The 57,671-nt window shown below is 60.6% G+C and carries 52 protein-coding genes (1 of these 52 running past the window's edge); 16 read left to right on the top strand and 36 right to left on the bottom strand.

Annotated features, from left to right (window positions below; all coding sequences use genetic code 11):
• The 5 genes in view from AC07S6_RS20510 to AC07S6_RS20490 are tightly spaced (at most 35 nt apart) and all read left to right on the top strand, a layout consistent with a single transcriptional unit that may run on beyond the window.
• A protein-coding gene (locus tag AC07S6_RS20510) for an extracellular solute-binding protein (protein ID WP_054920846.1) crosses the window boundary here: on the top strand, positions 1-1,247 show its 3' portion. 586 nt of this gene lie to the left of the window's left edge; the window shows 1,247 of its 1,833 coding nt (coding positions 587-1,833); its start codon lies off the left edge, out of view; its stop codon occupies positions 1,245-1,247.
• The gene (locus AC07S6_RS20505) at positions 1,248-2,321 is read left to right on the top strand and encodes a microcin C ABC transporter permease YejB (RefSeq protein ID WP_034126078.1); all 1,074 of its coding nucleotides are present in this window, start codon (positions 1,248-1,250) and stop codon (positions 2,319-2,321) included. It begins immediately after the preceding gene.
• A gap of 1 nt (position 2,322) precedes the next feature.
• Complete coding sequence (locus AC07S6_RS20500) at positions 2,323-3,342, top strand: ABC transporter permease (protein ID WP_003190688.1); 1,020 nt, start codon at positions 2,323-2,325, stop codon at positions 3,340-3,342.
• 1 nt (position 3,343) lies between these two features.
• Positions 3,344-4,945 (top strand): ABC transporter ATP-binding protein, encoded by a 1,602-nt coding sequence (locus AC07S6_RS20495; RefSeq protein WP_495112915.1) that lies wholly within the window; start codon positions 3,344-3,346, stop codon positions 4,943-4,945.
• 35 nt (positions 4,946-4,980) lie between these two features.
• Entirely contained in the window at positions 4,981-5,874 is an 894-nt protein-coding gene (locus tag AC07S6_RS20490) for a helix-turn-helix domain-containing protein (RefSeq protein WP_495112914.1), read from the top strand.
• Here the strand turns inward: AC07S6_RS20490 and AC07S6_RS20485 are convergent.
• The 3 genes from AC07S6_RS20485 to AC07S6_RS20475 form a co-directional block, all read right to left on the bottom strand.
• The gene (locus tag AC07S6_RS20485; RefSeq protein WP_495112913.1) at positions 5,816-6,403 is read right to left on the bottom strand and encodes a LysE family translocator; all 588 of its coding nucleotides are present in this window, start codon (positions 6,401-6,403) and stop codon (positions 5,816-5,818) included. The genes AC07S6_RS20490 and AC07S6_RS20485 overlap by 59 nt on opposite strands.
• 590 nt (positions 6,404-6,993) lie before the next feature.
• Entirely contained in the window at positions 6,994-7,623 is a 630-nt protein-coding gene (locus AC07S6_RS20480; protein ID WP_495112912.1) for a ribonuclease T2 family protein, read from the bottom strand.
• A gap of 45 nt (positions 7,624-7,668) precedes the next feature.
• Positions 7,669-8,646 carry a Gfo/Idh/MocA family protein gene (locus tag AC07S6_RS20475; protein WP_495112911.1) on the bottom strand — a complete coding sequence of 326 codons (978 nt, stop codon included), beginning with the start codon at positions 8,644-8,646 and terminating at the stop codon, positions 7,669-7,671.
• 126 nt (positions 8,647-8,772) lie between these two features.
• Between AC07S6_RS20475 and AC07S6_RS20470 the strand changes: the two genes are divergently transcribed.
• Positions 8,773-9,135 carry an NUDIX hydrolase gene (locus AC07S6_RS20470; protein WP_034126084.1) on the top strand — a complete coding sequence of 121 codons (363 nt, stop codon included), beginning with the start codon at positions 8,773-8,775 and terminating at the stop codon, positions 9,133-9,135.
• Positions 9,136-9,150: 15 nt separating this feature from the next.
• Here the strand turns inward: AC07S6_RS20470 and AC07S6_RS20465 are convergent, their stop codons facing one another.
• The 10 genes from AC07S6_RS20465 to AC07S6_RS20420 all read right to left on the bottom strand — a co-directional run bounded on the left by AC07S6_RS20465 (position 9,151) and on the right by AC07S6_RS20420 (position 19,571).
• Positions 9,151-9,399: a DUF1652 domain-containing protein gene (locus tag AC07S6_RS20465; protein WP_495112910.1), complete on the bottom strand. Its 249-nt coding sequence runs from the start codon at positions 9,397-9,399 to the stop codon at positions 9,151-9,153.
• A gap of 401 nt (positions 9,400-9,800) precedes the next feature.
• Positions 9,801-10,061: a hypothetical protein gene (locus tag AC07S6_RS20460; RefSeq protein WP_034126086.1), complete on the bottom strand. Its 261-nt coding sequence runs from the start codon at positions 10,059-10,061 to the stop codon at positions 9,801-9,803.
• A gap of 4 nt (positions 10,062-10,065) precedes the next feature.
• The gene (locus AC07S6_RS20455; protein WP_197882373.1) at positions 10,066-10,512 is read right to left on the bottom strand and encodes a GNAT family N-acetyltransferase; all 447 of its coding nucleotides are present in this window, start codon (positions 10,510-10,512) and stop codon (positions 10,066-10,068) included.
• A 97-nt stretch (positions 10,513-10,609) separates the two neighbouring features.
• Entirely contained in the window at positions 10,610-10,939 is a 330-nt protein-coding gene (locus AC07S6_RS20450; RefSeq protein WP_003191756.1) for a hypothetical protein, read from the bottom strand.
• A 110-nt stretch (positions 10,940-11,049) separates the two neighbouring features.
• Positions 11,050-12,123, bottom strand: a complete 1,074-nt coding sequence (locus AC07S6_RS20445; RefSeq protein ID WP_495112909.1) for a class I SAM-dependent methyltransferase — start codon at positions 12,121-12,123, stop codon at positions 11,050-11,052.
• 45 nt (positions 12,124-12,168) lie between these two features.
• On the bottom strand, positions 12,169-13,617 hold the full coding sequence (locus AC07S6_RS20440) for a class-II fumarase/aspartase family protein (protein WP_495112908.1): 1,449 nt from the start codon (positions 13,615-13,617) through the stop codon (positions 12,169-12,171).
• Positions 13,617-15,050 carry an adenylosuccinate lyase gene (purB, locus tag AC07S6_RS20435; protein ID WP_197882377.1) on the bottom strand — a complete coding sequence of 478 codons (1,434 nt, stop codon included), beginning with the start codon at positions 15,048-15,050 and terminating at the stop codon, positions 13,617-13,619. The genes AC07S6_RS20440 and purB overlap by 1 nt, the downstream gene beginning before the upstream one ends.
• Before the next feature lie 29 nt (positions 15,051-15,079).
• Positions 15,080-16,066, bottom strand: a complete 987-nt coding sequence (locus AC07S6_RS20430; protein ID WP_060764836.1) for an HOASN domain-containing protein — start codon at positions 16,064-16,066, stop codon at positions 15,080-15,082.
• Between the two features lie 39 nt (positions 16,067-16,105).
• Positions 16,106-17,101 carry an HOASN domain-containing protein gene (locus AC07S6_RS20425; protein ID WP_495112907.1) on the bottom strand — a complete coding sequence of 332 codons (996 nt, stop codon included), beginning with the start codon at positions 17,099-17,101 and terminating at the stop codon, positions 16,106-16,108.
• Positions 17,102-17,501: 400 nt separating this feature from the next.
• The gene (locus AC07S6_RS20420) at positions 17,502-19,571 is read right to left on the bottom strand and encodes an EAL domain-containing protein (RefSeq protein ID WP_495112906.1); all 2,070 of its coding nucleotides are present in this window, start codon (positions 19,569-19,571) and stop codon (positions 17,502-17,504) included.
• 344 nt (positions 19,572-19,915) lie between these two features.
• On the opposite strand from AC07S6_RS20420, the gene AC07S6_RS20415 reads away from it, so the two are divergent.
• Together AC07S6_RS20415 and AC07S6_RS20410 are read left to right on the top strand one after the other, a co-directional pair.
• Positions 19,916-20,170, top strand: a complete 255-nt coding sequence (locus AC07S6_RS20415; protein ID WP_230032401.1) for a hypothetical protein — start codon at positions 19,916-19,918, stop codon at positions 20,168-20,170.
• An 11-nt stretch (positions 20,171-20,181) separates the two neighbouring features.
• Positions 20,182-20,511, top strand: a complete 330-nt coding sequence (locus tag AC07S6_RS20410; RefSeq protein WP_200583055.1) for a DUF6388 family protein — start codon at positions 20,182-20,184, stop codon at positions 20,509-20,511.
• A gap of 8 nt (positions 20,512-20,519) precedes the next feature.
• Here AC07S6_RS20410 and AC07S6_RS20405 read toward each other — a convergent pair whose 3' ends face one another.
• The 15 genes from AC07S6_RS20405 to tssA all read right to left on the bottom strand — a co-directional run bounded on the left by AC07S6_RS20405 (position 20,520) and on the right by tssA (position 37,852).
• A complete protein-coding gene (locus AC07S6_RS20405; RefSeq protein WP_495112905.1) occupies positions 20,520-21,362 on the bottom strand; it encodes a serine/threonine-protein kinase in 843 nt (280 codons plus the stop codon).
• The gene (locus AC07S6_RS20400) at positions 21,359-22,081 is read right to left on the bottom strand and encodes a PP2C family protein-serine/threonine phosphatase (protein WP_490615169.1); all 723 of its coding nucleotides are present in this window, start codon (positions 22,079-22,081) and stop codon (positions 21,359-21,361) included. The genes AC07S6_RS20405 and AC07S6_RS20400 overlap by 4 nt, the downstream gene beginning before the upstream one ends.
• Positions 22,082-22,083: 2 nt before the next feature.
• The gene (gene tssM, locus AC07S6_RS20395) at positions 22,084-25,419 is read right to left on the bottom strand and encodes a type VI secretion system membrane subunit TssM (RefSeq protein WP_495112904.1); all 3,336 of its coding nucleotides are present in this window, start codon (positions 25,417-25,419) and stop codon (positions 22,084-22,086) included.
• A gap of 15 nt (positions 25,420-25,434) precedes the next feature.
• Complete coding sequence (icmH, locus tag AC07S6_RS20390) at positions 25,435-26,295, bottom strand: type IVB secretion system protein IcmH/DotU (RefSeq protein WP_054898533.1); 861 nt, start codon at positions 26,293-26,295, stop codon at positions 25,435-25,437.
• 5 nt (positions 26,296-26,300) lie between these two features.
• Entirely contained in the window at positions 26,301-27,629 is a 1,329-nt protein-coding gene (gene tssK / locus AC07S6_RS20385) for a type VI secretion system baseplate subunit TssK (protein ID WP_495112903.1), read from the bottom strand.
• A gap of 1 nt (position 27,630) precedes the next feature.
• Positions 27,631-28,116: a type VI secretion system lipoprotein TssJ gene (gene tssJ / locus AC07S6_RS20380; RefSeq protein WP_198862091.1), complete on the bottom strand. Its 486-nt coding sequence runs from the start codon at positions 28,114-28,116 to the stop codon at positions 27,631-27,633.
• Between the two features lie 5 nt (positions 28,117-28,121).
• Positions 28,122-29,315 (bottom strand): type VI secretion system-associated FHA domain protein TagH, encoded by a 1,194-nt coding sequence (tagH, locus tag AC07S6_RS20375; protein WP_495112902.1) that lies wholly within the window; start codon positions 29,313-29,315, stop codon positions 28,122-28,124.
• A gap of 10 nt (positions 29,316-29,325) precedes the next feature.
• A complete protein-coding gene (locus AC07S6_RS20370; protein WP_034126102.1) occupies positions 29,326-29,457 on the bottom strand; it encodes a hypothetical protein in 132 nt (43 codons plus the stop codon).
• Between the two features lie 35 nt (positions 29,458-29,492).
• Positions 29,493-31,022 (bottom strand): sigma-54-dependent Fis family transcriptional regulator, encoded by a 1,530-nt coding sequence (locus tag AC07S6_RS20365; protein WP_495112901.1) that lies wholly within the window; start codon positions 31,020-31,022, stop codon positions 29,493-29,495.
• Positions 31,023-31,105: 83 nt separating this feature from the next.
• Positions 31,106-32,131: a type VI secretion system baseplate subunit TssG gene (tssG, locus tag AC07S6_RS20360; RefSeq protein ID WP_495112900.1), complete on the bottom strand. Its 1,026-nt coding sequence runs from the start codon at positions 32,129-32,131 to the stop codon at positions 31,106-31,108.
• Positions 32,095-33,882, bottom strand: a complete 1,788-nt coding sequence (gene tssF, locus AC07S6_RS20355; RefSeq protein ID WP_495112899.1) for a type VI secretion system baseplate subunit TssF — start codon at positions 33,880-33,882, stop codon at positions 32,095-32,097. Before tssF ends, tssG begins: the two co-directional genes overlap by 37 nt.
• Positions 33,872-34,273, bottom strand: a complete 402-nt coding sequence (gene tssE, locus AC07S6_RS20350) for a type VI secretion system baseplate subunit TssE (RefSeq protein ID WP_034126372.1) — start codon at positions 34,271-34,273, stop codon at positions 33,872-33,874. The genes tssF and tssE overlap by 11 nt, the downstream gene beginning before the upstream one ends.
• A 14-nt stretch (positions 34,274-34,287) precedes the next feature.
• Entirely contained in the window at positions 34,288-35,766 is a 1,479-nt protein-coding gene (gene tssC, locus AC07S6_RS20345) for a type VI secretion system contractile sheath large subunit (protein WP_495112898.1), read from the bottom strand.
• Between the two features lie 15 nt (positions 35,767-35,781).
• Entirely contained in the window at positions 35,782-36,291 is a 510-nt protein-coding gene (gene tssB, locus AC07S6_RS20340) for a type VI secretion system contractile sheath small subunit (RefSeq protein ID WP_034126107.1), read from the bottom strand.
• A gap of 25 nt (positions 36,292-36,316) precedes the next feature.
• Complete coding sequence (tssA, locus tag AC07S6_RS20335; RefSeq protein ID WP_495112897.1) at positions 36,317-37,852, bottom strand: type VI secretion system protein TssA; 1,536 nt, start codon at positions 37,850-37,852, stop codon at positions 36,317-36,319.
• A gap of 469 nt (positions 37,853-38,321) precedes the next feature.
• Between tssA and AC07S6_RS20330 the strand changes: the two genes are divergently transcribed.
• Positions 38,322-38,840 carry an Hcp family type VI secretion system effector gene (locus tag AC07S6_RS20330; protein ID WP_495112896.1) on the top strand — a complete coding sequence of 173 codons (519 nt, stop codon included), beginning with the start codon at positions 38,322-38,324 and terminating at the stop codon, positions 38,838-38,840.
• Positions 38,841-39,074: 234 nt separating this feature from the next.
• Positions 39,075-39,563 (top strand): HIT family protein, encoded by a 489-nt coding sequence (locus tag AC07S6_RS20325; RefSeq protein ID WP_259284401.1) that lies wholly within the window; start codon positions 39,075-39,077, stop codon positions 39,561-39,563.
• Here the strand turns inward: AC07S6_RS20325 and AC07S6_RS20320 are convergent.
• Entirely contained in the window at positions 39,547-40,029 is a 483-nt protein-coding gene (locus AC07S6_RS20320) for a GNAT family N-acetyltransferase (protein ID WP_495112895.1), read from the bottom strand. The two genes, AC07S6_RS20325 and AC07S6_RS20320, sit on opposite strands and share 17 nt — an antisense overlap.
• A gap of 176 nt (positions 40,030-40,205) precedes the next feature.
• Between AC07S6_RS20320 and AC07S6_RS20315 the strand changes: the two genes are divergently transcribed.
• The gene (locus AC07S6_RS20315; protein ID WP_044273082.1) at positions 40,206-40,541 is read left to right on the top strand and encodes a hypothetical protein; all 336 of its coding nucleotides are present in this window, start codon (positions 40,206-40,208) and stop codon (positions 40,539-40,541) included.
• Here the strand turns inward: AC07S6_RS20315 and AC07S6_RS20310 are convergent.
• Positions 40,531-42,144 carry an ATP-binding response regulator gene (locus AC07S6_RS20310; protein ID WP_495112894.1) on the bottom strand — a complete coding sequence of 538 codons (1,614 nt, stop codon included), beginning with the start codon at positions 42,142-42,144 and terminating at the stop codon, positions 40,531-40,533. The genes AC07S6_RS20315 and AC07S6_RS20310 overlap by 11 nt on opposite strands.
• 182 nt (positions 42,145-42,326) lie before the next feature.
• Here AC07S6_RS20310 and AC07S6_RS20305 point away from each other — a divergent pair, with 182 nt between their 5' ends.
• The 5 genes from AC07S6_RS20305 to argE all read left to right on the top strand — a co-directional run bounded on the left by AC07S6_RS20305 (position 42,327) and on the right by argE (position 46,712).
• Complete coding sequence (locus AC07S6_RS20305; protein WP_034126113.1) at positions 42,327-42,929, top strand: LuxR C-terminal-related transcriptional regulator; 603 nt, start codon at positions 42,327-42,329, stop codon at positions 42,927-42,929.
• Between the two features lie 189 nt (positions 42,930-43,118).
• A complete protein-coding gene (locus AC07S6_RS20300; RefSeq protein ID WP_495112893.1) occupies positions 43,119-44,450 on the top strand; it encodes a flavin-containing monooxygenase in 1,332 nt (443 codons plus the stop codon).
• 23 nt (positions 44,451-44,473) lie between these two features.
• On the top strand, positions 44,474-44,884 hold the full coding sequence (locus tag AC07S6_RS20295; protein WP_014718154.1) for a RidA family protein: 411 nt from the start codon (positions 44,474-44,476) through the stop codon (positions 44,882-44,884).
• Positions 44,885-44,895: 11 nt separating this feature from the next.
• Positions 44,896-45,573 (top strand): DUF1028 domain-containing protein, encoded by a 678-nt coding sequence (locus AC07S6_RS20290; protein ID WP_034126115.1) that lies wholly within the window; start codon positions 44,896-44,898, stop codon positions 45,571-45,573.
• Positions 45,570-46,712: an acetylornithine deacetylase gene (gene argE, locus AC07S6_RS20285; RefSeq protein ID WP_495112892.1), complete on the top strand. Its 1,143-nt coding sequence runs from the start codon at positions 45,570-45,572 to the stop codon at positions 46,710-46,712. Before AC07S6_RS20290 ends, argE begins: the two co-directional genes overlap by 4 nt.
• 607 nt (positions 46,713-47,319) lie before the next feature.
• Here the strand turns inward: argE and uvrA are convergent.
• From uvrA to lexA, 6 genes are all read right to left on the bottom strand, one after another.
• Complete coding sequence (gene uvrA, locus AC07S6_RS20280; protein WP_495112891.1) at positions 47,320-49,839, bottom strand: excinuclease ABC subunit UvrA; 2,520 nt, start codon at positions 49,837-49,839, stop codon at positions 47,320-47,322.
• Positions 49,836-51,548: an ATP-binding protein gene (locus tag AC07S6_RS20275; RefSeq protein WP_495112890.1), complete on the bottom strand. Its 1,713-nt coding sequence runs from the start codon at positions 51,546-51,548 to the stop codon at positions 49,836-49,838. The genes uvrA and AC07S6_RS20275 overlap by 4 nt, the downstream gene beginning before the upstream one ends.
• A 101-nt stretch (positions 51,549-51,649) precedes the next feature.
• Complete coding sequence (locus tag AC07S6_RS20270; protein ID WP_495112889.1) at positions 51,650-54,721, bottom strand: error-prone DNA polymerase; 3,072 nt, start codon at positions 54,719-54,721, stop codon at positions 51,650-51,652.
• 157 nt (positions 54,722-54,878) lie between these two features.
• On the bottom strand, positions 54,879-56,294 hold the full coding sequence (locus AC07S6_RS20265) for a Y-family DNA polymerase (RefSeq protein ID WP_495112888.1): 1,416 nt from the start codon (positions 56,292-56,294) through the stop codon (positions 54,879-54,881).
• 7 nt (positions 56,295-56,301) lie between these two features.
• Positions 56,302-56,916 carry a translesion DNA synthesis-associated protein ImuA gene (imuA, locus tag AC07S6_RS20260; RefSeq protein WP_003191873.1) on the bottom strand — a complete coding sequence of 205 codons (615 nt, stop codon included), beginning with the start codon at positions 56,914-56,916 and terminating at the stop codon, positions 56,302-56,304.
• Positions 56,916-57,533, bottom strand: a complete 618-nt coding sequence (gene lexA / locus AC07S6_RS20255) for a transcriptional repressor LexA (RefSeq protein WP_054898514.1) — start codon at positions 57,531-57,533, stop codon at positions 56,916-56,918. Before lexA ends, imuA begins: the two co-directional genes overlap by 1 nt.
• Positions 57,534-57,671: the final 138 nt, after the last annotated feature.

Genomic DNA, 57,671 nt, shown 5'->3' with positions numbered 1-57,671 from the left:
CCAGCCGGGATTTCTCCAAGGGCAACCTGGAAATCCCCCTGGGCAGCGGGCCTTACCAAGTGGCGGAGGTCAAGCCAGGCCGTATGATTCGCTACGAGCGGGTCAAGGATTATTGGGCCAAGGACCTGCCGGTCAATAAGGGCTTCTACAACTTCGATACCCGCATCACCGATTACTACCGCGACAGCACCGTCTCCCTGGAAGCCTTGAAGGCCGGGCAGTTCGACTACTGGTTGGAGTTCAGCGCCAAGAACTGGGCCAATGCCTACAATATTCCAGCGGTGAAAGAGGGCCGCTTGATCAAGGAAGAAATCCCCAACGGCAACCCCACCGGCATGCAGGGCTTCGTGTTCAACATGCGCAAGCCGATGTTCCAGGACGTGCGGGTGCGCAAGGCCATCAGCCTGTTGCTGGATTTCGAATGGAGCAACAAACAGCTGTTCAACGGTGCCTACACCCGTACCCGCAGCTATTTCGAAAACTCGGAAATGGCCGCCACCGGCCTACCCGGTCCGGACGAGCTGGCGATTCTCGAGCCGCTGCGCGACAAGATCCCTGGCGAAGTCTTCACCCAGGCGTTCGAACCGTCCCACACCGACGGCAGCGGCATGATCCGCACCCAGCAACGCGAGGCCTACCAACTGCTGCAGGAAGCGGGCTGGAAGATTGTTGACGACAAAATGGTCGACAGCACCGGCAAGCCAGTGACCATCGAGTTCCTGCTGGCCCAGACCGAGTTCGAGCGCATCCTGCTGCCGTTCAAGCGCAACCTGGCAGACCTGGGCATCGACCTGGTGATTCGTCGCGTGGACGTCTCGCAGTTCGTCAACCGCCTGCGCTCGCGCGACTTCGACATGCTGGTGGGCAGCTTCCCGCAATCCACCTCGCCGGGTAACGAGCAGCGCGAGTTCTGGAAATCCTCCAGCGCCGACAAGCCCGGCAGCCGCAACTACATGGGCCTCAAGGACCCCGCGGTCGACCAGTTGGTGGAAGAGTTGATTGACGCCGGTTCGCGGCAAAGCCTGATCGCCCACGCCAGGGCGCTGGATCGTGTGCTGCAGTTTGGTTACTACGTGATTCCCAACTGGCACATCAAGACCTTCCGCGTGGCGTACTGGGACCACCTGGGCCACCCCAAGGTCTCGCCACGCTACGACGTCGGCACCGCGACCTGGTGGAGCAAACCCGACGTCACACCTGCCGTCCCCCTGGACACACGCGCCGATGCGGCGAGCGGAGGCGATTAAATGCTGGCCTATATTGTTCGCCGCCTGTTACTGATCATCCCCACGCTGTTCGGGATCTTGCTGATCAACTTCGTCATCATCCAGGCCGCTCCCGGCGGCCCGGTGGAGCAAATGATCGCCAAGCTCGAAGGCTTCGACGGCGCCACCAGCCGCATTGCTGGCGGCGGCGCCGAAGTCGCGGTGGCCGGTTCCAGCTACCGTGGCGCCCAAGGCCTGGACCCGGCGCTGATCAAGGAAATCGAAAAGATGTACGGCTTCGACAAGTCGGCGCCGGAACGCTTGTGGATCATGGTCAAGAACTACGCCCAGCTGGACTTCGGTGACAGCTTTTTCCGGGACGCCAAGGTCATCGACCTGATCAAGGAGAAGATGCCGGTGTCCATTTCCCTCGGGTTGTGGAGCACCCTGATCATGTACCTGGTGTCCATCCCCCTGGGGATCGCCAAGGCCACGCGCCACGGCAGCCATTTCGATGTGTGGACCAGCTCGGCGATCATCGTCGGCTACGCGATACCGGCGTTCCTGTTTGCGATTCTGCTGATCGTGGTGTTTGCCGGTGGCAGTTATTTCGACTGGTTCCCCTTGCGCGGGCTCACCTCCAACAACTTCGAGGAGTTGAGCTGGGGCGGCAAGATCCTCGATTACTTCTGGCACCTGGCGCTGCCCGTCACCGCCCTGGTGATCGGCAACTTTGCGACCATGACCCTGCTGACCAAGAACAGCTTTCTAGACGAGATCAACAAGCAGTACGTGGTCACCGCCAAGGCCAAGGGCCTGACCAACCGCCGCGTGCTGTATGGCCACGTGTTCCGCAACGCCATGCTGCTGGTGATCGCCGGTTTCCCTTCGGCCTTCATTGGCATCTTCTTTACCGGCTCGTTGCTGGTGGAGGTGATCTTCTCCCTCGACGGCCTGGGCCTGATGAGCTTTGAAGCGGCGATCAACCGTGACTACCCGGTGGTGTTCGGCACGCTGTTTATCTTCACCCTGCTGGGGCTGATCGTGAAACTGATCGGCGACCTCACCTACACCCTGGTCGATCCACGTATCGACTTTGCCAGCCGGGAGCATTGAGATGAACCTGTCCCCCCTCAATCGCCGCCGGTTCGAGCGGTTCAAAGCCAACAAGCGTGGCTGGTGGTCGCTGTGGCTGTTCCTGGTGCTGTTCGTGCTGAGCCTGGGCGCCGAGTTGATCGCCAACGACAAGCCCCTGGCGGTGCACTTCGACGGCGGCTGGTACTTCCCGGCGCTCAAGCGCTACCCGGAGACTACCTTCGGCGGTGAATTCCCGCTGGAAGCCAACTACAAGAGCCCGTACATCCAGGAGCTGCTAAAAGCCAAGGATGCCTGGACCTTGTGGGCACCGATTCCGTTCAGCTACCAGAGCATCAATTACGACCTGAAAGTCCCGGCCCCGGCGCCGCCGTCCTCGGTCAACCTGCTGGGCACCGATGACCAAGGGCGCGATGTGCTCGCGCGGGTGATCTACGGCTTTCGTGTATCGGTGCTCTTCGCCCTGACCCTAACCATACTCAGCTCGATCATCGGCGTGATTGCCGGCGCCTTGCAGGGCTTTTATGGCGGTTGGGTCGACCTGGCCGGGCAACGTTTCCTGGAGATCTGGTCCGGCTTGCCGGTGCTCTACCTGCTGATCATCCTGGCCAGCTTCGTGCAACCCAACTTCTGGTGGCTGCTGGGGATCATGCTGCTGTTTTCCTGGATGAGCCTGGTGGATGTGGTGCGCGCCGAGTTCCTGCGCGGGCGCAACCTGGAGTACGTGCGCGCGGCTCGGGCGCTGGGCATGCAGAACGGCGCGATCATGTTTCGTCACATCCTGCCCAATGCGATGGTCTCGACCATGACCTTCCTGCCCTTCATCCTCACCGGCGCCATTGGCACCCTCACCGCTCTGGACTTTCTCGGCTTCGGGCTGCCGGCAGGTTCGCCGTCGCTGGGTGAGCTGGTGGCCCAGGGCAAGTCCAACCTGCAAGCGCCGTGGCTGGGCATGAGTGCCTTCGCGGTGCTGGCGATCATGTTGAGCTTGTTGGTGTTTATCGGCGAGTCCGCTCGCGATGCGTTCGACCCGAGGAAATGAGATGAATCCGGACAATCTGATCGAAATCCGCGACCTCAGTGTCGAATTCGTCACCGGCGAGCATCACCACCGGGTGGTCAACCACGTCAGCTTCGACATCAAGCGCGGCGAAACTCTGGCGCTGGTGGGTGAAAGCGGTTCGGGCAAATCGGTCACCGCCCATTCGATCCTGCGCCTGCTGCCCTACCCGTTGGCCAGGCATCCGTCGGGCACTATCGAGTATTCAGGGCAAGACCTGCTGACGCTCAAAGAGAAGACCCTGCGGCATATACGCGGCAATCGTATTGCGATGATCTTCCAGGAGCCGATGACCTCGTTGAACCCGCTGCATTCCATCGAAAAACAGATCAACGAAGTGCTCGGCCTGCACAAGGGCCTGACCGGCAAGGTCGCCACCCAGCGCACGTTGGAATTGCTGGAGCTGGTGGGTATCCCCGAGCCACACAAACGCCTCAAGGCGTTGCCTCACGAGCTGTCCGGCGGCCAGCGCCAGCGAGTGATGATCGCCATGGCTCTGGCCAACGAGCCGGAGTTGTTGATTGCCGACGAGCCGACCACGGCGCTGGATGTCACCGTGCAGTTGAAGATTCTGGAATTGCTCAAGGAGCTGCAGGCGCGGCTGGGCATGGCGCTGCTGCTGATCAGCCACGACCTCAACCTGGTACGGCGCATCGCCCACCGTGTGTGTGTGATGCAGCAAGGTTGCATCGTTGAACAGGCCGATTGCGAGACACTGTTCCAGTCGCCCCGGCATCCCTACACCCAGGAATTGCTCGCGGCGGAGCCCAGTGGTGGGCCAGCCAACAATGATGTCGGCCCTCCGCTGCTGGAAGTGGACGACCTGAAAGTCTGGTTTCCGATCAAGAAAGGCTTTTTGCGCAATACCGTGGATTACGTCAAGGCTGTGGACGGCATCAACTTCAGCCTGCCCCAGGGCCAAACCCTGGGCATCGTTGGCGAAAGTGGCTCGGGCAAGTCCACCCTGGGCCTGGCAATTTTGCGCCTGATCGGCAGCCAGGGCGGGATTCGCTTCGAAGGCCAGCAACTGGACCGCCTCAGCCAACAGCAGGTACGCCCGTTGCGCCGGGAAATGCAGGTGGTGTTCCAGGACCCGTTCGGCAGCCTGAGCCCGCGCATGTGCGTCAGCGAGATCGTTGGCGAAGGCCTGCGTATCCACAAGATGGGCACGCCCGCCGAACAGGAAGCGGCGATTATCGCGGCGCTCAAGGAAGTGGGCCTGGACCCCGAATCCCGGCATCGCTACCCCCATGAATTCTCCGGTGGCCAGCGCCAACGCATCGCTATCGCCCGAGCGCTGGTGCTCAAGCCGCGCCTGATCCTGCTGGACGAACCCACCTCGGCCCTGGACCGCACGGTACAGCGCCAGGTGGTAGAGTTGCTGCGCGGTTTGCAGGCCAAGTACAACCTGACCTACCTGTTTATCAGCCATGACCTGGCAGTGGTGAAGGCGCTGAGTCACCAGTTGATGGTGGTCAAGCAAGGCCAGGTGGTGGAGCAAGGCGATGCCCAGGCTATTTTTGCTGACCCGCAACATGCCTATACCCGGCAGTTGCTCAAGGCAGCTTTTTTGGTGCCGGCCTGACGGCACGCGGGTGCAAATGCAGGAGAAATAACGCCATGTCGCTCAGCCCAATCGCCCGTCCCGCAGACACGCCGCGCTTCTGGCGCGACGAACGCCTGCCGTTCATCGAAGCGCGCACCATCGCCGACGGGCGCAAGGTCACTTACACCCGGCACGCCCATGAGCATTTTTCCATCGGTGCGATCACCACCGGCTGCAGCTATTACCACTACGGCGCGCGCACCTTCGAAATCAGCGCCGGCACCGTGGTGCTGATGAACCCAGGCGATGTGCATGCGTGCAACCCCATCCATGACCAGCCCTGGTCCTACCACATGCTGTACCTGGACACGCCCTGGCTGACCGACCTGCAATACCAGCTGGGATTCAGTACCGACCAGGGCTACCGAGCATTCGACACGCCCCATACGCGCGAGCCGGTGCTGTACCACGGTTTGCTCGACCTGTACCGGACACTGCTGGATGAGCAGGCCGAACTGCTGCAAAAACAGAGCGCGCTAGTGAGTTACTTCACCGAGGTGCAACAGCGCCTGAACCCTTCGCTGACGCCGGTACGCGAGGTCAACCACAAACTGGAACGCGCCGCAGACTACATCCGCGCCCACTGCACGCAGGCCTTGAAACTCGAAGACATCTGCCAGGCCGCTGAACTGTCGCCGTCTTATCTGATCCGCGCATTCAAGCAGTATTACGGCTTGACGCCCCACGCCTTCATGGTCAACCGACGCATCCAGTTCGCCCGCAGCCAACTGCGCAATGGCGCACTGATTGCCGACGTCGCCCTGGCCGCGGGCTTTGCCGACCAGGCGCACTTCCAGCGCACCTTCAAACAACACTTCGCGGCCACGCCGGGGCAATACCGCGAGAACCTCAAGCCATCAGCAAATAACCCACACTGGCCACCAGCAACGCGGCCATTGAGCGGTTGAACAGGCGCACACCTTTGGGGTTGTTCAAGTAGCGGCGCAAAAACGTCCCCGCATACGCCCAGCACGCCACCGACAGGTAGCAGATCACCAGGTAAAGCGCGGCAAACAACCATACCTGCGCCGCATCGCCATCGGCCACGAACAACCCCATGCCTGCCACACACGCCAGCCAGGCTTTCGGGTTGAGCCACTGCATGATCGCGCCATACAACATCGACGGCGCGGTGTCCGTACCGTCAGCGTCCAGCCGGCCATCATCCACCGCCAGCTTCCAAGCCATATACAACAAGAACGCCACGCCGCCCCAGCGGATCAATTGAATCAGGATCGGCCAGCGCACTAATACTTCATGCAACCCCAGGCCGATCAACACCAACAACAAGGTAAAACCCACGGCGGCGCCAAAGACATGTTTCTGGCTGGCGACGAAACCAAAACGTGCGCCAGAACTTAAAGCGACCACATTCACCGGTCCCGGCGTGATGGACGTGGCCAGGGCAAAGGCGGCCATGGAGAGAATCAAGCTCATTGCAGTTCCTTTTGTGATCCCAAACGAGGTTTAGATCACGGTACCGCGCAGCGGACACCAGGGTATTGAAGAAAATGCCCCTGGGTACTTCAGAAACGGACGCTGATCTGATTAGTGCCCCCGAGATCAACTGTGGGAGCTGGCTTGCCTGCGATGGCGGCCGTTCAATCGACAGAGATGTCGAATGTGCCGCCCACAGGTAACCACGATGCGAAGCGAGCCGCTCTTGATCTTGATCTGCTTTTGATCTTGATCTCAGGCGCCCCGTTAAACCACGCTGGCCGAACGCAGGCTTGAATTCGTGGGTAACGTGGTGGGGCAAGAGCGTTTTGCTTACTTTTGTCTGGGCCGGCATTCCGGCTTTTCAAAAGTGAGACGCCGTCAGGGCGGAACCCTAAGTAGCCGTTACCGCAGGAATGGATAGGTACTCGGTATTACGGTGTCGACTGTGAGGCCGTCTTCGCAGGCAAGCCAGCTCCCACAGTTGGATCGCGGGGGCGTCAGGTAGATAGCCATCGGCTGGCACGCCGCCATCGCAGCGATACGGCGACCCAACAAGCCAGCTTTCATAGTGGGATCCAGGGCATCTCTCAGCGCTGGGTGGGAATACGAATATTGCCCCTCCGACATTGGCTCTTCACACTGCGCGGGCAACCGGCAAACGCGAGATCCTTGGTCAGGCACACCCGCACTTCCGACAGCACCTTGCCCTTGCAGATCACTGCCATACCGTGGTTGCCCATGCGTGGGTTGCTCTCGCGAAACAGCGCCTCGATCTCGTTGGCCTGCAATGAAGGCGGCGTATTGAACGGCTGCAGTTGCTGCGGAATGGCAACCGCACCGAGCGCCACATCGGTCTTCTCCAGATACTCCAACGGCTCCAGCCCACTGCAGGTGCCATGCTTGGCCCACTCATGCTTGAGCAGCGCGCGGGTAGGAAACAGCGCCGCGCCCTTGTCCATTTCTGCCTCGCTCAAGCGCACCTGCGGTGTACAGGACGCCGGCCACCCTCCCCGCGCGTATTGCGGCCACAAGCCATGCAGCACAAAGCCGTAGCCTTTACCTGAGCATTGCTCGTTGCCTGGGTGCGTGAGGCAAAACGTGGGTGACCACGAGAGCGATAGCACATAGAAATCAAACTCACCCGCCTGCCCTTGGCTGCGTGGCGCCGCCGTTGTCGCGGTGGCGATCAGCAGCCACACCACCATCCAGTATTTCATCCCGGTATTCCTTTAAAAGAGTGAAGCCTTACGCTATTGCCACGGCTAGGGATGCTGGGAATAACGGTGTAACACCTTGTCCAGGATGATATCGGTCTTCAGCGCTTCGATGGCCAGCGACGGATGCTCGGCCTCGCCACGAATATGCGCGTTCATGTTCAGGACGTGGTGCCATTGAATATGGGTGTGACACGGCACGTCCAACACCTCGGTGGTCTCGCCTTCAAGACGCAGCGGCTGGTCCTCGAACACCGAAAACTGAATACGGCCGCGACTGCCGATCAGTTCGACCCGGTCTTCGCGTCGGTCCGCCACAAAATTCCAGCAGCCCATGCCCAATGCACCGCTGGCAAATGTCCAGCAGGCCGTCACGGCATCTTCTGCCGCGTAGCGCCCAGCCTGTCGCGCCGAAAAGCCTGAGACCTCGACGATGTCCCCGGCCAGGTACTGGAACAGGTCGAACCCATGGCTCGCCAGGTCGGCAAAGTAACCGCCACCGGCAATGGCCGGATCGGTGCGCCAATTGGTGGCGTCGGAGTCTGTTACGGCAGCGGGTTTGCACAAGGTCCAGGTCAGGTGGCGCAACTCACCGATACGGCCTTCCTGCAGCCAGGTGCGCACTTGCTGAAAGCGTGGCAATGAACGCCGGTAGTAGGAGACAAACAGATGCAGCCCGGCGCGCTCGAATGTGCGCTGCATCAACGCGCTCTGTTCAGCATTCAGCGACATCGGCTTTTCGACGCAACAATGTTTGCCCGCCGCGGCCACTCTCAGGGCGTACTCAAGGTGACTGTCGGGCGGAGTGGCGATGTAGACCGCATCCACCTCGGGGTCATCGATCAAGGCCTGGGCATCGGTATAGCAACGGGCAATGCCATGGCGCGCCGCATAATCGCGCACCGCCTCGGCACGCCGCCCCATCACCGCGACCAATGCCGAACCTGGCGCTTTATAGAAAGCCGGTCCACTCTTCAATTCAGTGACACTGCCACAGCCGATCATGCCCCAGCGTATGGTCTTCATCTAATGTCCTCGGTCGTATTCGTCAATCGGGCAGTATCCACATACAGGCCCTGGCGCGCCATAATCACTTAGCATGACAATTGCATTACACTTTTATGACATTCATCCGGCGCGGGGGCACATTCGATGAAAATTAGGGCGACCGTCATTTGCGAACATGAGGGGCATATCCTCTTCGTACGCAAGGCCAGATCAAAATGGGCATTGCCCGGCGGGAAAGTAGAAGCGCACGAGCGCCCGGTAGGCGCGGCGGAACGCGAGCTGGAAGAAGAAACCGGTTTAAACGTGGACGGCTTGCTGTACCTGCAGGAGCTCAAGGCCCGCGACACCGTCCACCATGTGTTCGAGGCCTCGGTGGTCAATATCGACGAGGCGCGGCCGTGCAACGAGATTGTCGATTGCCAGTGGTATGCCTACAGCGCCCTGGACAAGCTGGACACCACAGACGCCACCCGCCACATCGTCAAATCCTTTCTGCGGCGCCTCTGACGCGCTGGACGGCCGCTAACCTACCGCAGCAAACCCACGGCGCCCGGCCTTTATCTCGGTACGCAACTCACCAATCAGGTTGGAGATGGCACGGATGCTGTCCAGGCCTTCGGGTGATACGCGGGTCAGCAGCAAGTCGACACGACCGGACGCAGGCTCGAACACGCTGATGCGCAGCGAGCCGTCGCTATTGAGGCAGCACTCACACGCAAGCGGCAGGAAGCCTGAGGCCATGATGCGGTTGAATTCGGTGATGCAAATCATGATCAGCCCCCCGTCCCTGGGTTCTACCCGATTGAGGTGATGCAAGCAGCATAGATAAGGTTTTGCCGGCCGCCGGACAATTAATGCAAAAGTGTTAGCCAGCCCTCACTTTAGTAGGGCGTCACCGGCAATGAACGACAGGCCGAGATTAAATCGCGGGCAAAAAAAATCCCAAGTAGCTGATGGAAACTTGGGATTTAAAAATGCATAAACCGTGGGAGGTGAACGCCCGGCTATAGTAGCGATTGTAAAAACATGTAACAAGATTATTTTAATCCTTTCGTCGGATTGAAAGCGTCGTAAGTCATTCAATAACCACATATTTTTTAAGGTAGAAGGCAGTAGTCGTGCTACTTTTTGGTGCAAGTAACGACAGTAAGTCCCTGTATAAAAAATGGTTATTAATCGGGCGTAGCGCTTTCAAGTAACTGTTCACTTAACTGCCTGCATGTTTCTTGAAGGGCCTCACGACTGGAAGCAGTGGCACCCACCACGGCTTCCAGATGACGACACAGCGTCAGGCGTTCAGCCGCCTCTTCGCGCTGGCGGTCGACCTTGGCGTTGAGTTGAATGAAATAGAAGCCCAGCAGCACGGCGATGCCCAGCACACCCACCGCGAGGTAGCGCAAGCCGTTGGACGATGGAGGCTCTGGGGCATTCATGGCCTTATGGCGCCCTGCTCTTTTCATAACGAACGTCATCACCATCGACCGGGCCCACGACGGACCAGCCCAGGCGCTGATAGAACCCATTGGCGCGGATTTCATCACGCCCATCAGTCACCAGGTAGAGCGTGTCGTGATGCTCAAACAGAGCCGCCTCGGCCAGCGCCATCAGTTGACGGCCCAGCCCAAGCTTCTCATGCGAGGGCAGCACGAACATCGCAAAGACTTCACCTTCATCCAGGTCGACCATGGAAAACCCCGCCGCCTGGCCGTCCACTTCAGCGATCCAGCCGCAAGGTGCTGCACGCAACGTGTCGCTCAATACCTGCGGGGTAATCCCCAGGCCAGCCATCTGTTCAAGGCTCAGGTGGTTTTGCACCACCGAGGTGCGAATCGCGCACAGCGTGTCGACGTCATCAGGTGTCGCCGTTCGAATCAGCACTTGCATACCCGCCTCCATGAAGAAGTGCGCAATTGTATGCAAATACTCACACGGGGTTTGTCGTGGATTTGTAAAGGCCCTACGGCTGGTGCGGGGCTACGAATTACTTGCGCGCCACCTTGTAGCGCAGGCAATCCTGATAAAAGCTCTGACGAATCGCCTCGGGCTTGAGCCTTGAGCGGCTGTCATAGGTCTGCTCGGTGATGCCCATGGCCATCATGCGCATCCACGATTTGCTGAACTTGAGGGTCTGGATCTTCTGCCGGGCCGCGTACAGCGAAACGCCGGATAACTTTAGCTCCTGGGCCCTGGCGGCCGTGCCTGCGCCCCAACTGCACATGTACTTGTCACCCTCGCGCAATTCCCTGGCCTGCGCGACAGTCGCGCCGCCGGCCAGGGAGCAGGCAATCAGCATCATTCCCACAGAGCGCATTTGCATCCTCACCTAACCACCTGAAAATAAAAGTGATTTTGGCGAGGATTTTGTTACAAAGGGGCCATTAAATTGCCTTACTGCGCAAAGCGAGTCGCGGATGCTTCCTATCAAGGCTTGAGTTCGAACAGCGCCGGCATCGGTGGCCACTGCGAAGGCACTTTACGAAAGCGGCTGAACCCGGCTGCCTCAGCCATCTGGCGGGCACGCTTCTCGCCCATGAACGCCCCCAGCCCTGCCCCACCGTGGGACAGCGAACAGGTCATGCAATAGAGGGTGCTCTGCGGGTACATGACGCGCCCGAACAGGTTCATGTTCTCGTGCAGTTCCTCGGACAGGTTGAGCTCCACCATCAGGTAGGTACCGTCTTCGGCCGTGGCGGCGCGCAAATCCTTGAGCATCTGCTGAGGGTCGGTGGCATCGTGGATCACCACAAAGGTGGTCACGAAGTCGAATTGCTGGCCGCGCAAGGCATCGGAGTCGTTCACCTCGAATTGCACCCGGTCACCCACACCAGCCGCCTCGGCGTTGGCCCGCGCCAACTCGATGGAAGGCAGGTGGAAATCGCAGCCGACAATGCGCGCCTCGGGGTAGGCCTTGGCCATGGTGATCGCTGCAAGGCCCGCACCGCAGCCGAAATCCAGCACACTGCCGCCGGTCTTGAGCTTCTCTTCGACGCCGTCCAGGGATGGAATCCAGTGCTGGACCAGGTAGTGCTTGTACCAGGGCATGGTCATGCGCTCCATGCCTTTCCAGGTTTCCAGCGGGAACGCCTCTTCAGCGCAACCACCACCATGGCGGAAGGCCTCGATGACCTTGGGCGCCATGCTCACGAACGGCACGCTCAGCTGGATAATGCCACCGGCAAAATACGGCGAATCTTCATCGGCCAGCACCGGCACAAACTCGGCGGGCATTTTGTAACGGCGGGTTTGCGCGTCGTAGGTCACATAATTGCCGGTGGCCATGCTGCCCAGCCATTCGCGCAAGTAACGTGCATTGTAGCCGGTCTTGTGCGCCAACTCTTCCAGGGTCACCGCCTGGCCGTCGGCCAAAGCCTTGAACAAACCGAGCTGGTCGCCGATGTAGAGCATGGCGCCGCGCAGCGTGTTGCCGTAATCCTCCATGATGCGCGCCGAAAACTGCTGGACCTTGGCTTTATCAACTTCCATAACGTTGGACATCTGTCGCTCCTTGATGAATTTGCGAATCTGTTCAGAGATCAATGGTTAGTGGCCAGCGAGTTTGGCCAGCACGTTGTCAACGATGCGTTCGGACATGCCCAAGTGAGTCCGGGGCTCGAACAGCCGGGCCAGGGCGCCATCATTCATGACCGCAAGCACCCGCGCATCGGCCTCGATTGCCTCGCGGATCGACACGTGATTGCGCTGGCTGGCCTGGGACACTTCGAAGATGATCTGGTAGGCGCTGCTCTTGCCCAGCTTGCGCGCCATTTCGAACACCACCGCTTCGGTGCAGATGGCATCGCCATAGGCCTGGGCGGTGCTTTCCATCTTCTGCACATTCACGGTGAGCCCCTCGATGGTCTCGGTCAGAATCGAGAGCGCCATCAGCGCATAGTGGGAAACGTCCGCGACCGCGCACCACTCCAACCGCGTACCGCGGTAATCGCGTTCATGCTCAAGAATCATCGCGTCCAGCGCGAGCATGACCTGGGCCTTGGCCAGCCGTGCCAACACCACCACCTGCTCGCAGCCTTCGGGGTTGCGTTTGTGCGGCATGGTGCTGCTGCCGATCTGCTGGTCGCTCCAGCCCACTTCCACTTCAGCGATTTCCCAACGATTGAGCGTACGGATTTCATCGGCTACGCGGGCCAGCGAGGCGGTGACCATGGCCAGGGTGCTGACGAACTCCGCAACGCGGTCACGGGACACATGCCAGCCCGTCAGGGGCACTTGCAGCGACAAGCGCTGGGCAAAACGCTCCAGCATGGGCATGGCGTCCGGGCCGAACGCCGCCATGGTGCCGACTCCGCCGAACAGCTGCACCACCAGTACACGCTGGCGGGCTTCGGCCAAGCGCTGCCGGTGGCGCAACAGCTCATCGATCCAGCCGGCGACCTTCAGCCCGAAGGTGGTCGGCAAAGCGGGAATCGAGTGGGTCCTGGCGACCATCAGCGAGTCACGGTGCGCATCGGCCAGGGTCGACAACTTGCCCAGCAAAGTCTCCAGGGCCTGATCCATCGCATCAAGAACATCGCGCATCTCCAGGGATTGGGCGGTGTCCTGGATGTCTTGGGTGGTAGCGCCGTAATGCACGTATTCACGGGCACTGGGGCTACAATTCTTTTGCAGGGCGCTCAGCAATGGCATCAGCGAATGCCCAGTGGCAGCCACACCCTCGGCCAGTTGGCGCACATTGATGCCCGATAGCAACGCGGCCTTTTCGATCTCCAGGGCCGCCTCGCGCGGGATGATGTTGACATCGGCCTGCGCCATGGCCAGCGCGGCTTCCACGTCCAGCCAGCGTTGCAGGCGACAATGACTGCAAAAAATCTTGCGGCTCTGCGGGCCGGCATAACCCGAACCGTGGGTTTTCGAATCGAGGATGTGGCTGTGTTCGTGGCGGCATTGCTCGCCGTCATGATCAAAGCCCGGGTGGTCCGAACGTGCGGTGCAAGACGCACGGGCTGTCGTTTCCAAAGTTTGCGCATCCATCACATACCCTCCGTAGCGTACAGGGACTGATTGGTATTGCCTTGGGTTGCCATCAGTGCTTCAGCGCCATCGCCTGAAGCGCGAGGTCGTGCTTTAGTTGCCACCAGATCGACCATTTCGGCCGCCAGCCCTGTGTAGGCCGTCGGGTCAAGCAAGTCATCGAGCATTTGCGCGCTGAAACAACCGCGCAGCCGAGGGTCGCCAAGCAGCGCGTCGCGAAAGCAAACGCCCGCGTCTTGGGCCTGCTGGGCGATGTCGTGCACCAGGTGATGGGCCGTCTGCTTGCCACACCGAGGCGCCAGCGCAAGCATGACGCGCTCCGACAGGATCAGCCCGCCCAACAAGTCCAGGTTGCTGCGCATGCGCGCTTCACGCACCTCCAACCCCGCCAGCAGCAAGCCTTCCATACGAGCGAGCAACGCACCGGCGTAAATGAACAGCTCGGGTAAGGCCGCCCATTCGATGCGCCAGGTGGTGCCGTCACGCTCGTGCATCTGGAAAGCCGCATCGGTCAGCGCAACCATCTGCGCACGCACCAGCCGTGACAGCGCGCTGATCAGGTCCACCGTCGATGGGTTTTGCTTGTGGGGCATGGTGCTACTTCCCACTTGCCCGGCTCGCCGCCCCTCGCGCACTTCGTCGATCTCGGTGCGCTGCAGGTGGTAGATCTCATTGGCGACACGACCCAACGTCGCCGACGCCTGCACCAGCAACCACGCTGCTTCCAGGATGCGGTCGCGGGCGCTGTGCCAACTGCTCAACGGTGCCGACAGGCCGAGGCTTTCCAGGCTGCGGCGCTGCACTTCCAGACCGTGCGGGCCAAGCCCGGCCAGGGTGCCCACGGCGCCGGTCAGGTTGCCGACCATCACCCGGGCGTAGGCTTCTTCAAAGCGTTCAAGGTGTCGATCAATCTCATCGACCCACACCGCCACCTTGTAGCCGAACGTGGTGGGCAATGCGTGTTGACCATGGGTCCTGGCGACCATCGGCGTGTGCTTATGGCGCAGGGCGAGCGTGAGCAGATGCCCGCGGATCCCGCGCAAACGCTGCACTACCAGGCCCCAGGCATCGCGGATTTGCAGGATCAGCCCGGTGTCGAGGATGTCCTGGGTGGTCACGCCGTAATGCACGTATTCGCCCAGCCCATCGGCGCATAACCCCTGCAAGGCGCGCAGGGTCGGCACCAGGATGTGCCCGGTTTCCAGGCCCTCGCGCCCCAACGAGTCGAGGTCCAGCAGTTCCACGCTGGCTACCCGGGCAATCTCCCGGGCGGCCTCGTGGGGGATGAGGCCCATCTGCGCCTGGGTCGCCGCCAGTGCTGTTTCAACATCGAGCCACTTCTGCACCTGATTGGCATCAGAGAAGATCGCAGCAAATTCCGGGGACGAGTAAGCGCCCCCGTGGATACGGGATTCAGTGATATGACTTGGCATGTCGGGTTACTCGGCTTGTCCAGGGAGGGCTACTTCACGCGTTGTACTTCTTCCCAGACTGCATCGTAATAAGCCCGCTCCAGCCGGAAGTGCTCGGCCAAAGACGTCAGGAACGCATTCTGGAACCCCAGGTCCGGAATACGCCGTGAGATCAGCGCCCACTCCCGCTTGGCCCGCGGCGGCACCAGGCTGATATGCACTTCGTAGTACTCCGCATCATCCTGGCTCAAGCCCGCGTTGCGCAGGGCGTTGTACAGCTTGCCGTGGTTGCCCGGCACCACCAGTTCGGTGATGTAGAACACCGCCAGGCCCCAGCCGACATCGGGGTTGCGGAAACAGCGTGCGCGGTTGTTGAGGTAGGCGATTTCCTCGGGCATCGTCGAGAGCGCCTCGAAATCGGCATTCAGGCCCACGGCGGCAAGCAGCTTGGCTAACAGGCGGGGGTGGGAGCGCCGCTCGTCTTCTTCGCCCAACTCGCCGTAGAGATAACGCGCCAGGGCGGCCGCCTCGTCCACATCGGTCAGGTTGACCAGCAGGTCGGCGGCATCCCGGTACAGGCGGTACGTGCGGAACCATTGATGGCGCAAAAACACCTGCAGTTGCTCGCGAGAGGCTTTGCCTTCAAACACATACTGCGACATCGGATGGTTTTCCCGCGACTGCGCGGCAATCTGCTCTTCCAGGCGTTGCTGGAAACCGGCCTCGGACAAGGGTGATGCCAGGTCGGCTGACGGCATGAAACGCTCTTGCACGCTATAGACGGCATTGGCCAGCCAGCGCCGGGTCGAGGCGGTGGCCACGTCATCGCTCAGCGACAGGATGTACAGCAATTGCTGGCACTGCGCTGCATTTGCGGCGTCGCCACGTTGGCCGGTCTCGCACAGGGCGCGCAGCATATTGGCGGCAATTTCGATGCGATTGAACGTCGCGTCCGGCTTCAAGGCTTCCGCCAACAGACGGGCTTCGGCCGTGTGAATATTCTGCAATTGCGGCAGGGAAAAATTACGTGGGCTCATCATGTGCTCCATTATTTTTGTTTTCGGATCGCAGGTCGTTCAGGCAGACAGGCGTTGGGCCTGCATCTGCTGCCACAGGCTGTCGAAGTAGGCCTTGTTGATTTCGAAGTGGCGCTTGAGTGCGCGCATGAACGTGCGCTGAAAGCCCTCCTCGCTGGCAAACTTGGCAATCAGTGCCCACATTTCCTCGGTGTCGATTTCATCCTGGGTGCCATGCAAGCGGTGGAATTCGCTGGGCTGCTCTGGAACGTCGAGGCGCTGCAACAGCTCGTAGATGCGCCGATGGTTGACGCAACTGACAGACTCGACCGCATACAGCAGCGCAAGGCCCCAGGCGACATCCGTGTGGCGCACACAGCGAATGCGATTATTCAGGTAGGCCTTTTCCAGCGGATGCAACGCGGGGAAGTCGATGGCCAGCGGAATATCGAAATACTCCATCAGATGGGCGAGCATCGCCGGGTGCGAACGCTCCGGTGTCTCAGCCCCAGCTTCGCCGTACAGGTTGCGGTAAAACACCGAGGCGTCCTCGATGGCTTCGAAGCGAAAGGCCAGTTCGGCCAGCAGGCTGTAGAAGTTGTAGGAACGGGTCCAGTGATGCTCCAGGAAGAAGCGCACATCCTGCACCGGCGGCGTACCTTGGAACAGGTGCACCGACATCGGGTGGTTGACCCGGCTACGTGCGGCGATTTCAGCGTCGACCTGTTGACGGAACTCGTCCACCGGCAACGCGGTGAAGCCCGGCACGTCGGCGGCGAACTCATCTTCGACGCGGTAGACCTCGCTGGCCATCCAGCGCCGGGTCGGCTCGGTGCGCGGGTCACCTGGAATATGCAGTTGCAGCAGGGCTGACTGGTAGTGCGCGTAGGCGTCAGCGTCTCCCGCCAGGCCTTGTCGAGTCAGTGCGAGCAGCGCTTCCAGCGCGCGGGTGACCTGGGTGTAGTGGGCGCCGGGTTCCAAGGCATTCGTCATCAGCCGCGAAGCGGTGGTGAACAGATCGGAATCCGAGCGTTGTTGCAGGGCAGCAGTATCCATTGATAACCCCTGAATCTTGTTTTTGTGGTTGGGCATACTCGGAAAAAAGCCTAAAGGTTCCCGTAGTGGCAAGGTCAACACCTGTAGGAAAATTCTTTCAAGGCTTGGCGACGGGAGGTGATGGCGTCAGGGCGGAGCCCCAAGTAGCCGTTACCGCAAGAATGGATATGTACACGATCCAACTGTATCGGCTGTCAGGCCGTCTTCGCAGGCAAGCCAGCTCTCACAGTTAGATCGCGGTGCGCCAGTTAGATCAGCGTCGGCTGTCAGTCCGTCACGGGAGCAAGCTCCCTCGCCACAGGTCCAGCGTCGTACCAAAGTTGTGTAGGTACCTATGGTCATCGCCGGCGAGCCAGCTCCCACGGTTGGATCGGGGTGCCAGGTAGATAAGGGTCGGCCATCAGACCAACGCCCTGCGCTCAAGCACAAAGCGCGGCAACTGATCCCCAGGCAGTGCCTTGCTGAAATACCAGCCCTGGATAAACAACTCAGGCCCGTTACTCAAAAAGGCCAATTGCTCAGCCGTCTCGACCCCTTCCACTACCACGCCCAGGTCCAAGGCCTCGCAGAACCGCAACATACCGGTGAGCACCTGGGCGCCTTTAGGGTCGCGCTGGGCAACCACAAAACTACGGTCGATCTTGATGAAATCCACAGGAAACTGGTGCAGATAGCTCAACGCAGAAAACCCAGTGCCAAAATCATCCAGATAGACCTTGGCCCCCATAGCCTGCAACTTCTGGATGGTCTGGCGGGTGGCCGGGATGTCGCTGACCAGCGCGTCTTCGGTAATTTCCACTGAAACTTGCCCACGGGCCTGGCCAAGAATTTCCACCAGGCGGTCGCCATAGGCGGCATCCTTTAGTGTGGTGCTGGAAATATTGATGGTCATCGGCAGTTCAAAACCCACCTTCTGCCATTTCTGATACTGGCGCACGGCCTGGGATGCCACCCACACATCCACGTCCGGCATCAGCCTGGCGTGCGCCAGCCATTGCAGGAACTCCCACGGCGAATGCACCGTGCCCTGGCTGTCCCGGGCGCGCATCAGCGCCTCGCACCCGGTGCATAAACCGGTACGGGTGGAGACCTGGGGTTGAAACTCAAGATAGAACTCGTAATCGCTGATCTGCTGGATGCGGTTCAACTCAGCGGCCTGGCGGGCCAATGTCTGGTGGGTGGCCAGCACCGGGTCGAACTCTAGCAGACGGCCTTTTTCCTCAAGGCCGCGAAACGTCATGTCCAAAGATTTGAGATACACCGTGCCGCCATCGCTGGACTGGCGATGAATCGCTCTCACGTAGGGCGCATACACCAGCGTGCCGGCCCCCAGCAGAACGATCTGCAACACCACCGCCGCCACGTCGCCGTGGGTGCTGAGGTATGCATTGAGCAGCACCGGGGCGGTAAACGGCACGCTGGCCACCGCCGGCGACACCCAGCCCAGTTGTACCACCATCAACGCCACCATCGCGTTGAACGCCGGTACCAAGAGAAACGGTATAAACAGGCGCGGGTTGAGGATGATCGGCAAACCGAACAACAGCACCTCGCTGACATTGAATAACGACAACGGCAAACTCGCTACCGCCAGCAAGCGCATGGACTGGCTTTTGGAAAACAGCAGGATCGCCAGCAGCAGGCATAAGGTTGCCCCCGAACCACCGATAAACGCAAAACTGCCCAGCAAGCCGTTATTGAGCAAGTACAGCACCGGCTCCCCCGCCGCCAACGCTGCGCCATTGAGCGCCACGGCCTGGTCCAGGGCATCGAATAGCGGCTGCATGGCATACACGCCGTGAATGCCGAAGAACCACAGCAGCGAATTCATCAGTGTCACAAACAACCCGCTGCCGTAAGGCGTCTGCAACGCATCAAGCACCTGCGGCCCCTGGATTTGCGCCACATGGGGGATCAACAGCAGCAACGACAACACCGTCACCAACGACAAGGCCGTGAGTGCGCCGGGTATCACCATGTTGATGGTGCCCTTGAGGTTATGGCCGACCAGGTCTTGGTTGACCAGGCGTGTCCAGCGAAAGCGGTGCAGCCAGGCAATGGCAGGCACATTGATCAAGGGCGAAGCAATGGCAATAAACAGCAGGAACGTGGCCGAAGCACGCGGGTAATCACGCAGCACGAAGGTGGCGACCACCACATGGGCCAGGCACAGGAAGGCAACCGGCAGCTGTGGCAGACGGTGTTGAATCGCCAACATATAACCGATGGAGGCCGCGACCAGCAGTGGGATCACCGAACTGATCTGTTTATGCAACCCCGCCAGGAAACTCACCACTTGGGGATCGAACCCCAGCGCCAGGGCGCATTCGGACAGAATCAGGAAGCCGGCGGACACCAACAGGCACGGCAGAATCCACAGCAGCCCCTCACGAATCGCACGCAACGACTCCGTGCTGGCCAGGACCGCCAGGCGCTGGGTCAGGAAAAGTTTGAACAGGGTGTGCGCCATGGGCCGTCCTCTGCCTGTCACCGACTGCCGCTGAAGATCAGCGGCCGGAAACACCGCTAACGCTACACGCCCTGATAGCCGAAGCGAAAGCCTTTATCCCCGTCCCAGCCCGGCTTTTTACCAGTGAATGCCGGGCTGCCAGGATAATTCCCTACAGATTTAACGAACTTTCTGACTTGAATCATCCCCTAAGGCTGTCTGAGTCGGTATCATCCGCACGGTTTGTGCGTGTTAAACGATGTTACAACCTGTCTGATAATGGGTACGCACTCAGGGAATCTTGCCTGGAACGACAACAGGCCAAAGGAGAGAACCTCACTATGCAAGACAAGCGCTCAAGTAACATGCGTCCTCTATTCGTCACCATTGTGCTGTGGTTGTGCAGCGTGGTGTTGCTGTTTGTGATCAAGAACGTCATTGAATTGTTTACCGGGCCTGTGGCTGAAACCTGGGTAGACCTGACGCTGGTGCTGATCGCCTATCTGATGTTTTTCTTGCTGGCGCCGTTGCAGAACTGGATGCGACGCAGGTCGCGCAAGCGTGCCCGCCATCACCTCAACGCACGCACGTCCGATAGCAGCTCTCATCCTTCTCGTTAAGGTGTCTATCTGTGTCGACGCCTAACGATACTTATCAGCTTGCACTGGACAGGTTTCTGCGCGAACAACCGCAGGTCGCTGCCGAGCTGGACAGTCTTAACCCGCTGGTAGCCCAGGCCAGGGGCGAAACCCTGGCGCAGTATCGCGCTGAACGCCTGCATGAGGCTTTCGAGGCACACGCTGAACAGCAACAGCTGTTCGCCTGGGAATTGACCCTCAAGCTGACGGCCGATTCCACCGAAGCCTTCGAGGCCCAGCGCCGTGAAGTGCATAAAGAAGTCGCACAGATGGCGGGCATGGACTGGCTGGAGTACTGCCAGTTGCACGGCTTGGCCGTTTGACCTCTACCCTACAAGCGCCAGCGTGGCCGGTTGCGCCCCAGGACTTGGCGCAACTCGGCGACCGTTATGCTTCGGTGCTGCGGGTCCACCGCGAGCGCAGCCTGTAACGCCGCCCAGCAATGCCTGGGCAACTGCGCAGGCCGGGACAGTCGGTCCATTGCGCAACGTTCGCCAACACGCTTGCCATGGGCCAGTTCGTATAGGATGCAGGCCACGCCGTACAAGTCGGCGGCCGCGGTCAACGCCCCGCCGGCCAACAGTTCCGGGGCTGCGTAGGCAGGTGTCCAGGCATTGAAACGACTGCGGCTGACACTCGGCAAACCCACCCCAGCCTGCCCGGCGGCATGGCCCAGCCCAAAGTCGAACAAGCGCACGCCCTCCTCGCCCACCATGACATTGGCTGGTTTGACGTCACCGTGCAGCACGTTTTGCTGGTGGGTGTAGACCAAGGCATCCAGCAACTGCACGGCGATGGGTTGCAGTTCGCGCCAGGGCAACCCATAAGGGCATTCCAGCAGCAGACGGTCCAGGGTCAGCCCCTGCAACAACTCCATGGTGAAGAACGCGACCTGGCTGTGTGTGTCGACTTCGAACGAGAACGTCCGTACCACGCGGTCGTGCCGCAGGCTTCGGGTCAACGCAAATTCGTTGTACAACAACACATGCGCATCGGGACATTGGGAAATGGATTCGTCCACCAGCTTGAGCGCCACGTTCGAACAGCGCTCGCCTAATTGCTCGTGCAGCAGGTCGCGCGCACGGTACACAACGCCCATACCCCCTCTGCCCAAGACATGCTCAAGGTGATAACGCCCAACCAGCAGACGCAAGGCTTGTGGCGACACGCTCAAGGCTGCACGACAACCGCGGTCAGGTCATCGTGTACCGGCCTGCGCAACGCCCCTGCAAATAGCCGTTCCACTGCCTGCTGGGGCGTTTGCATACTCAACGCTCGTCCCAGGTCCACATGGCTGAGGGCCTGATACAAACCATCACTGCATAATAAAAATACATCCCCTGGGCGGGTACTGAGTTCCAATGCCTCAAGGCGCAACCGCGAACCCGCGCCCACGGCTCGGGTCAAGGCCCTGGCATCGGGGTAGGCCTGGGCTTGCGCGGCACTGAGGTGACGCTCGTCCATGAGCCGCTGCAGCAACGAATGGTCCTTCGACAATTGGTAGAGACTCTGCCCGCGCCATAGATAGCAGCGACTGTCTCCCGCCCAGAGACAAGCCGCCCGGCCTTTCTCCAGCAGCAGTGCAACTACGGTACTGCCCATCGTCGCGTCAGCAGGTGCGCCAGGTTCTGTCCATGCACGCCTCAACCCTTGGTTGACGCCCTGCAAACAACTGCGAACGGCCTGGATACGCTGATCGAGGTTGCCCTGAGCCGACACGGCTGCCAACTGCCTGATTACCCATTGGCTGGCGACATCCCCGTTGCGATACCCGCCCATGCCATCCGCAACCGCCCAGCAGCTGCGGCGCGGGTCGTCCAGGAATGCATCCTCGTTGCGCAGCCGCGCCTGCCCCTGCTGTGTACGACCAGCGCTGCGCCAGGGGGCTGCCATCTTCACAGTTGCTCCGGCAAGCGAAAGGTGCGCCACGTATCCACATCAAACGGGACAGGCGTGCGTTGGCTGGTCAGCAGGTAATTGACGCGCAGGCCGGCGAGGTCTGCCTTGAAAACCTGAGCATTTTGCCCACTGGCGGGCTCTCTCTGCAGCTGGTCCAGAAACCGGAACAGTGACCAAGCCCCTGTGTTCTTCTCGATTCCCAAGGGTCGCTGCTCGGTGCCTTTCTCCAGGACGAGACTGCTGCGCCCATTGTCTGCATCGGTGGGCCAACGGAACGCCACGGGTACGATGGGACCGTGGCGATATTCCAATTGCTGGTCTCCCACGCGCAGAATCGCACGACTGATCGATGGGTCCAGGCTGTAGGGCGCCACGGTAAACCGCACAGATAACTCCTCCGTGTCCTCGGTAAAAAAACCGCGGCGTATGGCCTGGGTTTTTGTCAATTGCTCCAACAGCGAACGCGAAACCGGCAAGCTCTGGCCATCCAGCCCACGCAATCGGTAGCGAGTGCCGTCGACACTGATGAAAGGCCGCAGGTAGTTCTCATAAAAGCGCGCCATCACCCCTCGTGGCTTGAAGAACTCCTGAAAATCATGAAGGGCTACGTCATTGCTCGCGTTGGCATGGAACGGGTAACGTCGTCCAATTGCCTTGGCGTAAGGGCTACGCACATCGCTCTGATAGCGTTGGTTGACGTGCACATAGGCCTGCTCCAGCAAATGCCGCCAACTCTCGTCGGCCAGGCCCTCAAGCCAGCCGGCAACGGGTAGCGGCAGACGCGCAGCGGCATCACGCAGGCTACCCAGCACATCCTGCTGCCCCTCCATACGCTGCCGGGCACGCAGGAAGGCTGCCTGCTCGGGTGCGCTGTCACGGTTCAATGCCGTCAGTTGCAAGTGCAGTTCATCCAACTGACGCAAAGCCTGGGTCAGCTCTGCTCCGGGGTTGTTCTGCTCATCCAGCAATTGATGCAAAGGCTCGAATTTTTGTTGCAGCGCCCGCCGCGCAGCATCAGTCCCAGCCACCAGCGCCGCCTTGGCCACGTCTGCAGGATGTTGCACTGCTTTATCGAGCAGCTCATGACCTGGCAGCAAACGCGTGTTTTCACGCAACTGTTGCAACAACCGAATCAAAGGAGACTGGGCCGAAGTCAGGCTCATGAGCTGCTCGGCGTCCTGGCGTAGGCTGTCGGTCTCTTGCAGCGTGATACGGCCGAGAACATCGCTCCAGGCATCGGCATATTCACTGAAATAGCGCTGCTGCAATTGCGCCATCAGCCGACTCAAATCTTGATGGCCCAGGTCGGTACCCTCACCGAGCACCCAGTTATCCCGGGCAATGGTGTCAACCAACCGTGGGCCCTGCGTCTCAAAGTACTGCAGATACCTTTTGGTATAGAAACCCGGTACGGAGGGGGCGATACCAGCGAATACATTGCCCTCGGCCAGGCGCAAGGGTTCCAGGTCGCGGGCTTGTTCGCGCAGTACCCGATACACCACGTCGGCCAATGACTCGCCCTTCAGTGCTTCGCGAGCCTGAGCCACCCGTTCCTCGTTGAGCGGCCCGACAAACGGACGCTCAAGCAGCCGCGCAAAGTGATCATTCAGGCGCTTCTGTGTCGACATGTCCCCGGCAAAACGCTCCGACCAGAGGCTCGCCATATGTTGTGCCAGCCAAGCAGTCTCACGGCGCTCGCGCAAGTTGAGCATCAAATACGCGCGCAGATTGTCCAATAGCCGGTCCCGATCTCCCAGGCTGGCATATACCTGCTCGTCCAGTTGGGCGGTTATCCAACGCAGCAATTGCTGGTGCAGTGCCTGCTCATAGGCGTGTTCGACACTGGGCCGACTCAGCTCGCCCTGATACAGCCCAACGTGCTCGACCAGGCGCACATCTGCCGACCTGGGAAAAACCCGGGTCGCCGCCAGCCGCGTATCCAACAGCGCCAACAGCGCCGTGCTGTCATCGCTGGCTTGCGAGCCAAGCGGCGGGCGAGCTACCAGGGCAGCCAACTGCGCCAGTCGTTGATGGTTGACGGCATAACTGTGCCACCACAGCCCGCCGACACCGCCAATAACCAAGGCTACGGCCATCGCTTGCAACCCCTGGCGCCAACGGATTCGCTGTCGTTCCTCGGCCTGCAAGCCCGCGAGGTCGGCTTCGGCAAAGATTGCCTGGCTGAACAGGCCCTGCACAAATCGCGGGTGCCGGCCATCGGCGCAGGTCAGGAAAATCCCTCGCAGACCATTGATGGGTTGGTAGCGATGAGAGGAAAACGCCATTTCAGCGAACAGATTCACGCGTTCACCTATTCGTGCCACCTGCTGGGGGAATCCCAGCATCAGCCCCCGGCGCTCGACATTGCGCTCCTGGTGCAATCGCCCGATCAGCTCACTATTCAAGCGCTGTAACAATCGCTCGACCGCCCGGCGAACCTGCGTAGTGTCAGTATCCTCGACATGGGCGTCCAAGTGCTGCCCAAGCAAGCTGTCAGCACTCTCTGCGTGGGGCAGGTCGAAGAACTCAGCGAATCCCGACAACCGATCGGCCTGGGTCAAAACCAGGTAGATCGGCACATCCACATGCAACGTCTGCTGAATCTCCTGCAAACGTGAGTGCACACGGCGTGCGTGATGATCCAGGTCGTACTCGTTGATGCTCAACAACGTGTCGACCGACAGCGTCACCACTACACCATTCAGCGGACGCACTCGGCGCCGCCATCTGAGCAGATTGAGCAAGGTTGCCCAACCTGCAGCATCCACTGAGCTGTCAGGCTGGGTAAGGTAGCGCCCCGGCGTGTCGACGAGTATGCCTGCGGCGGCAAAGTACCATTCACAATGAGTGCTACTGCCCATTGGTCGCCCTTGGGCAGGGTCGAGCGCCAACGGCAAGCCGGCGGCAGCCAGTAACTGCGTTTTGCCACTGCCTGGCTCGCCAATCAACAGATACCACGGCAGATCATGGCGCCAGCGTGCGTTATGCACACCGTAATGGCTGGATGTTTTCAGCAGATGCACAGCGTTTTTGAATCGAACGCTTACCTGACGGCGCTCATCCTCGACCCACTTCAACGGCTGCTCACGCGGGGGCCTTTGGCGCCTGGTAGCACTACCAGTATCCGTAAGCGCTATCACCAGCCCCCACAGTAAAAACACGATGCTGATGGTAAGCAGGCGAGCAGTCGTCCCCTGCCAGATACGATAGTCATCCACTGCCAACAGCGGCCCTAAAAACCACACGAGTGCCGCACAGGAAAGCGCCAGCAGAAGGCTCCAAACCCAAACCCTGCCCAGCACGGCGCCCATCCTCTTGAAGAATGCGCTCATTCATTGCTCCAGCGTTTACAAGGGCGTACGAATCAGGTCCGACGCCGAGAATTGAAGGGGTTGCAGTGCATTCGATCGTTCCTTGCTCAGTACCCAGGCAAATCCTGTATACAGAGCCAACAAACAGCTCAGGGTGAATGCCACACACCAGGTGACGGGAATGACACGGATCCGCTTGTGCGGGTCCTTCCCCTGTATGGCAGGCAGTAGCGGCGCCTTCAGCGGTTCCCCACGTACATGCCTGATCTGGCGATACAAGGCATCACGAACAGCCTCAAGTTGTGACGCGCCCCGCTCCATGACCCGGTATTTGCCCTCGAACCCCAAAGATAGACACAGGTACAAAAGCTCCAGCATCGCCAGGTGCTTGAGGGGGTCGCGCGACAGCCGCTCCAGCAGTTGGAAAACTTTTTCGCCCCCGAAGGTTTCGTTATGAAAGCGGCTCAACAGGCTCTTTTTCGACCACTCGCTCTGCGCCCCCCACGGAGTTATCAAGACCGCCTCGTCAATCACACTGCACAACACATAACGCGCCGATATTATCTGGCTGCTTTCCACGCCGCCCTGCAAAGCGTGGGTTTCAAATTGATTGACAGCCAACGACAACCGCTCGTTGAGCGTGTCCCAACTTTCACGGCCAGAGCAGCGCCTGAGCCCTACAACCTCGGACAATACCGCCCAGGCTGCGTCGACTATAGGGTTGAGCCCAACCTGGAAGCTTTGCGTATCGAGCCTGAGGCCGGCGTAGATCATCCGATCTTCCAACTGCTCATAACGCGGCGGCGACGGGAAGTCCGTTAAGGGTCCTTGGGCAGGCCCATGACTTTCCCGGTCAAGCAAGACGGTTTTTTCATCTTGAGTGCATTCACTTTCCATGGCGTTCAATTCCTGATGGCCCAGAAGTCAAGTTCAAGCCCGGTGAACTCACCTCCTACGTGGAAAGCGAAACCACCTGACTGCTCCAGTTGTGCGATATCACGAGCGCTCATATCGAGCATGAAGTAGGTCTTGCCGGCGTGAAATGGAATCTGTCGCGGCGCCACTGGCAACGGCGTGACCTTGATACCGGCCAAGTGCAGGTTGACCAATTCACGTATGCGCTCAACTGGCGCGACTTTCAGGTGTGCCGGCAGACGCTGGCGCAGTTCCTGCGCCTCACACTGCGCAGTGGCCGCCAAAATGAAGGTGGCCGTACCAAGCAATTTCAACTCGCTGACTGGGCATACCAGGACGCCATATTGGCGCGGCTGCAAAGCCAACTTGATCGCCTGTTGCTCCAACACCACAGACAGCACCAAGCGCACCTGCTCCATCAGCCCACGAAAACTGGCGCCCTGATTACCGTGTTGGTAATGAACGTTCAACTGCGCACGCTTACTGTCACTGGCGAACGTTGATAACTCACCGAGCAGCGACACCAGCGCACGGAACACTGCTTCGGGCCGCACCCGGGCCTGGCTCAGGCAGTGGCGCAGCTCCAGCTCGGTACGATTGATTACTTGCAGCATCAGGAAGTCAGCGATTTGTGTGCCTGCGTTCGTGCTCTCGCCACGAATACGTGCAGCGATGGCATCGCCCCTGCTGACAAGCAGGCCGATCACCTCCTTGAGACACGACGCCACGTACCCATGCTCCTGCACGAAAATGAACGTAGGGATGAACGCTGTATCCAGGTTCACTCCCCCCTCGTCGGTGGCGTCCAGTACCTGGGCAATCTTGAGTTTGACGAAGTGCTCGTCATGCGGGTGTTCGCCCAACAGAAGACGTAAGTCGGGACGTGCGCAGTTGATCCGGCAACGCGTATCCACACCCGCATTGGCATCTCCCACTTCCACTTCGCAGCTGACGTAGCGTGCCAGCACATCACTCTGTCCTGGCTGGCGAACTTCAAGGTGACTGCCACTGGCCAACGGGAGCGCCAGGAAAACGCCTTGTCTGCCCGTGTCGGTGGGTACCTGCAACACCAGAGGTTCCATGCCGGCGCTCAACTCAAACAGGCTACCGTCCGGCAAAACGCCGCTGGCCTGGTTGACCACCAGCTTGCCCAGCTTGAGGTACTGTAAATTGAGTTCCAGCGTGAGCAAGCCCCAGGTATCACTGCCCAACAAGCGCGTCTGGGTGAGTTGTTGATGATAATAACGGTCGTTGTGCTGCAAGTGCTGTGGCCGCAACAGCATGCCTTCTTGCCAGATAACTTTCTGAGCCTGCATGTCACTGCGCCTCCAGGCCGGCGAGTGAGCCAGCAACGCGTATACCGGTCTGATCCAATACCAGATCAGCACGGTTACGTTGTTGCACGGTCAGCGGGATCAGTAGCCGCCACTGGACATTGGGCAGGTCTCGATAAGCCGCCAGCACCCCCACGAAACGACTGTCAGGTCCGATACGAAGCTTGAGCTCCAGGCGGTCCCCAGGGCGCAATTCAAGTTCGTCGCTGTTTACCCAGTCCTTGGACAGCGTCTGCTGCGCATTGCCATACAGACCGAAGAAGTCGGCATGTTCAAAAGCGACGCCCTGGCGCAGTTCAATCAACTGCACCACAACTGGCGAGGGGCGGCCATGCAGATCCGGGTTGACGAGTTCACTGGCGGTCAGCGCCATGTCTAGCTTGGTCAGCTTAGAAAAAGGCGAGGCGGCGCTGCAACCTGTCAATAGCCCGAACATGAGCAACAGCAAAGCAAGGGTGACTCGGTACATGAGCATTATCCTGGAAAATCAATATGCAGGCTGGAGATCAGGCGCACCTGCTCCTCATAGGCCTTGGCGAAGTCGCCCCCCAAAGGACGATCATTCAATCGCTCTTGCGCCACCAGACGCTGGTAATGACGCTGGTACGCACGCCAATGCCCACCATCCGAGAAAAACCCGACCGACTTGCCCGAGGACTCGAAGCATCCCAACAGATAGCTGGGCTCAAAGGCCGCACGGGCGTTGCGCAAGGTGCTTCGACAGGCGGCCAACAGTGCGACCTGATGCGCTTGCAGTTCCCGGTGAGCCTGGGTGATAGCCCGTACAGCGGGCATCTGGCCTAACGCACTTATATCCAACATCGCAGCTACCGCAGCATCGATGTCGCTACACGCTTTCAAGGGATTAAGGCCCACACCATGGCTGCCGAACGGCGCTGTATCCAACTCGTTATTCAATTCGTCACGGGTGCGCAAACTTTGTTGCAACCCTTCGATAGTCAGGCGAAATAAGCGCGCCACCTTGATCGCCAGTGCTTGCCGACCCGGTTGATCGAGCGTATTCAGGTCCAGGCCCAAGGCTGCTGCAAATTGTGGCCAGAACTCGTCATCAGTCGGCACAGTCATCGCTGCCTGTACCGTAGCAACCTCTACCGCGGGTTCTTCCCGACGTGGGAAGACCACGTGCTCCCGGTCAGCCCCGTGGCGATCCGTCCACACTTGCTGCTCATCGGCGGACTCGTTCAATGCCTCCAGATCCTGCGAAAAGGCATGCATACGGCAATCAAGGTCCAACTGATGCGAAGGGCCCAGCGAGAGAAAGGCGTCTTCAGGAATCGTTACTGCCGAGGCGGCCTGCAGGCCGCCAGCAGGTTGCGGTGGCTCCAGCAAGCGCGCACGTATCGTCAACGCTCCCAGCTCGAACACTTCGCCATCACTGATCAATCGCGCGTGCCCCTTGCGCAGGCGCTCATGACTCCCTGCCACCCTGATTCCGTTGCGGCTGATATCCGTGAGGAAATAGCGGCCCTCGCGGTAGGCGACCAGTCCATGGTGGCTGGAGAGCACGCGGCTGGCGTCAGGTATTACCCAATCACATTCCGAGCCGCGGCCGATCACGCCACCACTCACGTCAAACACTTTGCGGACCAGGGGCACGTTCTTTTCGCTCTCGGGCGCGCAGATCTCAAACACAAGCTGCATCTTCATGACCCTCCATTCAGCGGCCACGAGTGATCGCCTGTGGGTCACCCACAGGATGGTACTCAGCGTCATCGAATACATAGTTGGCGTTACAGCCACCCAGCAAAAACAGTACAAGCACGACGATGTGCCATGGACGATCAGGCATCGGCTTTCTCCCATAGTGAAAATAAGGTGCGTCATTCAACGTTCTTCCCTGGCATCGCCAAAGGGAATGTTCAAGCGGGCAAGACGATAGAGCAGCGTACGCCGGGCAACCCCTAGCTCCCGTGCCGTACGGGTGCGATTACCGCGATTCTTGTGCAGGCAATCGAGCAAAAACGTGCGCTCCACTCGCTCCATGCGCTGGCGCAGGGTCGCTTCATCGGTAGCGGCTGGCGTCAGTGTCATTGGCAGCGCCAGATGCTCCGGTCGGATCACGCTGTCGTCACACAACAGCACGGCGCGCTCCACCAGGCATTTGAGCTCGCGTATGTTGCCGGGGAAGCTGTGGCTGGAAAGTTGATCAAGGGCGGAATTCGACCAATCGACAGGTGACCTTTCCAGCGCTTCGCAAACCTTGTCCGTGAAATAGCGCGCCAGTTGCTGTACATCGCCGTCTCGCTCGCGCAGGGCCGGTAGAGTGATGGGAAACTGAGCAAGCCGATAATAGAGATCCTCGCGAAAGCGCCCCTCGGCAACCATCGCCGCGAGGTCGCGATGGGTGGCAGCAATGATGCGGACATCAACCTTATGGGCTGCACTGGCGCCCAGTGGGCGAACCTCGCCCTCCTGCAATACCCGCAGCAACTTGGCTTGCAGTGACAGCGGCATATCGCCGATCTCATCCAGCAGCAACGTACCGCCATGCGCAGCGTCGAACAGCCCCGCGTGATTGCGCTCGGCGCCAGTGAACGCGCCTTTTCGGTAGCCGAACAGTTCGCTTTCAAGCAACCCTTCCGGGAACGCTGCGCAGTTCTGCACGACAAAGGCCTTGGCCTTGCGCGGCCCGGCGGCATGGATGGCGCGGGCCACCACTTCCTTGCCAGTGCCGGTCTCACCGTGCAGCAGCACGGTATAAGACGTGTGCAGCACTTTACTGATCAGCCGGCACGCCTGCTCCATTGCCGCACTGGTGCCAATCAAGCCATATGTTCCAGCCAACGGTTTGTCGCATCTGCGCTTTGTGCCAACGATGGGCTGGATATCGCGCAGTGCGAGTAACTGATTCAAGGCGAAGCTGCCCAAATGCCCCAAGGATGAGGCGTAGCCTCGCAACTGGACCGACTGCTGGCGGGCGAAGACCAGCACACCGGTCATACGTTTGCATCGGCTGAGCAGCGGCACGATCAATAGCGCACGCCAGGGTATCGCCATTGCCGGGAGGAAGCGGGTGTCATACCCACTGTCTTGCACATCCTCCAGACTCAGGACAGAGCCCTGGTTCAAGGTGTCGTGCAGCAGCCCTTGGTGGGACTGATCGGGACACGCAGGCGCAACGGAGAGCGATGGTATCTGGGCCATATGTTGAGCGGTCAGTTCAAGCCGGCCGGTCACTTCGTCCAGCAGATACAATTGGCTGAGCTCACACTGGCTCAGCCGTGCCGCCCCGGTAACGCATCCTTCAAGTAACGAATGTTCATCGCGCTCGAACCCCAAGCGTGTGAAACAGGCAGACAGCGCGTCGACATAAACCAGCGGGTCGGCCTCTTTACCAAGCAGGTTATCGGTCATGGGCTGCACTCGTCGAAACACGCCAGGGCCAGCACTGTGTCGGTCTTGCCGACAGCGCGCCGATCAGTTGTTGCAGGTCCGCATTAGTCATGGTCATTAATCCCTGATGAATTGTGGGTCAGCGTGACCACGCCATCGGCCTGTTCATGCGCCAGCCAAGTGGTCCAGCCCAGGCGGCAAACCGTGTTCTCACCAATATGCAAGGCCTTGATCTGGCCCTGCGCCAACATCAGGCTCAGGTCGTAGTCCAAGGGGTCCCGCAGGGTCAGGCGCACCAGCGAACGCAGTGGTTGGTAGGCACTTCCGGTGGGCAGGAAATCGTGGAAACGCTCCCAGCAAAGCGCCCGGACATGCACCCTGAACTTGCCACTGCGGTCAGCGATGCGGTGCCCCAGAACCAGGTCATCGCCAAGAGCACTATTGGCCCGCCCCAGATGATTGCGCTGCGTCTGGCAGACCTCGACCGTACGTGCAACCCATTGCTCTAGAAACAACGCCTCGTGCATGAAGTAGTAACGCAGGACCGACTCGATCAACGCCGCCGAATGCACCCGTAAACTCAGCAAGCCAAGGTAAGGCAGCAGGCGCTTGCAATCGACTCGGCAAACGCCCCGTATCGCAGCTGCGCCCAGCCCCATCAAGGCAAACATCTGCTCGGAAAACCTATCGTTGGCACCTGCCCGGAAACACGCCCGATAGCGGTACTTGCGCCAGATCGGTAGCATCAGCCGATGCAGCCGATGGTGGAACAGGTCGAGGAAATCCCGAGTCGGGTTGCCACCCGAGCGCTCGGCGAATGCCTGCTCACCATAAAACGCGGGCAGTGGTGACCCCGCACCGAATAACCCCAACACATTCAGACGCAGGCGTGCGCGCAATTGGCCCTGTTCCATAAAGAACTCCACCCGGTCAATATCGTGCGCGGCAAACCCGAGACCAGGGTTGGCCTGGAATTCCAACTGGTCGTACAGCGCGTCGTCATCTAAAAGCGGATGGGCCTCGCGCAAATGCTCGATAACCTGCAGAACCGCCTGAAACAACGTGAACTCACGGATAACGCGACAAAGTTGAGTCAGAGCTGGGGTTGCTGTCCCATCTGGGATGGCCATAGATACACGTCTCCTTGTGTGCTGATGACCCGCAACTCGTGATACGAATTGAGGCTGGCATAAAGCGCAAAAAACTCATTTAGAACGCAAGCGAATACAAACAGGTCGCCCTGGCCAACAAAGCCCTGGGAATCGACCGTCAGATCGATCCGCACGCCTCGGATGGGCAGCCCGCGGTGCAGGCGATCCACTGGCTCTTGGCGGATGGAGAGCAAGGCGCCCAGTCTTTTCTGGCTGACCTTCAGCGCCTGGCGATCGTAATAACGCGGCAAATCGTAGGACTCCAGAATCACTCTCAAGGCATTGATATCGGTCAACGACAAATAGTTGAGCGACATGTTGCTGATGAGCTTCCACAGATAGTCTTGGTCCAGTGGTGGTGCGAAGCTCGCCGTTGGCGCGGTGATGTTGCGGAACGTCAACGACTCCGGCGTCTGCTCGCCCGGCAGATTGATATCACCCGCACGCAGTTGGCGCGGCAGGTTGCAATTAGTACAGGTCAGTTCGACCGAGAGGGTTTCATGGCCCCGTTCGCGGCGGTTGCCAAACCCCATCCAGGTATCGAGCCCGGCATGCTGAACCGACGAGCGTTGGCGAATGCTGTAACTGGGCGGTGCCGCCAGGGGCTCAGTGTCGCAGTCATGCTCAAACGACTCGAACGGCACGTAGGTTTGATAGCCCAAGCCACCGGGGCGCCACCCGGTGACCTGATCCACGGAAAAGACGCTGGCATTACCCGGCGTATATTCCCCGGGCACCAAGAGGTACTCATCCTGCTTTCCATCCAGGCGAATAGGAATCGCATCCTGCTTGAACAGGTTGACGATGGGCGTGCAGTACAACTTTATGTTGTCCAGGGTGGGGCGCTGAGCTTCACGGCCGTGAGTGCGATGTTCAAAGCGCATTACCATGCCATGCGCCTGCCGGAGCAGCTCGTGAGACAGCGTGTGCAGCACACTCAGACCTTCAACGTCGACAAACAGGTACTTCTCGGGAAAAGCAAAGTACTCCTGCAGGTGTCGATAACCCCCCAGGGCATTCTGCGGATAAGGAATCAACGCCTGCTCCTTGGAGAACCCCACCGGCCGAACCTGGTCAGCAGCGAGCCGGAGCATCACGGGCATGCCATCGCTGGCGATGATCGGCATACCGTCGTGATCCAGTAACAGCAGGCAGATCCCATCGAGATGACGCAACAGGTTCAGATACAGGTCCTGACTGACATAAGGATCTCCGGCCAGGTGCAAGCGCAGTGAATCAAATGCCAACTCGCTGAAGTTACCTGCGACACTCATGCTCAGGTGCAAATCCAGACGGGCCCCTTCGCCCTGGCTCCGGTATTCCAGGCCACTGAGTTGCAGGGGCATGACATCGGTGGCGTAGCATGTACGGAACCGGCAACGCTCGCCGTGGATGGTGGCGCTTTCCACGGCGGTGTCCCGACCCACTCGAACACCGGGACCAGCGCGTTTCAACGGATCGAATTGCAGGATGCTGAAGGCCGGTATCGGCCGCATGTAATGAGGCCAGAGCAAGTGCATCAACGAATGCGTCAACTCCGGCAGTTCGTCATCCAGCTTCTGGCGCAGGCGCGCAGTCAAAAAAGCAAAGCCCTCCAGCAAGCGTTCGACATCCGGGTCCTGGCCAGCCTCGGCGAGAAACGGCGCCAGGGCGGGATTGCGCTCTGAAAAACGCCTGCCCAGTTGGCGCAGGGCACTGAGTTCGCTTTGAAAATATCGGTCAAGCGTCATCGGTAAAAACCTCAACTCGCCCGGCATCCGTGAGGCGGGCGTGGAACACCACGGGCTGCAGGATGCCGTCAATGGCCCGCTCAGCCTCGATGGCAAACGCCAACTCCAGGGATTCACGCGCACCCGGCAACAGCCTGACACGTGCATTCGTCAACCGCGGTTCATAGGCCTGGATAAAGCGCTCGATATGTAGACGCGACTGGCTCAAGGACTCATGCAAGCTAAGCCGCATGTCATTGAGGTCCGGCAGCCCATAATCAGGCAATGTCTTGACACTACCCGCGCGAGTGCTGAGCATTTTCCCCAGATGGGCAGCAATGGACGCCGCCCCGCCCTCCGGGGGCGACGCACCGCATTCGAGGCGTTCGAAAAGGCTGCTGTGCTCTGGCATGCCGTAGCCTCTGCTCATTCTTTATCCAGCTTACCGACCAAGGACAAAGTGAAATCTGCCCCCATGTACTTGAAATGCGGGCGCACAGTCAGGTTGACCCGGTACCAGCCAGGTTCGCCATCGACATCACTGACGACAATGCGTGCAGCTCGCAACGGGCGCCGCCCACGTACTTCGGCACTGGGGTTTTCCTGGTCCGCCACGTACTGGCGAATCCACTTGTTGAGTTCCAGCTCCAGGTCTGTGCGCTCTTTCCATGCGCCCAACTGCTCGCGCTGCAGCACCTTGAGGTAGTGCGCCAAGCGGTTGACTACCATCATGTAAGGCAATTGGGTCCCTAGCCGGTAATTCAGCTCTGCGGCCCTGCCCTCCTCACTGATACCAAAGGTTTTGGGCTTCTGCACGGAGCTGGCGGAAAAGAACGCCGCGTTATCGCTGCCTTTGCGCATGGTCAAGGGGATGAAACCTTCTTGTGCCAACTCGTATTCGCGTCGGTCCGATACCAGCACCTCGGTAGGGATTTTGGTTTCGATCTCGCCCATGCTCTGGAAGTGATGCAGCGGGAGGTCCTCGACCGCTCCGCCGCTTTGCGGGCCGATAATGTTCGGGCACCAGCGAAATCGCGCAAAGCTGTCGGTCAGGCGGGTGGCAAAGGCATACGCGGTATTGCCCCACAAGTAATGCTCGTGGCTATTAACCACATTCTCCTGGTAGGCAAAGGTCTTGACTGGATACTCAAGGGGGTCATACGGGGTACGCAACAGAAAGCGCGGTACGGTAAGGCCGATATAACGGGCGTCTTCGCTCTGCCGGAAACTTTGCCACTTGGCAAATTGCGGACCTTCGAAATGATCTCGCAGATCCTTCAGGTCCGGCAGCCCGGTGAAACTTTCCAAACCGAAGAACCCGGGCCCGGCAGCGGCGATAAAAGGCGCATGGGCCATGCTGGCGACGCTGGAGGCGTACTGCATCAGCTTCACGTCGGGTGCGTTGGGCGAGAGAAAGTAGTTGGCAATGATTGCGCCCACCGGCTGTCCGCCGAACTGGCCGTATTCAGCACTGTAGACATGTTTGTAAAGCCCGGACTGGGTGATCTCCGATGAGTCTTCGAAATCGTCCAGGAGGTCCTGGCGCGAGACATTCAAGAGCTCGATCTTGATGTTCTCGCGAAAATTGGTGCGCTCGACCAGCAACTGCAAGCCTCGCCAGGAAGCCTCCAGTGCCTGGAAGTCCGGATGGTGCAGGATTTCATCCATTTGCTGGCTGAGCTTGGTATCGATCTCGGCAATCATGCGGTCGACCAGGTGTTTCTTTACCGGCTCATCACAGTTATGTGGCTTCACCAGCTCTGCAATGAACGCCGACACGCCGCGCTTGGCGATGCCGTAAGCCTCGTCGTCGGCACTGAGCAAGGTCTGGGCAATGATGTTATCGAGGATGCTGCAGGTTTCGGTGGTTTGTACGAGTTTCGAGCTGTGTTCAATCGTGTTCATGGTGTCAGTGTCCCTTTACTGAAACGGCAATGCTTGAGGGCTGTCCAGCCCCAGTTCGGCCAGGACTCGAGCGCGGGAGTCGTCATTGGCCAATGCCTGCTCGATAGCCTTGCGAAAGTTCGGCGTGTTCCCCAGCGGCCCCTTGAGCGCCACCAGGGCTTCACGCAATGCCATCAGCTTTTGCAACGCCGGGATCTGCTCGACCAGGTTTGCGGGGTTGAAGTCCCTCATGACGTTGATCTGCACCTGGATCGGCAACTCCTCCACATCAGCGGTATCCTGCAGGCGATTGGGTACGCTCAGCGTCAGGCTCAAGGCTTGCTTGGCCAACACCTCGTCAAAGGTGTGCTTGTCGATACCGATGGGCTTGCGATCCTCGAGTTTGCGTGGGTCCGCACGCTGGGAAAAATCTCCCAGCACCAGCAGCTTCAACGGCAGCTCGACTTCTTCCTGGGCCCCACCGACAGCGGGTTTGAAAGTAATATTGATACGTTCCTTGGGGGCTACCGAACCGTCTTTGGCCATGGTGCTTTTCCTTTTTGATGAGGCGCTATTCAAGTACTGCTTCAAGATCGAAATGGCACAACCTGCGCTGCAGTGCGTCTTTGCAGTCGCATATGGGCTGGGTTTGTGGCAACAGCTCATAGCAGCGGTACAGAAGCTTGCCGACTTGCAAGGTCAGCACCGGCTCCCAACTTTCCAGACCTGTGCGCTGTAATTGAAGGTCGAGTTCTTCCAGCTGAAGCCTGGCCAGCTCATGCTTGCCAGCCGCCACGCACAACCTGGCCAGCGCCAGGCGCCAATGAAAGCGCGCTCGATCACCGCACGCTGCCTGCAGCCCTTGCTTGAGTACGGCCACTGCTGCCTTGAGGCCGTCCTTTCGCAGGCAAGGCATCGCCGCTTGCAATGCGGTCTCCCAGGGCTGGGTGTCAGCGACAACATGGGAGGGCTCGGGCTTGTGCACGTGACGCATCACATGCAGCGCGATCCACTCACCTGTCGCAGGGTCGGCAAAGGGGGTGCCGTCGTTGAACCGATATTCAGGCAGGTGCGGCAGGCGCTGCAGCAGCAGAGCCAAATGCATCTCCAGTTCAGTCATGGCCAGGTTTGCATGCAAGGCGTTCAGGCACTCCCAGACCATGCGCAAACCATCCAACCAGAACAACGCACCCGCCTGGCTTACCTCAAGCTCAGGCAACAGATCGGCGTAATGGCCTTGGCTGAGACGCTCTTGATAGCGCTTGCGCTTGTCCGCGACCAACGGGCGCAACGCCGTTACTCGCTCACTATTGGCGTCGGGATAATTGACGAGCATCAACCACGCCAAGGTTCGACCCAGGCGCAAGGCACGCAGGTCGGTTGCGTCCTGGCGCAACCACCAGGCACATAACGGGCGGGCCTGCTCCTGTAAAGTGCGCAGCAGTCTGTGCGCGTCTTTTTCGTTGTTGATCGGTTGCCCGGGACTCAGCAACTGGGTCGTCTGCTTGACCTGGGCAATGACGTTCGCGACACCGCCAGGTTCGGATACACCCTGCGCCAAGCGCTCCGACAATTGCCGGCGAATCGGCAGCAGCAAAGGTGCATCGCTTCCAAGTTGTTCGCCCCATAGCTGGTCGAGACATGCCAGGTGTTCCAACAGGGCCTGGAATAAAGGCCGTTGATCGCTGATCGACGGGTTGAGTGCAAACGCTTGCTCAAGACGCGACACCAGCCAGCCAAACGCCGCAGCACGGGTTCGTAGCTTGCCAGGGTAAACCTGCTCCCAATGGAGTTCACACAGGTCACGCAGCAAACCGAGACCGGCCAGCAATCCGGCAAATGAATCACGTTGATACAGGGCCCAGGCCAACCAGACGGCGACGCGTAGATCCTTGGAGTGATCACGCAGCAAATGCTCGCTGATTTCGCTGACCTTCTGCCAATCCGGCTGGCCCGCAACATGGATAGATTGGGCTTTGCCAAGCTCGGCCTCCAGCGCTTCAAACTCGCTCGAAAAACGCACGTCACTACCAACAAAACTGCTTGAGCAACATGCTGTCCGTGCAAGCTTGCGGTAATGAACATAAAGTTCTTCTGAATAAGCCATTTTGAGTTGCACACATCCGTCCGAGGTAAATAGGAGGACTTAACGCCATTGTCGAAACGCCCTTGAACTTCCATTCAGAACTCATCGAAGTGAGTGAACCTTAGCCACGACAAAAACAATCAGCAAGTAACGGAACGGAACTTAAGAAACGTCCTACACACCCAACAAATAAAGGAATGCGCAACTATTTGCGCACCTCTTCATCGGAAAAAACCACGCTTTATCTCCGACAGCCGCGCATTTACAACTTATAGGGCATGAGCAACTAAGTGCGCGCAGGCGTGAAACTAATAGCGCTGAAATCCACCTACCGCTCGACAATAAGCTCTCAACAAACGAACACAGAGCCGCCTTGGTCTTTATTTCATTGGCTTTCATACTTTCAGGCACGCTTCTTGTTATAGGCCTCTGCCCCTTCAGCGCTTTTGCTGTTCGGCAATACCTACTCAATCAGGCAAGGAAACCCGTCATGCCAACACCCGCGTATCTCTCCATCACCGGTGTCAAACAAGGTTTGATTACGGCAGGCACATTTACTCAGGACTCGGTAGGCAGCATTTATCAGGAAGGTCATGAGGACCAGATACTGGTACAAGCATTTGCCCACCAGGTGATCATTCCTCGCGACCCGCAATCCGGCCAGCCAACCGGTCAGCGCGTGCACAAACCGCTGATGATCAGCAAGGTTTTCGATAAATCCTCACCCTTGCTGTTCAGCGCCCTGACTACCGGCGAAGAAGTGTCCTGCCGGCTGGAATGGCTGCGCAACTCTTCCTCCGGGACCCTGGAGCACTACTTCACCATTGAACTGGAAGGCGCGACCATCGTGGACATCCAATCGCGCATGCCCAACTGCCAGGCCCCCGACAACGCCCACTTCACCCATCTGGAGGACGTGCACTTCAGTTATCGCAAGATCATCTGGACTCACGAGGTCGCCGGGACGTCCGGTTCGGACGACTGGCGCAGTCCAGTGGCCGGCGGCTAAGCAGGGCGATAGGACCCCGCTAACGAGGTGCCGAGTAATGGGGCAAGAGCGTTTTGCTTGATTTGCCGCTTTTGCAAAGTGAGCCGCCGTCATTGCGGAACCCTAGGTGGCCGTTACCTGAATAACGGATATGTACGCGGTCTGATCTGACATCTGGTCGGCTATCAGGCCGCCTTCGCGAGCAAGCACGCAGTTTTGTTATCCTGGCGCTCCCGCCCACACGGACGCGCGCGTATGCACATCGACCCGACCTTCATCCTTCACCAGACCGAGCACTGGCAGCTCAACCACCACCTGGCGTCGAAGCTGCCGGGCTACCTGATGCTTGGCGCCAAGGTACCGGTTGACTCCCTCGCTGACATGCCAGAAGCCGCACTGGCCGAAATGGGCGGTTTGCTCGCCAACATCCAACGAGTGATGCAAGCCCAGCTCCAGCCGAAGTGGCTATATATCAGCCGCTACGGACATATGCCGGGTTTCCCGCTGCACTTTCACTTCATTCCTGTCTATGACTGGGTGGAGCGAGCGTTCTGGCAGGACGAACGCTACCGCTCGCTGTACGCTTTCGGTACGCCGCCCCTCGAACCCCTGACCGATGGCGCTGAACTGACCCTGTTTGTATGGCGAGAGTTTGGCGAGAGCCTAACCCCGCCGCAGGTTCAAGGGCCAGGGGTGGCGCAGGTGATCGAGCAATTGCGCGCTGCATTCAAGCGGGGCTCATAACCCGCAGCCGCTTCACCATCGGCACACACGCCAGCACCAACCCGGACGGAGAGCGATACACCGCTTGCTCATCGCCTACATACCCGCACGCTCTATAAAAACTTACCGCATTCAAGGTCGCATCCAGCACAACCTGTTCAATCGCTTGCTGGCGTGCCACGCCTTCCAGATGAGCAAGCATTGCCTTGCCAAGGCCTTGCCCCATGTAAGCAGGCAATACAAACAAGGCCCCTATTTCACCGTCGGCAAGATCGAGCATACCGGTGACGACGGGCTCGTCATTCAGCCAGCCCATGTAGAACTGTTTTTCCATCAACACGCTGTAGCCATCGCTGGCGTGACCTCGGGTCCAGAGCGCCATTTGCTCAGCGCTGTAGGCGCCAATGCATTGGCCGCGAATGGCCTCGCGTCGAATCTCGAACGCACGCTCGGCGTCATCCGGCGTGGCACGTTTTATCTCCAGCATCGCAAGCTCCTTCCATGACCTCAAACTGCCACTAGCCCATTTGTGCTAATCGACCCCACCCCACGGCGGCGCTATATTCCGCGGCACTTCCAACGTTCTCACCCACACCGCGCACTCAATGCGCGCGGGTTCTTTGCGCGTTGGAAAAACCAAAACAACCCCAAGGAAGAAGCACCATGAAACTCCACTCCCCTGTCACTCGTCTTGCCCTGCTGGGCGCCTTGATTATCGGCGTCGCCGGTTGCAGCAATATCAAACCCACCGAAGATCATCTCAAGAAGCTTTCGGAAACCAATCTGGGCGAGCCGGTAAAACGTATTTCCAATGTGCGCAGCGACTCCATGACCACCTACTACGTCGCTAACACAGCCTCCGGCGAGTACAACTGCTCCGTGCCCAGCGGTGCGAGCGGCGGCGCGTTCGCGATTGCCAGCTTCGGCCTGATGAAGCCCGCGGCCTACTGCATGCCCAAGGGCGCCAAAGGCAATGGGTTGACGCCGTTCATGCAGTAATTTTTTCCTGACTGAGCTCACGCAGGGTGCCGCGCAGCTCCGCAGGGCGTACCGGTTTGGAGAGGATAGCGATCTGCCGATCATGCAACGCGGCCTGGATTTTCTCCACATCGTGCCCGGTGAGGATCAGCGCTGGCACCGCCCAGCCGCGTTGTTCGCGTAGCTGGTCGATGCATTCAATGCCGGTGGCATGGTTGCCCAGATCGTAGTCGGCAACGATGATGTCGCAGTCGCTGACCAAGCCCTGCCCCGTGGACTCGGCCTGCACCTCGCACCCCCAGCGCTCGAGCAAAGCTTGGGTGGCGAGCAGCACGTTGTAGTCATCCTCCACCAGGCACACTTTCAGACCGCTGAGCAGACCGGCCTGGCGAGCATCGTCACGCACTGCCGGTTGACGCGGCGCGGTGGCCAGGGCCAGGCCATGCAGACTCACTGAGGTGCCATGGCCCACCCGCGAACGCAGGCTCACCTGCAACCCCATCAACTGCCCCAGGCGCTTGACGATGGACAGCCCAAGGCCCACGCCTTCAACGTCCTTGTCACGCAGTTGGCGCACGCGATAAAACTCTTCGAAGACCTTTGACAGATGCTCCCTGGCAATGCCCCGGCCCTGGTCGTGCACCTCCACCACCAAGCCGTTATCGCGAACACGCACACCGATCAGCACGGGTCGTTGCGCGCCGTATTTGAAGCAATTGGAGAGCAGGTTCTGCACCATCGTTGCCAACATGGCCGGGTCGACCAGCACCCAGTGAGCGCAGGCGCGCAAGCGCAACTGCACTCCAGCCCAACGCGCAGCCTCGGCGTTCTGGCGCACCAGGTCGGCGAGAAAGTCACCCAGGTGAATCACTTGGTATTTGGGCAACAGGCGTCCGTTGTCGAGGGTGTAAAGGTCGAGAATCGAACGAAACAATTGCGACACGTTAAGCAAAGAGCGGTCGATATTGTCCACCAGGCGCTGTTCGTCCTCCCCCAAGCGGGCTTCGCGCAAGCAGGCGGTGAACAGGCCGATGGAGTGGATCGGCTGGCGCAGGTCATGGCTGGCCTGGGCAAGAAAGCGCGACTTTTCCAGGTTGGCGGCGATGGCTTGCTCGGAAGCCTTGCGTGTGCGCTCCAACAGGATATGGGCGTACACCGGGATCACTGTGCTGGTGATCATCAGCATCAGCATCATGAAGGGTTGCGCCTGCCACAGCGGCGTGAGTTGGTACACGATCAACAGCGCCAGCAACGCCAGCCCCGTCGCAATTGCCAGGTAGCGCGAACCGTAGCGCATGCCGTTGCCCAGGTTCACCCAGACCATCACCGCATACAGCGGCAATGCCGCCTCACCGCCCACCACCAGGCCGAACGAAGTGCCCGTGTAGTCGTGGATCATGCCAAAGATCCGCCGCGCCGGATAATGCCCGGGCCAGCGTGCGATCACCTGGCGCAACCCGATGGATGCCAGCAGGAACACGAAGATATACAGGATCACCGGCAGATAGGTGTCCAACGACTGCCCAGGCAAAAAGCCCAGCACGCCGATGTAAACGATAGCGATGCTGGCCACCACGATGCGCAGATTAGCCTGATCGAGTTCGGAGTTGGTCTCGGGGCTCATCGTCATATCCTTGACCTATCATCTGTAGGAGCGAGCTTGCTCGCGAAAAAACGTCAGCGACAACGCGTTTTACCTGGAAGTACGTGGTGCCTGGGCGTGCTTCGCGAGCAAGCTCGCTCCTGCGCCGACAGTAAATAAAGTAGCATGCCTCGACACAACCTGGCCCCAGGAAGGAGCTCACCATGACCGGCCGGATCATCATCGCCGACGACCACCCCATGTTTCGCGAAGGCATGGCGCGCACCGTGCAACGCCTGCTGCCCGACGCGCAGGTGCAAGAGGCCGGCGACCTGGCCACGGTGAATACGTTGCTGCGCGAGGCGGGCGAGGTCGATACCCTGATCCTCGATTTGCGCTTTCCCGGCCTGACCTGCATCAGCCAACTGGCCGAACTGCGCCAGCAACTGCGACGCACCACCTTGGTGGTGGTGTCGATGGTCGACGACCCTGCGCTGATCGAACAAGTCATGGCCTTGGGCGTCGACGGTTTTATCGGCAAGAACATCGCCCCGGACGAGATCGGCCAGGCGCTGCTGGCGATACGCGCCGGCGAAGTGCTGGTCAAGTTCGCGCCGTCGGGCCTGCTGCCGCTGGACACTCATACCCTTACCACCCGCCAGCAGGAAGTGCTGCGCCTGATTGCCCAGGGCAAGACCAACAAGGAAATCGCCAAGGCCCTGGATATCTCGCCGTTTACCGTGCGCATCCATGTGTCGTCCCTGCTGCGCAGCCTGAAGGTCCCGTCGCGTGCGGCGGCGGCGGTGAAGTACTCCGGAGAGCTCTAAGCTGTTTGTAGGAGCGAGCTTGCTCGCGAGAAACCCACAGGCGCCGCGTTGACTCAGAAAACACGCGTTAGCGTTGACGTTTTTCGCGAGCAAGCTAGCTCCTAAAGCCCCCTCTGCATCCGATATTTATGCTCAATTCCCAACTTAATAATATTTTATTAATCACCGCCCGCCCCCTAACTTGACGTCATGCCCAAGCTGAATCCAACTGCATTACGCAAGGACAGACACATGACTCAAGCAATAACAAAAATAGACACGCTGGTAGTGGGCGCAGGTCAGGCTGGCGTGGCCATGAGCGAGCATTTGAGCAAGCAAGGCGTGCCGCACCTGGTGCTGGAGCGCAGCCGTATCGCCGAACGCTGGCGCACCGGGCGCTGGGACTCGTTGGTTGCCAACGGCCCGGCCTGGCATGACCGCTTCCCCGGTCTGGAATTCGACGACGTCCCTGCCGATGGCTTCGCGCCAAAAGAGCGTGTCGCCGATTACTTTGAAGCCTACGCACGCAAATTCAATGCGCCGATCCGCACTGGCGTGGACGTGACGTCAGTGGTACGTAACATCGGCCGCCCCGGCTTCACCGTGCACACCACTGAAGGTGTGATCGAAGCCAACCGCGTGGTCGCCGCCACCGGGCCATTCCAGAAGCCCGTGATTCCAGGCATAGCGCCTACAGGCACGGCACTGCACCAGATCCATTCCGCCGACTATCGCAACCCTGGGCAACTGCCGGCGGGCGCCGTATTAGTGGTGGGCGCCGGTTCTTCCGGCGTACAAATCGCCGATGAACTGCAGCGCGCCGGTCGCCAGGTTTACCTGTCGGTTGGCGCCCATGACCGCCCGCCCCGCGCCTATCGCAACCGGGATTTCTGCTGGTGGCTCGGGGTGTTGGGCGAGTGGGACCAGGCGGCGATGAAACCTGGCCGTGAACACGTGACCATTGCTGTGAGCGGCGCCCATGGCGGCAAGACCATCGACTTCCGTGAACTGGCCCAGCAAGGCATGACCCTGGTTGGCCTGACCCAAGCCTTCGACGGCACGGTGGCGACGTTCCAACCCAACCTGGTGGAAAACCTGGCACGCGGGGATGAGAACTACCTGGCCCTGCTGGACGCGGCCGACGCGTATGTCGAACGCAATGGTCTCGACCTGCCCCAGGAGCCCGAAGCACGTCGCGTGTTTCCCGACGCTGAATGCATCAAGCAGCCAATCCTGACGCTGGACCTGGCCGAAGCGGGCATCACCTCGATCATCTGGGCCACCGGGTTTGCCGTGGACTACAGCTGGCTACAGGTGGACGCTTTCGACGCCGCCGGCAAGCCGCAACACCAACGTGGTGTATCCAGCGAAGCCGGCATCTACTTCCTCGGTTTGCCATGGCAATCGCGGCGTGGCTCGTCGTTTATCTGGGGGGTGTGGCACGACGCCAAATACGTAGCCGACCATATCGCTATCCAGCGTCAGTACCTCGAGTACCGCGAAGCCGCGCCGGTTGCCCGCCAGACCCCTGTCAGCGCCTGATCACTTTTTCCTGGAGTTTTTTGATGCCTACTCACACTCGCATCCGCATGTTCAACACCAAAGAAACCTATCCCAACCAGAGCCTGGATAACGACCTGTGCCAGGCCGTGCGCGCCGGCAACACCGTGTATGTACGCGGCCAGGTGGGCACTGATTTCGATGGCAACCTGGTGGGCCTCGGCGACCCTCGGGCCCAGGCCGAACAGGCGATGAAAAACGTCAAGCAACTGCTCGAAGAAGCCGGCAGCGACCTCAGCCACATCGTCAAAACCACCACCTACTTGATCGACCCGCGCTACCGCGAGCCGGTGTATCAGGAAGTGGGCAAGTGGCTCAAGGGCGTATTCCCGATTTCCACCGGGCTGGTGGTCTCGGCCCTGGGCCAGCCGCAGTGGCTGATGGAAATTGATGTGATCGCGGTTATCCCAGAGTAAGGAGGCTAGCCATGACCTTTTCAATCGTTGGCCGCTGCGCGGAAACCGGCCAGTTGGGCGTTGCCATCAGCTCATCAAGTATCGCCGTAGGCGCTCGCTGCCCATGGCTGCGGCCCGGCGTGGGCGCGGTATCGACCCAGAACATCACCTTGCCGGCCCTCGGCCCAGACGTGCTCGACGGGCTGGAACAGGGCCTGGCCCCAACCGATGCCGTGGACAAAGCACTCACCCGCAACGGCTACAGCCAGTATCGGCAACTGACGGCGATAGACCACCTGGGCCGCAGCGTGCATTTCAGCGGCAGCCAGACCCTGGGTACCCATCACGCGGTATCGGGCGAGCAATGCGTGGCGGCGGGCAATATGCTCGCCGACCGTGAAGTCATCACCGCGATGGTCTCGGCCTTTGAACAGGGCGAAGGCCAGCTCGCAGACCGGTTGCTGGCAGCGATGCATGCTGCCATCGCCGCCGGTGGCGAAGCCGGCCCGGTGCATTCCGCCGCGCTGGTGGTGGTGGGCGAGTTGACTTGGCCGATCATCAACTTGCGCGTGGATTGGGCCGACGAAGCGCCGATTGGCGAATTGCAAAAACTCTGGGACGCCTACCGCCCACAGGTACAGGACTATATCGATCGCGCCCTCGCCCCCGACCGCTCCCCCGGCTACGGCGTGGCCGGAGACGAGCGATGAGCCGCAGCCGCGACCTGCTGGAAACGCTGGTGGGCTTCGACACCACCAGCCGCGAGTCCAACCTTCAATTGATCGAGTTTGTGCGCGATTACCTGGCCGGGTTTGGCATCGCCAGCGAGTTGGTCTACAACGCGCAACGCACCAAGGCCAACCTGTTTGCCAGCGTCGGCCCGGTTGAGCTGCCAGGTATCGTGCTGTCGGGGCATACCGACGTGGTGCCAGTGGATGGGCAACCCTGGACCCTGCCGCCGTTCACGTTGACCGAGCGTGACGGCAAGCTGTTCGGGCGCGGCACCGCCGACATGAAGGGGTATATCGCGTGCGTACTGGCGTTGGTACCCGCACTGGTCAAAACACCGTTGCGCCTGCCGGTGCATATCGCCCTGTCCTACGATGAAGAAGTCGGATGCCTGGGCGTACGCTCATTGCTCGCTGTTTTGGAACAGCGTCCGGTGAAACCCATGCTGTGCATCATCGGCGAACCGACCGAACTCAAACCGGTGTTGGGTCATAAGGGCAAGTTGGCGATGCGCTGCGACATACAGGGTCAAGCATGTCATTCGGCGTATGCGCCCTCGGGGGTGAATGCGATCGAACATGCCGCCGATCTGATCTGCGAACTCGGGCGCATCGGCCAGCGCTTGCGTTCGCACCAGGACCCACGTTTCAACCCACCTTTCAGCACGGTACAGACCGGCCTGATCAGTGGTGGCAAGGCATTGAACATCGTCCCGGCCGATTGTCGCTTTGACTTTGAAGTACGCGCCCTGCCCGCCTCGGACCCCGCTGAAGTCGCTCAAGAACTTCAAGCGTACGCCATGCAGCAGGTACTGCCGCGTATGCAGGCGGTCAGCAAGCAGAGCTCCATTCGGTTCACAGAGCTGTCGGCCTACCCGGGGCTGGTCACGGATGAGCACAGCCAGGCGGCGCAGCTGATTGCAGCGTTTTGCGGCTCGCAAGCGTTCGGCACCGTAGCGTTTGGCACCGAAGGCGGGCTGTTTGATGCGGCGGGCATTCCCACCGTGGTATGCGGGCCCGGGAGCATGGAGCAGGGGCATAAGCCGGACGAGTTCGTGAGCGTAGCGCAATTGGCGGGATGTGATGCTATGTTGGGACGCATGCTGGACTCGGTCCGCTGAGCCAAACACTGCTTCCACACGGGTTTGTATTGCCCACAGAATCAGCGCCCGGCACAGATCCCCTGTGGGAGCGGGCTTGCCCGCGAAGGCGGTGTGTCAGTCACTGAATCTTCAGCTGAACCACCGCCATCGCAGCATAGGTATCTACATAACCTTGGCGCTAGGCTGGGCCTGTGGCGAGGGAGCTTGCTCCCGTGACGACCTGCCAACCGACGCTGATCTACCTGACACATCACGATCCAAATGTGGGAGCTGGCTTGCCTGCGAAGACGGCCTGACAGTCAGCACAGTTGGACCGTGTACATATCCATTCCTGCGGTAACGGCCACTTAGGGTTCCGCTTTTACAGCGGCTCACTTTGAAAAGCTGGAATGCCGGCCCAGACAAAAGTAAGCAAAACGCTCTTGCCCCACCACTCGGCACCTCGCTTAGGCTCGGTGTGCACGTAATCCGCCAGCGTGGTTTAACGGGGCGCCTAAGATCAAAAGTAGATCAAGAGCGACTCGCTTCGCATCGTGGTTACCGTCTGCCGTTACAGCCCACAAAGTTGTGTAGATACCTCTGACCATCGCAGGCAAGCCAGCTCCCACAAAAGGCCAGCCTCCAGTCAGACCAGCTCCCGAGCAAGAAACGACGCAGTCCGGCTGGTCTTGCTCTTGGCCACCTTCTGCGGCGCCCCACACGCCACGACTCTCCCGCCCAAGTCCCCTGCTCCCGGCCCGATATCAATCACCCAGTCACTTTGGGCCACCACGCGCATTTCATGCTCCACCACAACCACCGTATGCCCCGCATCCACCAACTGGTTCAGTTGGCTGAGCAAACGATCGACATCCCTGGGGTGCAACCCGGTGGTCGGCTCGTCCAGCACATACAAGGTGGCGCCCCGGGCATTGCGTTGCAACTCGGTAGCGAGCTTGATGCGCTGTGCCTCACCGCCCGACAACTCGGTGGCCGGCTGCCCGAGGCGCAGATAACCCAGGCCGATATCGCGCAACACGACTAACGAACGCAGGATGCCCGGCTGCTCGGCAAACACCTGCACCGCTTGCTCCACCGTCAACCCCAGCACCTGGGCGATGTTCAAGCCCTGCCATTTGATCGCCAGGGTGTCGGGGTTATAGCGCGCGCCGTGACAGGTCGGGCATGGCGCGTACACGCTGGGCATGAACAGCAATTCAACGCTGACAAAACCCTCACCCTCACAGTTCGGGCAACGGCCCTTGGCGACGTTGAAGGAGAACTGCCCGGCATCGTAATTGCGTTTCTTGGCCGCTGGCGTGGCGGCAAACAGTTTGCGCACGTTGTCGAACAGCCCGGTGTAGGTCGCCAGGTTGGAACGCGGCGTGCGGCCGATGGGCTTCTGGTCCACCTGCACCAGCCGCTGAATGTGCTCGAGCCCGGCGCTGATGCGCCCGCCACTGGCTTGCGGTGCAGCATCTTCCAGGCTCGGTTCGTCGTCGCTTTCCAGCAAACGCCCCAGGCCCGTGCCCACCAATTCCAGCAGCGCCTGGCTGACCAGGCTGGATTTGCCCGAGCCGGAAATACCGGTCACCGCGGTGAAACAGCCCAGCGGGAAATCCACGTTCAAATCTTTCAGGTTATTCCGCGTCACGCCTTTGAGCTTCAGCCAACCGGCCGGCTCGCGGCTTGGCACATTGGCCGGGCGAGGTGAGGAAAACAGGTATTCGCGGGTCTGCGAGGCCTCGACATCCGCCAACCCTGCGGGCGGCCCGCTGTACAGCACTTGCCCGCCATGTTCGCCGGCAGCCGGGCCCACGTCGATCAGCCAGTCGGCGCGGCGCATGGTTTCCAGGTCATGTTCCACCACAAACAGCGAATTGCCCGCGGCCTTCAAACGATCAAGCGCGGTGAACAATGCTTCGCCATCCGCCGGGTGCAGGCCCGCCGAAGGCTCATCGAGCACATAAATAACACCGAACAACTGCGAGCCCAATTGGGTAGCCAGGCGCAGACGCTGCAGTTCCCCGGACGACAGGGTCGGCGTGCTGCGCTCCAGGGACAGATAGCCCAGGCCCAGTTCGATCAAGGTGTTGACCCGTTCGAGTAGGTCCTGGGCGATGCGCTGGGCCGCCAGGCGTTTTTCCACCGACAGCTTCATCGTGTCGTGCCCCGCGGCCACCGGCTGCAGCAACTCGGCCAATTGCGCCAGGGACAATTGCGACAGCTCACCGATATCCACCCCGGCAAACTTCACCGACAACGCCGCCTGGTTCAGGCGTTTGCCCTCGCACAATGGGCAGGTACTGCCTTGCATGAACTGCGATACACGCTTTTTCATCAGCGCGCTTTGGGTGTTGGCGAAGGTGTGCAGGATATAGCGCCGGGCGCCGCTGAAGGTGCCTTGGTAACTGGGCTCCAACTTGCGTTTCAACGCCTCGCGGGTCTGCTGCGGGGTGAAGCCGGCGTACACCGGTACGGTGGGGGTTTCTTCGGTGAACAGGATCCAGTCGCGCTGCTTTTTCGGCAGCTCGCGCCACGGGATGTCCACGTCATAACCCAGGGTCACGAGGATGTCGCGCAGGTTCTGGCCCTGCCACGCCAACGGCCAGGACGCCACTGCACGCTGGCGGATGGTCAAGGACGGATCGGGCACCATCAGCGCTTCGGTCACTTCATACACGCGGCCCAGGCCGTGGCATTGCGGGCACGCGCCCTGGGGCAGGTTCGGCGAGAAGTCCTCGGCATACAACATGGCCTGCCCTTTCGGATAGCGGCCGGCGCGGGAATAGAGCATGCGGATCAAGCTCGACAAGGTGGTGACACTGCCCACCGACGAGCGCGCACTGGGTGTACCCCGTTGCTGTTGCAGGGCCACGGCAGGCGGCAAGCCTTCGATGCTGTCTACGTCCGGCACGCCGACCTGGTCGATCAAGCGCCGCGCATAGGGCGCTACCGATTCGAAATAGCGGCGCTGGGCCTCGGCGTACACCGTGGAAAACGCCAGGGACGATTTGCCGGAGCCAGACACGCCGGTAAACACCACCAGGGCGTCCCGGGGAATATCCACATCGACATTGCGCAAGTTATGTTCACGGGCGCCACGCACCCTGACAAAGCCCGTTTGCCGGGCGGTGAGCGGTGGGATGTTGCGCTGTGAAGTCATGGGCAACCTTGTCTTGCGCTTAGCACCCTGCGCACGCGTTGGGTCAGGGCATCGGGGCTGTAGGGTTTGCTCAGCAGGTGGATATCGGCGCTGAGCAGATGATTGGAAGACAGAATGTCGCGGGTGTGGCCTGAGGTAAACAGCACCGGCACCGGCGGGTTCTGCGCGCGGGCCCAGGTGGCCAGGTCGGTGCTCTTGACCCGACCGGGCATCACCACATCGGTGAAGATCAGGTCCGGCGACACGCCGCGCTGCAACACTTGCATCGCGCGGTCACCATCCTCGGCAATCAGTACGGTATAGCCCGACTGCTGCAGCAACTCGACCACCGTCAGGCGTACGCCTTCATTGTCCTCGACCACCAGGATGGTTTCCTGGCCGCCGCCTTGCAGGTCCGCATCACTGTAGTCGTCGAAGCATTCAGGCTCCAGGCAGTGGGGGAAATACATCTGCACTACCGAGCCCTTGCCCTCCTCGCTCCACATGTCCACATGCCCGCCACTTTGGCGCACAAAACCGAACACCATGCTCAGGCCCAGGCCGGTGCCGTGGCCTTCGCGCTTGGTGGTAAAGAAGGGTTCGAATGCGCGCTTGAGGGTCGCCTCGGACATGCCCACGCCGGTGTCGGCCACTGCCAGGCGCACGTACTCGCCGGGCTTGATGCTTTTACCGATGCAATCGTCCGGGTTGAGGATGACGTTTTCTCCGGTGATACGAATCACACCCTCGCCCTGCATGGCATCCCGGGCGTTGATCGCCAGGTTGAGCAGCGCGTTTTCCAGCTGGTTGCGGTCGACATTGATGCACCAGGAGTCCTGGGGCAGTTGCACGTCGATATGAATGGTTTCCCCCAACGCCCGTTGCAACAGCTCGCCCAGGCCAGCGTAGATGCGCTGCGGGTTGTACACCGCCGGAGACAAGGGCTGGCGACGCGCAAAGGCCAAAAGTTGCGACGACAGCTTGGCCCCTCGCTCCACGGCGGCGATGGCCGCGGTGACGCGACGTTGCACCTGACAATTGTCCGGCTCATGCCGGGCGAGCAAATGCAGGTTGCCGGCGATCACTTGCAGCAGGTTATTGAAGTCATGGGCCACGCCACCGGTCAGGCCGCCAATCGCTTCCAGCTTCTGTGACTGGCGCAACTGGTCTTCTGCGGCAGACCGCGCCTGCACTTCAGCGGCTACGCGTTGCTCCAGATTATGGGTGAGCTCCTGGCGCACCCGCTCGGACTTCACCAGTTCGGTGGTTTCCACCACAATCGCCAGCACCCCGGCCGGCTGTTGGTTGTCCCCGGCCACGGGGCTGTAATAGAGGTCCAGCCATACGCTTTCCGGTTGGCCGTGACGCGATAACACCAGCTCCTTGTTATTGAACGACAAGGTACCGCCCGCCAGGCACGTATCCACCACATGCCGATTGAACTCGGCCACCTCCGGCCAGCCCAGTTCTACCGGAGTGCCCAAGAGGTAGGGATGGCGCCCGCCGGCAAATACCGAATAGCTGTCGTTGTAGATCATGTACCCCGCCCGCCCCCACAGCATCACCATCGGCACGGGTGAGGCGAGCATCATTTGCACGGTGCAAGCCAGGCTCGTGGACCACTGATCCAAGGGGCCAAGGTCGGTACTTGACCAGTCAAACGTGCGAATCCGCTGGGCCATTTCGCCGGCCCAGCCTTCACAGCCATGGGGGTTGGATAAAAATTGCATGATTGGGCTCTGTGCAGGGACAAGACAGTCGCAAGTTTTGGAGCGCGCCAGCGGTGGATGGTTTCATCCTGAACACAGAGGAATGCACAAACCCCTGGAACTCAATGAAAATCCCGGCTGCGCACCACCATTCCATCCAGCAGCGGCGTCAAATCGGTGAGGCGCCCCGCGATCAAATGCCGCACCTCACCTACCGCCTCCCAACGGCCGTCCACCTTGAGCAAACGCGAGCCCACCAGCGCCTGGCGCTGACGCTCGGCCAGGTCGCGCCAGACCACCACATTGAGGTTGCCGAACTCATCTTCCAGGGTGACAAAGGTCACACCGCTCGCCGTGCCAGGGCGCTGGCGGCCGGTGACCAACCCGGCGATGCTCACGTTGCGCCCATGTTCCACCGCCAGCAATTCCTGGGAACTGCGGCAGCGGCGCCGGCGTAACTCGGCGCGCAACAACGCCAGGGGATGGGGCCCCAGGGTGGTACCGAGGGTGGCGTAATCGGCGTGCAAATCTTCGCCGACCGTAGGTTCGGGTAATGCCACCCGCGTTTCATCGGGGCTCGGCAGGCCGGCAAACAAGCCCAGTTGCTGATGCACACCGGCCACGTCCCAGCGCGCCTGATGGCGGTTGCCGGCCAGGGCGCGCAAGGCCCCGGCATCCGCCAACAGCGCCTGGGCACGCGTATCCAGCCCGGCGCGCGCGTCCAGGTCAGCGATGTCATTGAACAGCCGCTGCTGCCTCGCCGCTTCGATACGCCGCCCGTCGTCCTCGCGAAACCCCGAGATCATGCGCAAGCCCAGGCGGATCGCCGGTTGCTGGCCATCGATGGGCTCCAGGCTGCATTCCCAGTCGCTGGCCTGCACATCCACCGGGCGGATCTGCAAGCGATGGCGCCGAGCGTCCTGCAGGATCTGGTCCGGGCTGTAGAAGCCCATGGGCCAGCTGTTGATCAGGGCGCAGGCGAAGGCCGCCGGCTCATGGCATTTGAGCCAGCAACTGGCATAGGTCAGCAAGGCGAAACTGGCGGCGTGGGACTCCGGGAAACCATAGCTGCCAAAGCCCTTGATCTGCTCGAAAATCTGCGCGGCAAAGGCTTCGGTGTAGCCATTCTTCAGCATGCCGGTGCGCAGGCGCTGCTGATGGGGCTCCAGGCCGCCGTGGCGTTTCCAGGCGGCCATGGAGCGGCGCAACTGGTCGGCCTCGCCAGGGCTGTAGTCGGCGGCGACCATGGCGATTTGCATCACCTGTTCCTGGAACAGCGGGATGCCCAGGGTGCGTTCCAGCACGGCCTTCAATTGCGGCGACGGATAGGTGGTGGGCTCTTCATTATTCCGCCGACGCAAGTACGGATGCACCATGCCGCCCTGGATCGGCCCAGGCCGCACAATGGCAACCTCGATCACCAGGTCATAAAACGTCTGCGGCTTGAGCCGGGGCAACATCGACATCTGCGCCCGCGACTCGATCTGGAACACACCGATGGTGTCGGCCTTGCTGATCATGGCGTAGGTGGCCGGGTCTTCATTGGGAATCGTGGCCAGGCTCAAGTCCCGGTGGCGATGTCGGCGCAGCAAATCGAAGCAGCGGCGGATCGCGCTGAGCATGCCCAGGGCAAGGATGTCCACCTTGAGCAAACCGACGGCGTCGAGGTCGTCTTTGTCCCACTGGATAATGGTGCGCTCGGCCATGGCCGCATTTTCCACCGGCACCAGAGTGTCCAGCGGGTATTCGCTGATCACAAAGCCGCCAGGGTGCTGGGACAGGTGCCGCGGAAAACCGATCAGTTGCTGGGTCAACGTCAAGACACGCCGCAGCAGTGGGCTGTCCGGGTCGAAGCCGCTTTCACGCAGGCGCTCCAACGGCGGCGCCTCATCGCTCCAGCGCCCGCAGCAATCGGCCAAGGCGTTGATCTGGTCCGCCGGCAGCCCGAGGGCCTTGGCCACATCACGTACCGCGCCCGTGGCATGGTAACTGCTGACCACCGCCGTCAAGGCTGCACGGGTGCGGCCATAGCGCTGGAACACGTATTGCAGCACCTCTTCGCGGCGCTCGTGCTCAAAATCCACGTCGATGTCCGGCGGCTCGTTGCGCTCTTTGGACAGGAAGCGCTCGAACAGCAGGTTGGTAAGGCTCGGGTTGATTTCGGTGATGCCCAGGGCAAAACACACCGCCGAGTTAGCCGCCGAACCACGGCCCTGGCACAGGATCGAACGGCTGCGGGCGAAACGCACGATGTCATGCACCGTAAGGAAATAGCTTTCGTAACCCAGCTCGCTGATCAGCTGCAGTTCACGATGGATTTGCTGCAAGGTCTTGTCGTCGATGCCTTCGGGCCAGCGCTGGGCGATGCCTTCTTCGGTGAGGGTGCGCAGCCAGGATTGGGCGTCATGCCCCGCGGGTACCAGCTCGCGTGGATAGTGATAGCGCAACTGGCCGAGGTCGAAGGTGCAGCGCCGCGCGAGGGCGAGGGTTTCATCCAGCAAGGCCTGGGGGTACAGCGCCGCCAGCGCGTCGAGGCTGCGCAGGTGGCGTTCGCCATTGGGGTGCAGGCGCGTGCCAGCTTCGGCCACCGGCACGTGGTGACGGATGGCGGTCATGGTGTCTTGCAGGGCACGGCGGCCTCGCGCATGCATATGCACATCGCCGCAGGCCACGGCAGGGATTTGCAGGCTGTGGGCCAGTTGCAAGCGCTGTTGCAGATGGCGCGCATCGTCCTGCCCACAGTGCAGGTGCACCGCCAGCCACAGGCGCTGGTCGAAGGTGCGGCGCAGCCAGTCGAGGCTGGCCTGGGTGTCGCTGTCTTGCGCCACCCACAACGCCAACAGGCCGGGCAACGGTTGCTCGAAATCTTCCTGTAGCAGGCGATAACTGCCCTTTTCAGCCCGACGCCGGGCCAGGGTGATCAGCCGGCACAGGTGCTGATAACCGCTCAGGTTCTCCACCAGCAGCACCAGTTTCGGGCCATTTTCGATGTGCATTTCACTGCCGATAATCAACGGCAAGTCCACGGCTTTGGCGGCTTGCCAGGCACGCACGATGCCTGACAGCGTGCATTCATCGGTGATCGCCAGGGCGCTGTAGCCTTGGCGCTTGGCGCGCTCGAAAAGCTCCAGCGCACTGGAGGCACCCCGCTGGAAGCTGAAATTGGACAGGCAGTGCAGCTCGGCATAATTCATGCGCCCCCACCTCCTGTTGTAGGAGCGAGCCTGCTGTGGCGAGGGAGCTTGCTCCCGCTGACTGCGCAGCAGTCTCCGGCTTTTATTGGGGGCGCTGCGCACCCCAGCGCAAGCAAGCTTGCTCGCCACAGTAGGTGCGCTCCAGCTGAGGGGATGCTCATGCAAACCACCCTTGCAACCACAACCCATCGCCTTGCCCCACCGTGCGATAGGCCCAACCCTGCTGGCCGGCGCGGGTCTGGACCAGGTAATAGTCACGGCGAACATCGGCGCCATCCCACCAGCCGGATTCAATGCGCTCCGGACCCATCAGGATCTGTACGCCGTGTTCGGCCAGCAAGGTCGGTTGCGGCAATAACCAGCCTGGGCGGCGGACCTTGTTCAAGCTCGGGCACGCCTGGTGGTCGGTCGCAGCCTGCCAGGCGCATTCGGGGCGATGGTCGGCCTGAAAACGCAGGCCCTGCACCGCCTCATCCCCCAGGCGTGCACGCAGGCGTTCGCGCAACTGTTCCCACGGCAGGGTTTGTTGCGGGCGGTCGTCGAACAGGTCCTGGCGTTGCGGCACGAAGACCGGCAAGTCCTCGGCCACCAGGCGCACACCCCGCACCGGCGCGGTGACCTGTACCTGCTCCAGGCGCCCACGGGCCAGTTCGAACAACATTGAAGGCTCGCGCTCGGCGCTGAGCAGGCCCACCTTGATCACGCTGTCTTGTGCCTGGGCGTGTTCCAGGCGCAGGTCAAAGCGCTGCACGCCACTGTCGCGGCCGCACAGGAAAGCGGACAGGTCGCCGGTCAAACGCCGCAAGGGGAACAACAGCGCCTGGTGGGATTGCACATCGAAATTCAACTCGATGCGTGCATCGAACTGGTCGGGCGGTTGATAAAAATCCAGGGCCAATGGCCGCTGCCCGCTCAGGGCGTCGAGGTGCTTGAGCAGGCTGGCGTCAAAACGTCGCGCCAGGGTATGCCGGGGCAAGGCCTGCACCTGGGCCAGGCTGCGCAGGCCCATGCGCGACAAGGCGGTGGCGGCTTGGGGTTCAAGGCCTGCACGGTCGACAGGCAGCGACGCCAGGGCCTGCATCAGGGCGCTGTCATCGGCCACGGCCAGGCCGTCGTAGCCGTTTGCCAATATCCGCGCCGCCGCCGGGTTGGGCGCAGCGACGATGCGATGACGAAAGCCAAGTTCGGTCAGCTCTTTGCGCAAACGCGCCTCAAGTTGCGGCCAGGGCCCGAACAGGCCCAGGCTCGATTCGATCTCGAACAACAAGGCCCGTGGGTAATACAGGCTGACTTGGGAGCTGAATCGGTAGGCCCAGGCGGCCAGAAACTGCTGCAGGCGCTCGATCTCCAGCGGGTCGTATTCGACACAGGCAAACTGCTTGACCAGGGCATGGGCTGCCGTCAACGATTGCCCGGGGCGCAGGCCCAAGGCGCGGGCGGCGGCGTTGACGGTTTGCAACACACGCCGCTGCGGCGTGCCGGCCAGCAGCGCCAGCGGCTGCTCGGGTTCGGGATGCACACGCTGTGCCCCGTCCAGCGCCAATTGCGGGAAGACAATACACACCCAACGCATGGCAACCTCAATGCCCCGCCAGGGCAATTGGCGCCGGATGGGCCAGCCCGCCACGGCACTTGAGCACCCGCACTTGCGCGGGCCTGGCCTCGACCGCCAGGCGCAGGGCGGCAGGCGAGGCATTGATCGCCTCGCTCAGGGAGCGCCAGGCAAACGCCAGGGTCTGCCCGGTTTCGGCCGCCACCTGCAAACGCCGCAAGGCACGATCATCGGCCTTGCGCGGCCAACACAACACCGCCCCGCAACTGCCAGAACGCAGGCATTGCTCCACCGCCCACAACGCGTCACGCTCCTCGGCCCGGATGATGGACAGCTGGCGCACATCCACCCCGGCGTTCTGCCACGCATGGGGATAGGGGGTATAGGGCGGCGCCACCAGCACAATGCGCTCGCCCAAGGCCGACAGGCGCGCCAGGGTAGGCAGCACCAGTTGCAACTCGCCCACCCCGTCCTGGGCCATCAGGATTTCACTCAAGGCCGATTCCGGCCAGCCGCCACTGGGCAGCACCGCATCCAGCGCCGCCAGCCCCGTGGGGTGCACGCTGGCCGGGGGCGCGGCGGGCCGGCCCTTCCAGACTCGCCCGCCATTGAACAGCGAGTCCAGGGCAACCACGGCGCCCATCAGCCTTGCCTCACCAGGCCGCAGAACACGCCTTCGATGGCCAGGTCCTGCTCGGGCCCGACCACGATGGGTTGATAGGCCGGGTTGCGCGGCAACAGGCGAACACTGTCGCCGTGGCGCTCGAAACGCTTGATGGTGACGTCGCCGTCCAGGCGCGCCACCACAATCTGCCCGTTCAAGGCTTCGGCACTGCGGCGCACGCCCACCAGGTCGCCATCGAGAATGCCATCTTCAATCATCGAATCGCCCTGCACCCGCAGCAGGTAATCGGGGGTTTTGGCGAAAGTGGCGGGGTCCAGTTGCAAGCGGCTGTGCACCTCGGCATCGGCGCCAATCGGCCGACCGGCCGCCACACGACCGAGCACCGGTACATCCAGCCACTCGGGACGCGCAGGTTGATTGAGCAAGCGAATGCCACGGGCCTGGTTGGGGTTGACCTCGATAAACCCAGCTTCGGTCAGCGCCACCACATGCTTGCGGGCAACGCTGCGCGAGGCGAAGCCGAACGCCTCGGCGATCTCGGCGAGGCTGGGAGGCTGGCCTTGTTGCGCGATGCGCTCGCGAATGAAGGTCAGGATGGCGGTGCGGCGGGGAGTCAGGTTTGTCATGGAGTACATTTGTACTCCTGTAGGAAATTTCTGACAATAACCGTCAGTCTGCTAGTTGCCACCTACCTGTGGGAGCGGGCTTGCTCGCGAAGGCGATGTATCCGTTAGCACATGTGAAAACTGACCCACCGCTTTCGCGAGCAAGCC

This window comes from Pseudomonas sp. GW821-FHT07B01, from assembly GCF_059419065.1.
This window is presented reverse-complemented; position numbering and strand designations above follow the sequence as displayed.

Coding starts and splice junctions, on each gene's coding strand:
- icmH (WP_054898533.1), bottom strand. CDS start 26,295: ATGGAAAGTGAATGCACTCAAGATGAAAAAACCGTCTTGCTTGACCGG.
- purB (WP_197882377.1), bottom strand. CDS start 15,050: ATGCCAAGTCATATCACTGAATCCCGTATCCACGGGGGCGCTTACTCG.
- AC07S6_RS20460 (WP_034126086.1), bottom strand. CDS start 10,061: ATGAATGCCCCAGAGCCTCCATCGTCCAACGGCTTGCGCTACCTCGCG.
- AC07S6_RS20315 (WP_044273082.1), top strand. CDS start 40,206: ATGAAACTCCACTCCCCTGTCACTCGTCTTGCCCTGCTGGGCGCCTTG.
- AC07S6_RS20270 (WP_495112889.1), bottom strand. CDS start 54,721: ATGAATTATGCCGAGCTGCACTGCCTGTCCAATTTCAGCTTCCAGCGG.
- AC07S6_RS20325 (WP_259284401.1), top strand. CDS start 39,075: ATGCACATCGACCCGACCTTCATCCTTCACCAGACCGAGCACTGGCAG.
- tssF (WP_495112899.1), bottom strand. CDS start 33,882: ATGACGCTTGACCGATATTTTCAAAGCGAACTCAGTGCCCTGCGCCAA.
- argE (WP_495112892.1), top strand. CDS start 45,570: ATGAGCCGCAGCCGCGACCTGCTGGAAACGCTGGTGGGCTTCGACACC.
- AC07S6_RS20470 (WP_034126084.1), top strand. CDS start 8,773: ATGAAAATTAGGGCGACCGTCATTTGCGAACATGAGGGGCATATCCTC.
- AC07S6_RS20500 (WP_003190688.1), top strand. CDS start 2,323: ATGAACCTGTCCCCCCTCAATCGCCGCCGGTTCGAGCGGTTCAAAGCC.
- uvrA (WP_495112891.1), bottom strand. CDS start 49,839: ATGACTTCACAGCGCAACATCCCACCGCTCACCGCCCGGCAAACGGGC.
- AC07S6_RS20495 (WP_495112915.1), top strand. CDS start 3,344: ATGAATCCGGACAATCTGATCGAAATCCGCGACCTCAGTGTCGAATTC.
- AC07S6_RS20320 (WP_495112895.1), bottom strand. CDS start 40,029: ATGCTGGAGATAAAACGTGCCACGCCGGATGACGCCGAGCGTGCGTTC.
- AC07S6_RS20295 (WP_014718154.1), top strand. CDS start 44,474: ATGCCTACTCACACTCGCATCCGCATGTTCAACACCAAAGAAACCTAT.
- AC07S6_RS20420 (WP_495112906.1), bottom strand. CDS start 19,571: ATGGCGCACACCCTGTTCAAACTTTTCCTGACCCAGCGCCTGGCGGTC.
- tssC (WP_495112898.1), bottom strand. CDS start 35,766: ATGAACACGATTGAACACAGCTCGAAACTCGTACAAACCACCGAAACC.
- tssE (WP_034126372.1), bottom strand. CDS start 34,273: ATGCCAGAGCACAGCAGCCTTTTCGAACGCCTCGAATGCGGTGCGTCG.
- AC07S6_RS20400 (WP_490615169.1), bottom strand. CDS start 22,081: ATGGCAGCCCCCTGGCGCAGCGCTGGTCGTACACAGCAGGGGCAGGCG.
- tssB (WP_034126107.1), bottom strand. CDS start 36,291: ATGGCCAAAGACGGTTCGGTAGCCCCCAAGGAACGTATCAATATTACT.
- imuA (WP_003191873.1), bottom strand. CDS start 56,916: ATGGGCGCCGTGGTTGCCCTGGACTCGCTGTTCAATGGCGGGCGAGTC.
- AC07S6_RS20490 (WP_495112914.1), top strand. CDS start 4,981: ATGTCGCTCAGCCCAATCGCCCGTCCCGCAGACACGCCGCGCTTCTGG.
- AC07S6_RS20265 (WP_495112888.1), bottom strand. CDS start 56,294: ATGCGTTGGGTGTGTATTGTCTTCCCGCAATTGGCGCTGGACGGGGCA.
- AC07S6_RS20290 (WP_034126115.1), top strand. CDS start 44,896: ATGACCTTTTCAATCGTTGGCCGCTGCGCGGAAACCGGCCAGTTGGGC.
- AC07S6_RS20505 (WP_034126078.1), top strand. CDS start 1,248: ATGCTGGCCTATATTGTTCGCCGCCTGTTACTGATCATCCCCACGCTG.
- AC07S6_RS20415 (WP_230032401.1), top strand. CDS start 19,916: ATGCGTCCTCTATTCGTCACCATTGTGCTGTGGTTGTGCAGCGTGGTG.
- AC07S6_RS20445 (WP_495112909.1), bottom strand. CDS start 12,123: ATGTCCAACGTTATGGAAGTTGATAAAGCCAAGGTCCAGCAGTTTTCG.
- AC07S6_RS20365 (WP_495112901.1), bottom strand. CDS start 31,022: ATGACCGATAACCTGCTTGGTAAAGAGGCCGACCCGCTGGTTTATGTC.
- tagH (WP_495112902.1), bottom strand. CDS start 29,315: ATGAAGATGCAGCTTGTGTTTGAGATCTGCGCGCCCGAGAGCGAAAAG.
- AC07S6_RS20300 (WP_495112893.1), top strand. CDS start 43,119: ATGCCCAAGCTGAATCCAACTGCATTACGCAAGGACAGACACATGACT.
- lexA (WP_054898514.1), bottom strand. CDS start 57,533: ATGTACTCCATGACAAACCTGACTCCCCGCCGCACCGCCATCCTGACC.
- tssG (WP_495112900.1), bottom strand. CDS start 32,131: ATGGCCATCCCAGATGGGACAGCAACCCCAGCTCTGACTCAACTTTGT.
- AC07S6_RS20305 (WP_034126113.1), top strand. CDS start 42,327: ATGACCGGCCGGATCATCATCGCCGACGACCACCCCATGTTTCGCGAA.
- AC07S6_RS20475 (WP_495112911.1), bottom strand. CDS start 8,646: ATGAAGACCATACGCTGGGGCATGATCGGCTGTGGCAGTGTCACTGAA.
- AC07S6_RS20370 (WP_034126102.1), bottom strand. CDS start 29,457: ATGCCTGATCGTCCATGGCACATCGTCGTGCTTGTACTGTTTTTGCTG.
- tssK (WP_495112903.1), bottom strand. CDS start 27,629: ATGCAGGCTCAGAAAGTTATCTGGCAAGAAGGCATGCTGTTGCGGCCA.
- AC07S6_RS20440 (WP_495112908.1), bottom strand. CDS start 13,617: ATGGATGCGCAAACTTTGGAAACGACAGCCCGTGCGTCTTGCACCGCA.
- AC07S6_RS20465 (WP_495112910.1), bottom strand. CDS start 9,399: ATGATTTGCATCACCGAATTCAACCGCATCATGGCCTCAGGCTTCCTG.
- AC07S6_RS20455 (WP_197882373.1), bottom strand. CDS start 10,512: ATGCAAGTGCTGATTCGAACGGCGACACCTGATGACGTCGACACGCTG.
- AC07S6_RS20310 (WP_495112894.1), bottom strand. CDS start 42,144: ATGAGCCCCGAGACCAACTCCGAACTCGATCAGGCTAATCTGCGCATC.
- AC07S6_RS20450 (WP_003191756.1), bottom strand. CDS start 10,939: ATGCGCTCTGTGGGAATGATGCTGATTGCCTGCTCCCTGGCCGGCGGC.
- tssJ (WP_198862091.1), bottom strand. CDS start 28,116: ATGTACCGAGTCACCCTTGCTTTGCTGTTGCTCATGTTCGGGCTATTG.
- AC07S6_RS20330 (WP_495112896.1), top strand. CDS start 38,322: ATGCCAACACCCGCGTATCTCTCCATCACCGGTGTCAAACAAGGTTTG.
- AC07S6_RS20430 (WP_060764836.1), bottom strand. CDS start 16,066: ATGAGCCCACGTAATTTTTCCCTGCCGCAATTGCAGAATATTCACACG.
- AC07S6_RS20275 (WP_495112890.1), bottom strand. CDS start 51,548: ATGCAATTTTTATCCAACCCCCATGGCTGTGAAGGCTGGGCCGGCGAA.
- tssA (WP_495112897.1), bottom strand. CDS start 37,852: ATGGCTTATTCAGAAGAACTTTATGTTCATTACCGCAAGCTTGCACGG.
- AC07S6_RS20425 (WP_495112907.1), bottom strand. CDS start 17,101: ATGGATACTGCTGCCCTGCAACAACGCTCGGATTCCGATCTGTTCACC.
- tssM (WP_495112904.1), bottom strand. CDS start 25,419: ATGAGCGCATTCTTCAAGAGGATGGGCGCCGTGCTGGGCAGGGTTTGG.
- AC07S6_RS20485 (WP_495112913.1), bottom strand. CDS start 6,403: ATGAGCTTGATTCTCTCCATGGCCGCCTTTGCCCTGGCCACGTCCATC.
- AC07S6_RS20480 (WP_495112912.1), bottom strand. CDS start 7,623: ATGAAATACTGGATGGTGGTGTGGCTGCTGATCGCCACCGCGACAACG.